The organism is bacterium (assembly GCA_024742285.1).
Classification (GTDB): Bacteria; Myxococcota_A; UBA9160; order UBA9160; family UBA4427; genus UBA4427.
The window spans coordinates 57,672-115,342 of record JANSYR010000009.1 but is presented as its reverse complement, the minus strand read 5'-3'; the positions used below and the strand labels follow the sequence as shown (position 1 = coordinate 115,342).

Below are 57,671 nucleotides of genomic sequence, written 5' to 3'. Positions count from 1 at the left end.
GTCGTCGAAGGCGACGCCGTGCTGATCGACTCCGAGGGTTCCTACGTACGCTCGGGCAACCGTCTCGTGACGACGCTCGGCGTGCGCGACCTGCTCGTCGTCGACACGCCGGACGCGGTCCTGATCGCCGACAAGAATCGCTCTCAGGACGTGAAGAAGATCGTGACCGAGCTCGAACGTCGTGAACGCCCCGAAGCCAAGATCCACTCCCGGGTCTACCGGCCCTGGGGCAGCTACGAGACGATCGAACTCTCCGAGCGCTACCAGGTCAAGCGGATCGTGGTGAACCCGGGTGAGCGCCTCTCGCTCCAGATGCACCACCACCGCGCGGAGCACTGGATCATCGTCGGCGGAACCGCCCTCGTCACGCGCGACGACGAGACCTTCCAGCTGACCGAGAACGAATCGACGTACATCCCGCTCGGCGCGAAGCACCGGCTCGAGAATCCCGGCAAGCTCCCCCTCGAGATGATCGAGGTCCAGTCGGGCAGCTATCTGGGCGAGGACGACATCGTCCGCTTCGAAGACGGCTACGGGCGGGCTTGAAGCCCGGCACTCGGAGGCTCGACCCGAGATGACCCTCGCCGCATCCCGGTCTCCCCGCGCATGGCCGGCCCTGATCGCCCTGCTGCTCGTTCTGATCGGCGGTCCCCATCCCGTGAAGGGTCAGCTCGGCGACGCCCCCGCCCCCCCGCCGGGGGCGCGATTCGTGGAGGCCTCGGATCTCGACGAGGACGGCGACCTCGACGGCGAGGATCTGCGCCTCGCCTTCGGGCGTTGCGGCGAGAAACCGACTCCCGGCGGCTGCATCGTGTCTCTGCTTCCCGCCATCTATCGAGACGTTCAGCTGGTCGTGCCCCCGACGGTCTCCGAGCTTCGCGGAACCGGGGATGCGTCGACGTTGGTCGGGCGCATCGAAGGGAAGGTCGGCCCGATCCTCCATCGACGTCCGTCCGAGCGTGGACATGCGACGCGTTTCGTCTCGTTCCGGATCGACGGCGTGAAACAGCAGCTCGCGATCTCGCCCGGCACGCGACACAACTGCATCCGGATCGGCGACAAGACGCTGCACACGCTGGTCGGCGGTCTGATCGAGAACGTCACCTGCGAGAGCGTGGCCAAGATCGGATTCTTCCTCGAGGATGCGCCCGGCTGGACGATCCGTGGCAACCGGATCCGGTACATCGGATGCTGGGATGCGACGGGCACGTCCCAGGTCCCGTGGCGGCCGAACGGAATTCCGGCCGAGCGCATGGGCTGCGGTTCCTGGGGGCGAAACCAGCCCGACGAGTTCAATCAACCGGGTCGCATCACGCCGGGAATCGGGATCGAGATCACGCGCAACTCGCACGACGTCGACATCGATTCGAACCTCGTTCAGTACTTCACCAAGATCGGCATCCAGGGAATCTCGAGCGACGGCGCCGGGACCGGCGCGCACCCGCGCAACGGTCGGGTCGCGAACAACACCGTCGAATGGGGCTTGACCGGGATCGCGCTGGTCCGAACCCGGGAATGGACCGTGAGCGACAACGTCGCGCGCGATCTCTCCCCGGCCTGGATGTACGGCAACGTGGGGAAGGGATTCGGTTGCGCCCACGACGGCGTCGGGTCGCGGTGGTTGCGGAATCGCGCGCTCCGCACCGGCGGCGTCGGATTCGACATCGGCTGCTCCTGCCGCCCGTTCCTCGAGGACCCCCGAGAGAAGACCTGCCAGATCGAGGCCACGGCGAATCGGACCACCGACTCCTGCCTCCGAGTCGGGAAGGCCCTCGGCGCGATCGACGTCCAGACGAGACCTTCGGCGCCGGACGAACGACCCGCTACGGGCGTCGAGCTCTCGGGGAACGAAGTGGTTCGGACGCAATGCGACTCGGCGGTGAACCTCAGAGGATACGACGACGTTCGAATCGGGTCGGAGATCTCGCACCTCGAGGCCGGCCAGCGCTTCGGGCTGCGCGCCCGAGACGCGGGCGGCGTCGTCGTACACGCTCCCGCCTTTCGCGGGAGCGGAAAGGGCGTCGCTCTCCAGATCGATGCGTCGGAGGTACCCGCCCGGATCGAGGGCAGGCCCACCGGGGCGTGGGGTCCGGGGCGCAAGGGCCGCTGACCCGACCCGGTTAGAGCGAGTAGCCCAGACGCTCCATGGTCGGTCCCGCGATCTCCCGGAACCGGTCCGTCTGCTTCGTGCTCCACTCGCGCCAATGCGGCAGTCGCGGGGCTTCGACTTCGCCCCGCGTCCTGCGTACGATCGCGCGAACGAGTCGACGGCGGCGGCTCTGGGCACGCGTGTTCATGGGACGATCGACCATCGACTGCCAGGTCGATGCGTCCACGTGGAGATCGACCGCCCGCAGGACGTGCTCGTCGAAGTAGTCGTAGTCCGAGAGCGTCCGCTCCATCTGGACCGGGCTGCCGATCGACTCGAGGAGCGTTTCGTTCGTGTGCGCCCAGTACCAGCAGAGCTTGTCGAAGCGGTCGAATCGATCCCAGTTCGCACTGGCCGGATCCGCATCCGCGGGAACGATGGGCGTCTGGTGGTCGGCGGCGGTATAGACCACCCGCTCGTAGGCCGACCGGACGAAATCACGTCCGTCGCGGCAGACGAAGACGAGCGAGGCATCCAGCTGGTCCCGCAACCACGCGGCTTCGTAGCGCAGGTAGCTGTTGACCTCGCCGTAGACGCGGGTGCCCGGCGGGATCTCGAGCGCGTCGAATCGTCTCCGAAGCTGACCGTCGAGGACGCGGTCGAAGACCCCCGCTCGGCGCATCCCGACCAGCTTGACGTCGTCCGGACACGGTTCGTGGCGGACGGAGGCACCCTCGGCGCGATCCAGTAGGGCCGAGAGCATCTGGGTCCCGGCGCGCCCCATCGAGAGCACGAAGAAGTACCGCACCCTCGCGCTACTCCGGATAGCTCACGGCGAGCGGGCCGTCGGCCGGCGAAGCGGTGGAGGAACCGGTCGATCCGCGCACGAGCGATCGCTCCTCCGACATCCCCAGGATCCGGATGGCGGCGTGCACGAGGATCAACGGCACGACTGCGAAGAGCACGTTCGAGTACTGCTTCGCGATCGCGGATTCGAACTTCGTACAGAAGTAGTAGATGACCACGATCGAGACGAGCATCGACGCTGCCGTCGCGTGTTCTCCCGTCAGCGCCTCACTCATCACGCGCATGAGTGAGCCCAGGACCAACATGCCGACGAGGACACCCACCCATCCGAAATTGAAGTAGAGCTCGCCGATCTGGGTCGGCGCGGTCCGCGTATCGAGGCCATGGGAGTAGGTGTCGGTCACCCACTGCCCGACCGTGAACTCAGGCTTGTCTGGCCAGATCGCCCTCGGGATCGGTGCGACGAAGATCAGCGCGATGGTCCGCCCGTTCTGGTAGGGAACCAGGCCGGGGGTCTCACGGACGATCACGGAGGTGACGCCCAACCCGTCGATGCGGAGCGCGGTCGCGTCGAGCCCCTCCTCCAGGAGATCGAACACGTTCGATTCGGCGACGAACCGACTGAGCGAGTTCACGATCCGGCCGGGATCGGCCAGCGCTTCGACCGCGGACGTCCGCGCCCCCCCGATCAGATAGTCCTGGTAGTAGCGATTGAAGGGGTAGAGGATCGCGATACCGAGGACCCCGAGCACGACCCAGCGCCAGCCGATCGTCTCCTTGATCACCATGCGCGTGATGACCACGATCGCGACGGCGTTCAGCGCCTCGCGCTTGCTCCCGGTCAGGGCGCCGAAGATCGTGGCGATCGGCACCAGGACGAGGAGCGCGATCAGCATGCCCCTGTTCCTTCGCAGCTCCCACTCGCGCACGAGAAGGATGAGCGCGAAGAGCTGCGCGCTGCTCAGCGTCGAGGAGAAGCCGGAGCCGAGACCCGAGGACGAAGCCGCGGCAGCCAACACGACCGTGAAGGCCCAGCCGACGACCAGCATCCCGGTGGCGACGGCCGTCGTCGTCCCTGTCGGCCAGTCGTGGCGCAGGGGCGGCAGCCTTCGGATCGCCGCGCCGAGTGCGGGATTCGCGTAGGCGAGCAGGAGCGCGACGAGACCCATCAGCGCGATCCACTGCGCGCTCACCACGTCCTGCGCCACCACGAACTGGTCGCCCATCGAGCCCGGAACCGCATTGCCGCCCTCGGGCGCGTACCGAACGAGGGCGGGCATCCCGAAGTAGCCCCCGTAGATCAGGGCGAGGAAGGCGATCAACACGTGCCCTCGGCCTCGTGGGAGCGAGTTGTTGACCGCGATCGGGATCAGGCCGAGGGACAGCGTCACGGTGCCGAGGACCCAGATGGTCATCACGTCCCCGGAGTATCCCCGCGCGGCGCCGATGATGAGCAGCACGAAGAGCACGATGGGGGGGAGACCCAGCCCCCAGAGCGCGGGACGGCGTTCTCGAGCGAGCATCGGGGCGTCGTTCGCGTCCATGTGGGCTCCTGAAACTCCGAATCGTACCGTGCCCCGAGAGGGACCCGCATCTCTACCGGCATCGGACGGACGCGGCCGGATCTATAGCGCCCTCGGCGCCGACACGGCACGATACGCCCCGCGAGTCGACGCCCGGGCCGCACGACTCCGATTTCTCGTCGAACAGGTCGGATTCGGCTGTGAACGGCCCGATTTCGAGCCGATTGAGTAGTCACTGCGACCGTGTCCACGCCGACGAGGGGAGGGTCGCGGCACCCTCGATGGGACCCTGGATCCGGAGCATCGCATGACCACCTCCCCGAGCCCGCGAATCGTGATCGACGGGAGCATGGCTCGCGGCGGCGGCGGCTTCACGTATCTCGTGAACGTCATCCCCGTCCTGGTCGCGCTCGCGCCGGACCACGAGTTCCTGCTTCTCGTCCACCGCAAGGACATCGCCGACGACCTTCCCGAGCTCCCCAACCTGGAGATTCGGCAGGTCCCCGACACGGGATTCGTCGCGCGGATCTGGTGGATCTTCGTCGATGCACCGAGGCTCGCGCGAGAGTGGAACGCAGACCTGTTTTTCTCGGTCACGGAGTACGCGCCGCTCCGAGGTCCCTTCGCGGTGATCGCCGCCTTCCGAAACCGAGCGATCTTCACCCCGGTCGAGCAGGGCTGGCCGATCAAGCAACGCGTGCGACTCGGCGTCCTGCGACTGCTCGCCCGCGCGACGGCAGGAACGGCCTCTCGGATCGTCTTCGTGAGCGAGGACTCGGCCCGCGAGATCGCTGCCTCGATCGATCTCGCCCACGAGAAGATGCGGGTCGTCCATCATGGCATCGACGTCGCGCTCTGGGGGCGCGACCGCGCGCGACCGGATTCACCCGCGGACTACATCCTCTCGGTCAGCTCCATCTACCGCTACAAGAACTTCGTCCCCCTGATCCAGGGTTGGGCCGAGCTCTGCGAACGCCGTCCCGAGACACCCGACCTCGTGATCATCGGAGACGACCAGGACGCCGAATACTCCTCGGAGATGGACCGCGTCCGCGGTGAGCTCGGAGCGCTGGGCGAGCGCCTGCACATCCTGGGTGAGGTGCCCTATTCCGACGTCCCCGCGTGGTACCAGCACGCGAGCGTGTTCGTCTTTCCGTCCTACCTGGAGACCTTCGGGCATCCCCTCCTGGAGGCCATGGCCAGCAGGACCGCGCTCATCGCCTCGGACATCCCCGTCTTCAGGGAGATCGCCGGCGACGCGGCGCTCTACGCCGACCCGAACGAACCGTCGGAGTTCGCTTCGCGACTCGAGCGCGTGCTCTTCGAGCAGGGCGTGCGCGACGACCTGATCGAAGCAGGTCGACGTCGCCTGACCGGTTTCTCCTGGCAGCGCACCGCCGAGCGCCTGCTGGAGGTCTTCGAAGAGACCCTTCGATCCCGCTGACGAACCGCATTCGCTTCTCGATCCGCCGCTTGCGCCCTAGGGCGTGTCGGACGGGCTCGGGAACTTGTCCTCGACGCCGGCGCAAGGCGCGACGACCACCTGCGCGAGGAACGGCCCGCAGCCGCCGAGGACTTCGTGCCGGTCGCCGGGGCACACGACGAGGGAGTCGGCTGCCTCCAATCGATACGCTCGGCCTTCGACCTCGATCTCGCACGCGCCCTCGAGGACGGTATAGATCTCGTAGGCTCGTCGGTGGAAGTGCCGATCCTGCTTCGCGCGTTCGTTGAAGTAGGCGAACTCGACGTCCACCGACTCGAGGACGGGCGTCGCTTCTCCGCTCGAGGCCGGCCGCCAGTCCTCGGAGTCGGCAGTGCGCTCGGCGGAGGGCCAGATCTCCGTCACGACGACCTTCCGGTCACCCCGCGCCTGCTCGTTGCCACGATCGAGGGCAGAGTCGGAACCGATCGCGTCGCGGGTGACTCGCAGCGGCGGCACGACGTCAGTCCGCCGGGCCGGAAGGCTTCGCGAGACCCAACGCCTGGCAGAGATTGGCTTCGAACGCGTCGAACGAGAACGAGGTCTCGACGCGGGCGCGCGCCAGGCGACCTCTTCGTTCCAGGCCCTCGGGATCGGAGAGCAGGGTCGCGATCGCCTCGGCCGTCGCTTCCGGGTCCGCGTACGGAACCAGGACCCCGGACTCCTCGTCCACGACGAACCGGCCGGCGTCCATCGTCGAAGCGACGCACGGCAGCCCGTGCCACATCGCTTCGAGGTAGACCAGCCCGAAGCCTTCCTGCGCGCTCGGCATGGCGAAGACCGACGCCTCGGCATAGAGCTCCGAAAGCCGTTCGTCCGACACGCGCCCCTGGAAGACCACGGACTCGGCCACACCGCACGCGGTCGCCCGCGCCTCGAGCTCTTCGACCTGATCGCCCTGGCCGACGATCCAGAGCTCCGCGTCGGGGACGCGCTCGACGACCCGCGACCAGCCATCGATCAACGCCTCGTGGCCCTTGCCGGGCTGGTCCTTCCACATCCGACCGACGATCAGGGCGGCGGGCCGACGGCGGGCGGTCGCGACGGAGTCGGGACGCCGGTCGTTCCACTCGCGAATCCGCTGCGGTTCGACGCAGAGGGGAACGGTCGTGATCTTCGAGGCGATCTCCGGGATCATCTCCGAGAGCATCTCGTTCGTGAAGTCCGAGTTCGAGAGAATCGAGCGGGCGCCCCGGAGCGCATCGGCCCTCCGGTCGGAATCGGCACCGCGAAGCTCGAGCCCGTGGACGAAGATCCTGAACTCCGGGCGAGGGAGAGGGAGAGGGAGAGGCCAACCGGGGAAGAGGCCGCGGACGGGCCCCACGTGATCGAAGAGCACGAAGTCCGGCCGGCCGCGCAGGATCTCCCGCCAGAGCTGCAACACGAAGCGCGCCTGGCTCCCGGCCGCCCGTGATTCGCGCCCCTCCCCGGTCCCGTATCTCGGCGTGCCGTGCTCTTCGAGCAGCAGGACGCGATGAATCGGGCCAGAGCGTCCTTCGTCGCGCGCTCTCTCGAGGACGTCGACGATGGATCGGCTCACGCTCGCGATGCCACCATCGATCGAGAGTCCCGTCAGCGCGAGCAGGATCGAAGGCGCGTTCGCGCGGGAGACGGCCACGGGGCTCAGAGCTCGAAGCAGGCGCGCGACGTCGCCAGGATCGAATCGAGGGTGAGGGGAGACGCCTCGCCGGCCCGGATCGCTTCGAAGGTCTCCCGGATCGCGGTCGCCTGCCCCTTGTCCTGATTGATGCCCTTGACCCGTTCGCCCCCAGGCAGCGTCGTCTGGCGATAGTTGTCGCAGACGGCGCTCTTCCCGTCCGCATGGACTTCCCAGCGCTCCTTGGGCAGCTCGGTACTCGCATTCGCCAGGTAGGAGAGGGAAGCCGTCGATCCGTCCCCGTACCGGAGGAGCGCGATCGTCGAGTCGTCGCTCTCGGGATCGCGTCCCAATCGGACCGACTCCACACCGACCGGGTCCGATCCGACCAGGTAGCTGCACAGATCCACGAAATGACAGGCCTCGCCGACGAGCCTTCCGCCCCCGACCGCCGGATCGGTGATCCAGGTGCCCGAAGGCGTCGGTCCCGCCGAAACCACGTACTGGATCGCCATCGGACCCGCGCGCTGGGCGAAGGTCGCCTGGACTCGACGCGCGTGGGAGGAGAAGCGGCGGTTGTAGCCCACCATCAGGAAGCCGCCGGTCTCGTCGGCGGTTCGCGTGACGGCCTCGACCTCTTCCATCGTGAGGCCCACGGGCTTCTCGAGCCAGACCGACTTGCCCGCCCGAAGCGCCGCACACGCGAGCTCCGCGTGCGAGTCGTGAGGCGTCGTCACGAAGACGAGATCGACCGAATCGTCCTCGAAGACCTCGCTCGGATCCGTTCCTGCGCGCTCGAATCCGTACCGCTCCGCCGTTCGCATCGCCGAAGGACCCGTGGAGGTCACGACGGTCTCGAGGCGAAGATCCTTCGCCGACCCGAGCATCGGCAGGAGCACCGCCTTCGCGTAGTTGCCTGCCCCGACGAACCCGACCCCGACCTCGTCCTTCTTCGTGCGAGTCGTCCCCTTCGAGGCCACCGCCGCCGACCGCGAGCGGTCCGGATCCTCCGCGTAGCGGAAGACCGCCGCGAGCGACTTGCGCTCACCCTTCGCGAGGGCTTCGTAGACCTCGGTCGCCTTCTCGAAGGGGACGCTCTCGACGTCCATCGCGAGCGGGTCGATGGCGCCGCGCGCCGCAAGGTCCACGAAGGCCTGGAGGTTCCGCTGCTCGGTCCAGCGGACGTAGGCGATCGGATAGTCGAGACCGACCTCTTCGTAGCGGCGATCGTACCGGCCGGGCCCGTACGACATGCTCATCCGGAGATCGAGCTCCTTCTCGTAGAAGCTGCGGCGGTCGAGATCCATCGCCGTCGCGCCGACGGCGACGACCCGCCCCTTGTGACGGCAGAGCTCCGCCGCCAGCTGGATCGGCGCCGAGCTGTCCGAGGCGGCGGTCACGATCGCCATGTCGGCGCCGTGGCCTCCGGTGACGCTCGCCAGGAAGGGCGCGTGGTCGTCGCCCGGCGCGGCGCCGAACTCCATGCCCTGCGCCCGGGCCTGCTCGATTCGCGTCGGATCGAGATCGATCCCGTAGACGCGACAACCGTTGGCGAGGAGGAGCTGGACCGTCAGCTGCCCGATCAGCCCGAGGCCGATCACCACGACGACTTCGCCGAGGGAGGGATCGCCGACGCGCAGGCCCTGCATCGCGATCGCGCCGAGGGTCGCGAAGGCCGCCTTCTCGAGGGAGAGGCCGTCCGGGACGTGGGCGGTCAGGTTCTCGGGAACGACCACGAGCTCGGCGTGGTTCGCGTAGCCCGCGCCCGCGCAGGCGACGAGATCGCCCGGCACGAACGAGGAGACGCCGGAGCCCACGGCTTCGACCACCCCCGCACTCGCATAACCGAGCGGCTGCGGCGCGTCGAGCTTGTTCACGACGGTGCGATAGGTCGGGAGCGGTCCCTCGTGCTTGAGCTTGCGAAGGACCTGGTCGACGAGGTCGGGACGGCTCCGCGCCTTCCCGAGCATCGACTTCCGCGCGAAGTCCATCGCCATCTTCTCGGTCCCGGGCGACATGACCGAATGGACGTTCCGGACGAGGACCTGTCCCGGACCGACGGCCGGGGCGGGCACCTCGACGATCTCGAGGGAACCGGACCGCGGACTCTGGAGGACCTGCTTCACCTCGTGCTCCCCCGACAGTCCGGCGGCGCCTCGCCTGTCGCGCCCTGCTCGATGTGACCGACCCAGCCGGCGTGCGCCTCGAAGGGTGACGCCGCCGTGATGTCGTCGAGGGTCTTCTCGGCGACGCCGTCGGCGTCTTCGGCGCACTCGCCGACCGTCACGTCCGCGGCACTCCGGACGCCCGTGATTCGCGCATCCTCGTCCTCCATCGGCCCGCGCACCACGGCGAGACGCTGCTCATCGAAGCCCATGAGTCGGATCGCCGCGAGATCGACCGCGACGGGATCCGCCGAGGCGATCACCGCGCCGAGCGGGACGTCGGCCGGCGCGAGCGGACCCTCCCCCTGACCGGCGAGAACACCGTCGATCAGCGTGAGCACGGTGCGAACCGGACCGTCGTGGTCGAGATGGAGCCCCTCCTTGTCGCTGTAGTAGAGGCAGCGATTGAGGTCGCAGCACATGCGCCACGTCGTGCGGTTGCCGTACCAGTTCCCGGAGCGGATGAACTGGTCGCCCCGGGCGGCCGTCTCCACACGCCGCGCCATCTGGAAGATCTTGAGTCCCTTGCCCTTCGCGAGGAGCGGGCGAGCGATCTCGGTCGCTCGACTGCGCAGCCGATCGATCAACGAGTCCTGCGGAAATTCGTCGCCGCCCTCGCTGACGGATCCCAGGCTGTGATGGGGCAGCCAGTTCTTGTCGCCGTTGATGCCCACGAGGTTCTTGAGCGCGAGGGTCACGCCCGTCTTCTTGTGGGTCTTGAGCTTCGGCAGGTTGATCACGAGATCGGCGGAGAGCACGGTCTCGGACAGGAGATAGGCGTTTCGGCCGCCACTGTGATGCTCGGCGGTCGGGCCCGGATCGTAGTCGGCGCCGCGAAATCGATTCGGGTCGAGGCCGGAGCCGGTGAAGAAGCTGCGATCTCCGAGATCGACCGCGCGGTAGCCCGCCGGATCACCCGGGAGCGGGTGCCGCTCGTCGATGATGCCGTCCTTGTAGATCACCGCCTCTCGTCGCAGGTCGATGACCTCGAGCTCGCGACGGATGGAGTCTTCGTAGACGCCGACGATCTGGTCGAGACCGACGATCCGCCGGATGGACGGGAAATCGCAGTCCATCTGGGGCGCCTCGGCGATCGCGACGCTGCCGTCTGGGCCGGCGGCGATCATCGCGTAGTCCGCGACCGCGCGAACGATCGCGCCATGCGTGATCACGCTGTCGACCGTTCCCCCGCGACCATCCGAGGCGGGATTCCAGTGTCGAATGAAATTCGGCTTGAGCACGATCCGCGATCCGGGTCGCGCGAGATCTCCGATCGGATTCCAGTCGGGCGTGCCGTAGTTCGAAGCGTCCAGACCGAGGCCGATCAGTGCGCCGCGAACGGCGGCGTAGACCCCGTTCGGCGGTCCTTCGTCCGCTCCTTCTCCGAGCAGGCGATCGATCTCCGGGTAGCTCTTTCCCGGTCCCCACGGTGCGGCGATCCCGTCGTAGTCCGGCCGGCATCGCGCGAGCCCGACTCGCGTTCCGGGGTGGTTGGCGGTCATGCCTGATTTCTCCCAACGGATGACTTCACGGCGCGAAACTTACCATTCGCTTCGCGCGGGATTTCTGCGACGAAACGCAGATCGATTCGGATCTCTTCGCCCAGCCGCGAACGGAACTCCTTGATCAGGGAGGCCTCCGAGCGTTCGTCCCAGCTCCCCCGCGGCACGATCAGCACGTCGATCGCGTCCTTCGACGCCTGCAGCACCTGCGCTTCGGCCACGTCGAGCTGCTCCTTGAACACGTGATCCAGACGGCCGATGAAGCGACCGTCGGGGGTGACCACGTAGTCCTCCACGCGACCATCGATCTCGAGGAAGGCGTCTCCGGGCCGGCCACAGGGGCAGGCGTGCTTCGATCGGGTCGCCACGTCGCCGATGCGATAGCGGACGAAGGGCGTCGCCGCGCGAGAGAGACCGGTCACGAGGAGCGGTCCGCGCACGTAGTCCTCGGTCTCCTCCTCGACCTCGACCTCGACGAGGCCGAACTCCATGTCGACGTGGAGACGGCCCTCGGGACAGCTCGCCATCGAGACGACGAACTCGCTCGAGCCGTAGCGATCGACGATGGGCGCACCGAAGGCGTCCTCGATCGAGGCGCGCTGGAACGCGAGCAGCGACTCGGACGAGGTCAGCACCGCTTTGAGGCGGCCCCTGGACAGCGGTCGATCCGCCTCGAGCATCGCCCGCGCGATGAGATGGAGCGAGGAGGGATACCCCTGGACGTAGGCCGCCTCGAAGCGGTGGATCGCATCGATGTAGTGAGGAAGGTGCTCCGCGGTCATGTGATAGAGGGAGAAGAGCGTCTGACGATTCCAGGCGTTGTAGCGCCAGAAAGGCGGGCGCTTCGCTTCGTGGGGGACGAGGATCTGACCACCGAAGGTGAGGTGCCGATCGTAGAGCTCGATCCCTGCCCACATGCGGCCGCGCCAGAGGGCGACGAACTCCTCGGCGAGCGCCTCGGGCGTCCACCACAGCGGCAGAGCGGTGCCGGTCGTGCCGCTGGTCTTCCCCTCGACGAGCTGATCCCGGGGAACGTCCTCGGCGAGGAAGCGTTCCGGCGACGCTCGGTAGTCGGACTTCTCGAGAATCGGGAGGCGGTCGAGGATGTCGCGAATCGCCGCCTCGGGGTCGCCGTCCGGAGACGGCCAGGTGAGGGCGAGATCGCGGTAGTAGGGCACGTGGTCCCGGGCGCGCTGGAGCAGATCGAGGAGCCGCGCGAGCTGGATTCGATGGAGTTCTTCGCGCGGCCCCGTGCCCGACTTCATCCACGCCGCCAGCGTCCGATGAAAGTAGGGAGTGAATCGGGCGCGCGAACGCTGCCAGCCGGCCCAGGTGCAGGCGACGTGCTGGAGCGAAACCGGGAGTCGCGTATAAATGGAATCGAGGTTCATGGAAGTCCGGCTGGGAGGCCCGAGAGGCGCGCGTGCCTGGGGGCCTTCGCGACAGAACCCGGTATCGGCCGAATCGACGATCTCGCAAAGACGTTTCCGCCCGTTTCAATGGTGTGTTTACACCCCATTTCTGCGCTCCCTCCACCGACCGGCCGACGCCCATCGCGGTTCGAACCGTCGCGCGAGGACCGCGAGACTAGCGGACCTGCCGCGTTTCCTCCCTCAGGGGCATCCGACCCCATGACCGAACGACTCCTTCGTCTGTCCGGGACGTCGCTCGGAGAGTCCGACCGGCGCGATGCTACGGTCGGCGGCGTGCGCCTCCGGGTCCTGGAAACACGTCGCGACGTTCGCTTCGTCCACGCCACCGGGCCTCGAGGGGACTGGGCGACGTCTCGGCGCACGATTCTCCGCCGGGAACGGAACGGCGAATGGACCCCGGTCGCACGGTTCCCGTTCTCGGGCGCCGTCGACGCGCTGGGCGCCCTGCGGCTGACCGAGCGCCTCCTCCGCCTCGACAAGTGCAACGTCTGGCCGATGCGGAACGGACTCCTGCTCGGGATCCGTGGCGGGAAGGTCTACCGAATCGACCCCGAGACGGACCGGGTCGACGCGCTCTTCGAGATCCAGGGCGACTGCGTGATGAGTCGCGCCCTCGCAGAGGATGCCGCCGGGAACGTCTACTTCGGCGAGTACTTCATGAACGCGGATCGAGTGCCCGTGAAGATCTGGAAGGTCGACGCCGACCTCTCGGAGGGGCGACCCGTGTACGCCTTCGACGAGCCCCGCGTCCGCCACGTCCACGCGATCCACGCGGATCCCTACGCGCCGGGGCGGTTGTGGTCGACGACCGGCGACTTCGCCGGCGAGTGCTTCCTCTTCTACTCGGACGACGGATTCGAAACCGTCCACGCCATCGGCGAAGGCGATCAGCTCTGGCGGGCGGTCGGCCTCCACTTCTCCGCCGACTCGCTCCACTGGCTGACCGACACGCACATCGACCAGAACCGGATCGTCTCGCTGCGCCGGGACGCGACGGAGCCCGAGATCCACGGAGAGCGCGACGCTTCCAGCTGGTACATCGCCGAAACGCGCGAGGGCGATCTGCTCGCGACCACGACGGTCGAGCCCGGCCCGGGGATCCAGACGGATCGCGTGCGGCTGCTCGCGTCCCGGGACGCCGAGCGATGGGTCACGGTGGCCGAGTTCCCGAAGGACCGGTATCCGATGCGAGGCTTCGGCTTCGGCTCCTTGTGGCTTCCGGCGGGCGAGCTCACGAGTGAGGGCTTCTGGGTCTCGGGGGAGGGGGTCGAAGGACTCGACGGGATCTCGATGCTGTGCAGACTGGAGAACGAAGCGTGAGGGCCACGATCGGCAAGCTGATCAAACCGGCCTTCGACGCGGTGGTGGACCGCTTCGATTCGTCGACGCATCTCGCGACCCACCTCGAGACCGTGCGACGCCTGACGAGCGAACCGGCCGACGGCCTGCGCGAGCGGCCGGCGTTCGCGGCCGTCTCGGAGCGCATCGGCGGCGCGGGCGATCCGGACGCATCGCCCTTCGCGCTGTGGCTCGTGCACGATCCCGATCGGCCGGAGCTTCCTCCGACCGAACCCCATCCGGCCCCCGAGACGTTCACGGAAGAGGCCTGGACCACGAAGGGCGAAGCGACGGGACGTGCGGCGTGGGCGAGACTCGATCACGAACGAACGAACGAGCGCGACGTCGCCGCCCTGCTCGACTCCTTTCCGCCGGAGCGCTGGTTCATCTTCAAGCGGGGTGTCTTCCCCGGCACGTCGGTCCTGCTCGCGGATCTCGTCCGCTGGGCCGACACCCAGGGAGACGCGCCGCGAGATCCGGCGATCCGATCCACGGGCTCGGCCGCGCTGCGGGCGCTCGTCGACGTGCTCGATCGTTTGATCAAGCACATCGAAGTCCGCCGAAACGACGCCCTTCCCTTTCACGTCGATGCAGCCCGCCAGACGCGGAGCGAAGCGGCGGCGCAGGTCGAGCGGCTTCGGTTCGCGATGGCCCTGATCGAAGCGAGCCGCGTCTTCGGCGACCTCCGCTACCTCAATACCGCCATGAAGCTCGTGGACCGGGGTCTCGTGGATCAGCGTGGCCAGATCGCCGATGCGCGAAACGCCGACGTGGCGCTCGCCTACCTCTTCGCCTTCTGCCTGCAGGAGGAACGTCTGTCCGAGGTACTGACCGGATGAGCAGCTCGACCCGCGTCGTCGTTCTCGCCCCGATCGCGAACAGCCCCTTCTCCCGCTCGGTCTGCGCGCTCGTCGCAGAGGAACCGGGACTCGAGCTCGTCGGGATCGTATGCCGACGCATCCTGAACCCGGCTCGACTCCGCAGCGAGCTGAAGCGCGACGGCGTCCGGCTCGCCCGCAAAGCCTTCCGAAAGATCGTGCTCGCCGAGGCGGACGACAGCGCAGGAGACGAGCCGGGGTTCCACGATCGCACGAGGGAGGCGGGCGTGGCCGACCTCTCCCTCGATGCCTTCGCCAGACAGCGCGGCATCCCGATCGTCCACGTCGCCGACCACAACGACGACGAATCGATCGCTGCGATTCGGGACATGCGACCCGACGTCGTCGGATTCACGGGGGGCGGCATCATCCGCCAGAAACTGATCGACGTCGCGGGCCGCGGGATCTTCAATACCCACATGGGGCCGCTCCCCGCATACCGTGGAATGGACGTGGTCGAATGGCCGATCCTCGAAGCGGACGCGGAATCCGAGGCGCGCTCGAAGGGCCCGGAGCTCGGGGTCACCCTGCACTTCATGGACAAGGGCATCGACACGGGCCCCATCGTCCGGATCGATCCCGTCCCGATCCGTCACGGCGACACCATGGAACGGCTGCGACGCCGCTTCGAGCCCGTGATGGTCGACATCCTCCTCGAAGGCCTGCGCTGGGTTCGCGATGGCGGCGCGGACGAGCGAGCGCAGGCGGAGGTCGACGGCCGTCAGTACTTCGTCATGCATCCGCGCCTCTACGAAGAAGCGAGGCGTCGACTCGCTCGTTTCGCCGAACGAGCCGGAGATCCCGTCGATTGAAGGGACACCGGTCGCGCGCCGGGCGAGCTACGACCCGGCCCCGTCCTTCAGATGGACCGTCGCGACCACCGGCAGATGATCCGACGCCTTGCGCGCGGCAGGAGAGTCGTGCTCGCGAACGTCGACGACGTCGGCATTGCTCGAGTAGATGCGATCCAGGGAGAGCAGCGGGCGACCCGACGGGAAGCTCGCGGGCCAGTCGCGGTTGTGATGGAGACCGAGGCTCTCCTCGAGGACCTGCGAGCCCTTGCAGTTGCGCCAGGCGTTCATGTCGCCCATCAGGACGGCGGGCCCCGCGTTGAGGGCGGGGTGTTCCATCAGCGACTGGACCTGGCGATGGCGGGTGCGGTCGACGAGGGAGAGGTGGGTCGCCACGACGCCGAGGTTCGCGCCGGCGGTCCCGACATGGGCGGCCAGGGCGCCGCGACGTTCGATCCGCGAGTAGGAGATGTCGAGGACGGACACGCCGGTGATCGGGTAGCGGGAGAGGATCGCGTTGCCGAGCTGACCGCGGCGATGGCGGCGGGTCGCCGCGAAGGCCATGTAGAGGTCGAGCTCCTCGCAGAGCTGGCCGAGCTCGTCGTCCGCCGTCGGCCCCTCCTCGTCGAAGGGCCGGAGCACCTCCTGGAGGGCGATCACGTCCGCATCGATCTCCGAGATGACGTACCCCGCCCGTGCGACGTCGGGCTTCGCTCGCCCGTTCGCTCCCTGCCAACGATGGACGTTGTACGTGGCCACGCGCACTGAGTCGGACATGATCAGAGGCGGTATCGGCCGTCTGGGTCCCATGACCAAGCACAAATGCGGCTCGAGGGGCAGCTTCCGAGCCGTCTCGACGGCGTCCCGGGCCTGATTGACCGAGTCCCGAGCCTGGGTCCCGAACGCCTTCACCCGCTCGACGGACTGGTCCCGCGCGTTGCGTACCCGCTCGACGGACTGGTCCCGCGCGTTGCGCACGAGGACCCGCGCCCGGGCCGTCGCCTCGGAGGCGCGGTCGCCGGCGCGGTTCGCGCGATCGCGGAACTCCTGGGTCGCCGCCTCGGTCTCGCGGCGCCGGGTGGCCTTCTTGGGCTTCGCAGCCACGGTTTCCTCACTGTCCGGGCAGGGCCGAGGGGACTCGGCCAGGGGCGGGGGGCGCGCAGCGGGAGTGTATGGCGTCCCCCCGGCTGCACGCGGACCCGCATTGTATGGCGTCCCCCCGGCTGCACGCGGACCCGCATTGTATGGCGTCCCCCCGGCTGCACGCGGACCCGCATTGTAAGCCGTCTGCCGTGGGGGTCGCGCAGCGGGAGGCTGCGGGTCGGGGCGTGCCCGACCGCCCGATCGGGGGTAGGATGCGGCGCCCGATTCGGTCAGGCCCCGGGTGATCCGGCGCCACACCCCCGAATTCGGCCGCTCCGGAGCCCGCATGTCGTCCTTCCTCCCGTTCCGCGCCTTCGTGGACCGCCCCTCGGCGGCCCGTGGACCCGTGCGTGGCCGACGAGAGGCGACCTGCGGCCGCCGCCGCCGACCCGCGACCGCGCGCTCGCTCCGTCCGAGCCGTCCCTAGGCTCGCCGCCGGCTCCGCCCGCGATCCAGGCCCCTGATTTTCGGGCCAGCGCGGATCCCCCCTCGGGGTATCCGTTGATCGCCGCGACCGACGCGAGCCCACCTCCGCTTCGAACCCGATCGCGGCGCGCCGTTCCACCGGAACGTGGCCCCGCTTCGTTTCTCTCGAGCGCCCCGGCTCCGATCGGGCGCGAGGTCTCGCCATGTCCGCTTCTGAATCGACTTCCCTCCAGTCTCCCCCGCCCCCTGCCGTAGCCGCGTCGGCCCGGGATCTCGTGGCCGCGCTCCGGGATCGCGGGCGGGCGACCGGGCCCCTCGATGGGCCCGTCTACCACGAGACCCTCGAGCGGCTCGGCACCCTCCGCGCCGCCGCCCCAGCCCTCCCGGTCCTGTCCTCCGGACACGGTGAAGGCGCGCGGGTCGTCCTCGCCGACGGTCGGCGGGTCGTCGACCTCGTCGCAGGACTCGGCCCCTACGTCTTCGGCCATCACGACGAGGACCTCCTCGAGACCGCGGCGATCGCAGCCGCGAGCGACGTCGCCTTCCAGAGTCACGTGCTGCCCGGCCCGCAGTACCTCACGCTGACCGAGCGCCTCGTCGAGCTGGCGGGACCGCGGCTCCAGCACGCCTGGCTCGCGCTTTCCGGATCGATGGCGAACGAGAACGCGCTCAAGATGCTCTTCCAGCGCAGCGCCCCGGCGGACCGGGTGATCGCCTTCGCGCGGGCCTTTCACGGGCGGACCCTCGCGATGGCCGAGCTGACCGACCGCCCCGCCTATCGGGACGGCCTCCCGACCCGGGACTTCGTCGATCGCGTGCCCTTCTACGACCCGTCCGATCCGGACTCGACACGAAAGAGCGTGGCGGCGCTCGAGGCGCTGATCACCGCGCAGCCCGGCGGCCATGCCGCCATGTGTTTCGAACTGATCCAGGGCGAAGGCGGCTTCCACGATGCGCCGCGCGAATTCTTCGTGGCGTTGATGGAGACGTGTCAACGCGCCGGAATCCGCGTCTGGATCGACGAGATCCAGACCTTCGGTCGGACCCGGGACCTCTTCGCGTTCCGGACCCTCGGACTCGACGCGTTCGTCGATGTCGTGACGGTCGGCAAGATCCTTCAAGGAAGCGCGACCCTCTTCACTTCGGACATTGCACCGCGCCCCAAGCTGATCGCGGGGACCTGGGCCGGTTCGACCGTCGGCATGGCCCTCGGTGCGCGCATCCTGGAGCGCCTCGCGTCCGAGGGCTACTCGGGGGCGGGGGGCCGGATCGACCGCCTGGCGGGCTGGATCGATGGCGCCTTCGCCCGCCTCGACGCGGCGCTTCCCGGTGTGATCACCGCGCGATCCGGGGCGGGCGCGATGCAGGCCTTCGTTCCGTGGGAAGGCGACGCGAAGGTCACGACGGAGCTCGTCGAGATCGCCGCCGAAGAGGGCGCGCTCGTCCAGACCGCGGGCGGGGATCCGATGAAGATCCGACTGCTTCCTCCGCTCAACCTGACCGAGGCCGAGCTCGAGGACGGCTTCGCTGCCCTCGAACGCGCGCTCGTCCGGGTCGCCCGACGACACGGGCTGCCGATCTTCGACGTCGCGCCGTCACGTTAGGCGAACGCGTCGAGGCCGGGTTCTAGCGGTCGCCCCGTCTCCGGATGAGAGCGGGGCGGCCGCTCGGACCGAGCGTGCGTTCGGGTCGAGGGACGTCTCGATCGAGCACCGTCTGGCGTTCCGCGCGCCGGGCGTTCTCGATCGCCTCGTCGCAGAACTTTCGAAGCGCCTCCGAGAGGACGGGCAGGACGCGGTCCGAGGTATTGAAGCCGGACGCGGCCTTCACGTACGCCTTCAGCTTGCTCGCGACGACCAGGATGTCTTCATCGGAGGACGCCCGCGACGTCGACGTCTTCGATCCACTGGAGGCCTTCTTCGCGGGGGCGCCTTCCGGCGGATCCGGCGTCGTGGGCGCGCGGGCCTCGACCGCCCAGGCCTCGCGATGACGTTCGGTCGGAAGGTGGATCTCCCAACAGTCGACGGAGCAGAAGACGAGCCCCGTTCGCTTCCGGTTGCAGGTGGACACGCTGCACACCCAATGAACGGCGCCGAGCGCGATGTCGTTCTTGCACGCGCTGCAACGTCGCCATCGCTCGCCGCCGCCCTGGCTCATTCGGTTCTCCCTCGTCTCCATACCCGCGCCCGCGCCGCAGGCGGACGAAGCGTCGCGATCTTCGGCGAGCTCGTCCAGCACGGACGTCGATTCGTGGAATGAACCGCTCGGAGTACATATGAGAGACCGCCTCGCCTCCTCGCCCTGCGGCCCCTCGGGTCGAGCAGCGGCCGAACGAGCCCTCCTACTCCATTCGGGCGCTCGAATCTCGTGCAGTTGGAGCTAGACTCGGCCGGCCCCGGCCCCGGCTGCCTTCCCGCGAAGCCGCAGCGTTCGGCCCGAACGTCCGTCCGTCCCCTCCCACCGCAGCCTGCTCTGCCGCGACGACCTGGAGACCCCCGCGCCCGTGCCCGACCTGGTCGTGTCGCTCCTGTTGATCCTCGCCGGATGCGCGCTCCTCTACGTCGGTGGAGACATGCTCGTCTCGGCCTCGACGTTCATCGCGAACCGGATCGGGATGAGTCCGATCGCGATCGGAGCGACCGTCGTCGCGATCGGGACGAGTGCGCCGGAGTTCTCGGTCAGCCTCGACGCCGCCCTCTCCGGCCATTCGGGCATCTCCGTCGGAAACGTCGTCGGTTCGAACGTCTGCAACATCATCCTCGTGCTCGGACTCTGTGCCCTCATCCGTCCACTCCGCGCTTCACGCGAGGTGTACCGGGTCGACTTTCCGATCCTGATCGCCGTCTCCGCGATCTTCACCTTCATGGTCAACGACGCGCTGATCTCGCGGTTCGAGGGCGTCCTCCTCGCCCTCGGCCTCTTCACCTACGTCGGTTGGAACCTGCGACGCGCCGCCGAAGACGTCGAGATGGGCGAGTTCCTCGGTGAGGAGGTCGCCGAGGCGCTGGGCGATCAGGACGAGAATTGGCTGCTTCCGGTCGGCCGCGCCGTCCTCGGGATCGCCTTCCTCGGCCTCGGCGCGAAATGGCTCGTCGACGGATCGCTCCAGACTCTCGCTCCCTACGCGCTCTCCGAAGCCGCGATCGGGATCAGCGTCGTCGCGCTCGGCACGAGTGTCCCCGAGATCGGGACCTCCATCATCGCCGCCCAGAAAGGCCATGGTGATCTCGCCGTCGGCAACGCGATCGGCTCGAGCGTGTTCAACCTGCTCGGCGTACTCGGCGCGACCGCCTCGATCCGGCCCCTGCCGGCGAACGACGTCGATCTCGTGGACGGTGCGATCCTGATGGCGACGAGCCTCGCCGGACTCGTGCTCGTCGCGCGTCCGGGCGGGATCGGCCGAATCCAGGGCGCGGTCCTCGTCGGGACGTATCTGCTCTATCTCGCCAACGCGATCTACTGAGCAGCGCGCTCGTTCTCCTACTCGTACGAGAAGCGGGTCTCGAGCGGGGCGTCGAGTCGCTTGCCGTCGCCCTCCAGGTAGGGATAGACGAAGTAGTTGAGCGTACGGCCGCGATGGTCCTCGCCGAGCCGCAGATCGCGACCGCGCGAGAGCTGGAGGCGATCCGCCGGGTGGGTCCCGTAGAAGAGCTCACGCTTGTCCGGGTGCTTCGAGGCCTCGCTCGCGTCGATCGGAACCCACCCTTCGCCGGGCAGCCAGAACTCGACCCAGCAGTGATAGCCCGCGATCGTGCCGGATTCGCGATCCGCGGGAACCGGGAAGCCCATCTCGAAGCGCGCCGGAATCCCTTCGGTTCGCGCCAGCGAGATGAAGAGCGAATGGAAGTCGGTGCAGTTGCCGTAGCGTTCGTTGCAGGCCCAGAACGTGTCGCCGTTGCCCCAGCCGGTTCCCGTCTTCTTGTACTCGACGTTGTCGACGACCCAGTCGTAGATCGCGCGGGCGCGTTCCGACTTCGATCCGCCCGGGCTCGCCGCGCGGATCTCTTCGAGGATCGGCTCGAGGACCGGATGGCCGACGGGGACCCGCTGGTCCGGACCGAGGAAGGCCTTCGCCGAGTCGGCGTCGCCACGCTCGTCCCCGGCGCGGACGACCGCGCGCTCGACGTCGTAGCGAACGGCGACCCGGAAGGGCTTCGCCCGCTTCGCCGGAAGCTCGGCGACCCAGTACTTGTTGCCGTGACGCGCCTCGCGGCCGAAGCGGCCCTCGACGCCCTCACTGGCGTCGAGGTCGACGGAGAGGATGCGTTGGCCAGTCGTGTCGTCGGCGATCGGAACGAAGAGCGTGAGCACTTCGGCACCTTCGACCTCGGCCGGAACGACCACTTCGTACTCGAAGGCGAAGCGACGACCCGCGCCCTCTCCGTCCTCGAGCGCCGTCGCGACGAGGGCAGCGAATGCGAAGATGAGAACGAACGCGGCGGAGGCCGTCTTCCGCATCTCAGCCATGGGCCTTCGGGAGCACGTCGTTCACGAGGGTCTCGAGGGACTCCCACGCGTACTCGATCGGCATCCCGCCACAGAGCGGCTGCGTCATGATCACACCGCGGGTCTTGACCGCTTCGATCGCTTCTTCGACGGAGAGGATCTGGTAGTTGCCGTTCTCGGCACGCAGATCCTCGACGGTCGAGGCGATGCTCTTGGTCGCGGAGTCGATGTCGTCGCCCATCCATTCGGCGTAGGCCTGGGCATCGTGGAGCAGGTGCGGCCCCCACTTCGCCCACGCGGCGTCGGGATCCTTCGCCACGAACGCGGAGAGCGGCGCACCGTCGGTCGGATTCATGCAGAGTCCGGGCTCGATCCCTTCCTCTTCGCAGGCTTCGAGGTAGTAGCGCTCGAGGTCCGGGTCGGTGCCCATGCCGAGGATGCCGAGGCCGAGGCGCGCGGCGCGACGGGCGGAGGCGGCGACGCCGCCGCCGAGCAGGAGCGGCGGTCCACCCGGCGTGTGCGGAAGCGGCGTGACCTTCGCGAGGCGACCCTCGTACTCGACCTCTTCGCCCTTCCAGAGGCGCTGCATCACGCGGATCGATTCCTCGAGCCGCTTGCCGCGTCCCTTCATCTGTTGGCCGAACATCGCGTACTCCGCCGGCACGTATCCGATCGCGCAGACGTAGGTGACGCGACCGCCGGAGACGATGTCGAGGACGGACATCTGCTCGGCGAGCTCGATCGGATCGTGGAGGGGCACGATCAGCGCGGCGATCTGGAGCGGGACCGTCTTCGTCCGCGCCGCGATCGCGCTCGCCAGGATCATCGGCGCCGGCAGATAGCCGTCCTTCGAGCGGTGGTGCTCGCAGACCTGGATCGACACGCATCCGCGGGATTCCGCCCACTCCGACATTTCGATCGCCGCCGCGTAGAGATCTGCCCTGGGCGCCCCGAACTCGGGCGCGCGCATGTCGAAGCGCATCGTGAACATCGTCATCTCCTCTCGGCTCCGCGAATCGCGGAGGGCCATTCATCCTAGGCCGGCTGCGCGCGAGTTGCCGGCCCGATCGTGACCGCATCCGACACACCCCCTGCCGATGGTTCGGGGACCCCCATCCAGAGAGAGGTCCCGCCCGTGCCGCACCTGCTCGCCCTCCCCGAATCCCTGTCCCAATCCCTCTCGGCCTTCGTCCCGGCCCTCGAAGGCGACGCCGCCCTGATCGCCGGCTGGGCCCTCGCGATCGGCCTCGTGGTCGGCCTGGGCCTCGGCGCGCTCCTGGGGGCGGGCTTCGTCTCGCTCGTCCTGGGCCGATCCCAGGCCCGGCTCCGAGACCGCTTCGAGTCCCTCTCGAACGAGGCGCTCGACCGGAGCAGCGACCGTTTCCTGGCCCTCGCCGGCGAGCGCCTCGGCGCCGCCACGCAATCGAACGAGCAGGCGCTCGAGCGGCGCGAAGCCGCCGTCGAAGCCCTCGTCCGGCCGCTGCGGGAATCCCTCGACAAGGTCGACGAGAAGCTTCAGCGGGTCGAGACGGAACGCGAAGGCCACTACCGATCGCTCACGAGCCACCTGGAGCTCGTCGCGACCAACCACCGCGCCCTCGCCTCGGAGACCCAGGGCCTCCGTCAGGCGCTCGGCACGCCGAACGTGCGCGGTCGCTGGGGTGAGCTCCAGCTACGCCGCGTCTGCGAGCTCGCCGGCATGCTCCCGCACTGCGACTTCCAGGAGCAGGTGACCCTCGACGATCCCGATCGCCGTTCGCGGCCGGACCTCGTCGTGCGGCTCCCCGGTGGACGCTCGATCGTGGTCGACGCGAAGGCCCCGCTCCAGGCCTACCTGGCCGCCGCCGAGTCCCAGGACGACGCCGAGCGCGAGACGCTCCTCGTGGAGCACGCGCGTCACGTGCGACGTCACGTCGACGACCTGAGCGGGCGTGCCTACTGGTCCAGGCTCGAGGGGTCGCCCGAGTTCGTCGTCCTCTTCCTGCCCGGAGAACCCTTCTTCGCGTCGGCCCTCGCGACGGATCCGGAGCTGATCGAGCGAGGCGTGGGGAAGAAGGTGCTGCTGGCGGGGCCCACGACGTTGATCGCGCTCCTCCGGGCCGTCGCGTACGGCTGGCAGCAGGAAGCGATGGCAGAGAACGCGTTGGCGGTCTCGAAGCTCGGCCGGGAGCTCTTCGAGCGGATCGTCGCCTTGAACGATCGCTTCTCGAACCTGGGCAGGAAGCTCGATGGCGCCGTCGAGGCCTACAACACCGCGATCGGCAGCCTCGAGACCCGGGTCCACGCCTCCGCCCGACGCATGGCCGAGCTCGGGATCGCGAACGCCGAAGACCTGGGCCGGACCCCGCCCCTCGAGAAGGCGACGAGGCGGATCGAGCCGACCCCCGAACGCTCCGCCCCCACGAACGAGGCTTCGCCTCCGATCGCGAACGGCGTCGCCTAGCGAAAGGGAAAGCGTCCTCTGGTAGGATCCCCCTCGCATCGTGTCCGATGCGGGAGGGTTTCGATGAGTGCGATTTCCGACCGGTCTCCCGGGGAGCCGGCCAAGGCCTCTGATCTGATGGTCGAAGCCCTCGAACGCGAAGGCGTCGAGTACGTCTTCGGGATCCCGGGTGAAGAGAATCTCGACATCCTCGAAAGTCTACGTCATTCGAAGATCCAGCTCGTCCTGACGCGTCACGAGCAGGGTGCCGGCTTCATGGCCGCGACGATCGGTCGTCTGACGGGCAAGATCGGGGTCTGTCTCTCGACCCTCGGACCGGGGGCGACCAACTTCGTGACCGCAGCGGCGTACGCCCAGCTCGGCGCGATGCCGATGATGATGATCACCGGCCAGAAGCCGATCAAGAAGAGCAAGCAGGCGCGGTTCCAGATCGTCGACGTCGTCGAGATGATGCAGCCCGTGACCAAGTACTCGCGTCAGATCGTGCACGGCGCGAACGTGCCGTCCGCCGTACGCGAGGCGATCCGCCTGGCTGAGGAGGAGCGCCCCGGCGCCGTCTGCCTCGAGCTCCCGGAGGACATCGCGGAGGAGATGGTCGACGACCCCTTCTTCTTCAATCCCGAAGCGGCACGTCGACCGGCAGCAGAAGACAAGGCGATCGCGCGCGCGGTCGCGATGATCGAGAAGGCGAAGCGTCCGCTCCTGCTCGTCGGCGCCGGCGCGAATCGCAAGCGCACGAGCAAGCAGCTCACCCGCTTCGTCGAACAGACCGGCATCCCCTACATCTGCACCCAGATGGGCAAGGGTGTGATCGACGAGCGAAATGACCAGTATCTCGGAACCGCCGCCCTCTCGGACAACGACTCGGTCCACGACGCCGTCGCCGCCGCCGATCTGATCATCAACGTCGGCCACGACGTGATCGAGAAACCGCCCTTCTTCATGTCCGAGGACGGCTTCGAGGTCCTTCACATCAGCTTCGCCTCCGCCGAGGTCGACTCGATCTACTTCCCCCAGCTCGAGGTCGTGGGCGACATCGCGAACGCCGTCTGGCAGATCAACGAATCGATCGCGAACCAGGACCACTGGGACTTCTCGACCTTCCGGGACGTGAAGGCCCAGGTCGACGAGCACACCAGCGAGAAGTCCGACGACCCGCGCTTCCCGCTCTGCCCCCAGCGCCTCGTCGCCGACGTGCGCAAGGCCATGCCCGACGACGGCATCATCTGCCTCGACAACGGCATGTACAAGATCTGGTTCGCGCGCAACTACCGCGCCTATCAGCCCAACACGATCCTGCTCGACAACGCGCTCGCCACCATGGGCGCGGGTCTGCCCTCCGCGATCGGTGCGAGCTTCGTCTACCCGGAGCGAAAGGTCCTCGCGATCTGCGGCGATGGCGGGTTCATGATGAACTCCCAGGAGCTCGAGACCGCCGTCCGGATGAAGCGGGACGTGACGACCCTGGTCCTGCGCGACGACTCCTACGGCATGATCCGCTGGAAGCAGGACGACGCGGACTTCCAGGACTGGGGCCTCGAGTTCGGCAATCCCGATTTCGTGAAGTACGCCGAGAGCTACGGCGCCCGCGGCTTCCGCGTCGAGAAGACCGACGATCTGCTGTCGATCCTGCAGAAGTGCCTGAAGGAAGGCGGCGTGAACGTGATCGAGTGTCCGATCGACTACGCGGAGAATGCGAGCCTCGGGAAGAAGTAGGATGCGCGTCCTCCTGCTCCTCGCCGCCGTCGTCGCCCTCGCCTCCATCGGCGCGACCTCCGAAGACGGCTATCGCCGCACCTGCACCCTGGACAAGGGGTGCTACGAGCCGCCCAGGGATCCATGAGGTTCCCGGTCGCTCACGAAGACTTCGAGGGGCGAAACCTCGAGGTGCGGATCGAGGGGTTCTTCGGGTCCGCGAAGCTCTACGACGGAACCGCCCAGGTCTCCGGGCGCGGCAAGTTCGTCCTTCGCGACAACCACGGCGAAGAGCGGGAGATCAAGTTCAAGGTGAACTGGATCGACCCGATCCCCACCGTCGTGATCGACGGGACCGAGATCCGCGTCGCGCGCGCGCTCGAGTGGTACGAGTACGTCTGGATGGGCCTCCCGGTCATGCTGGTCGTCAGCGGCGGCGCCCTCGGAGCGCTCATCGGTCTCTCGGCCGCCTACTCCAGTGCTCGCATCTTCCGCAGCGATCGCCCCGTGGTCTCCAGGTATGCGCTGAGCGCAGTTGCCTCGGCAATCGCGCTCGTCGTCTTCGCAGTATGCGCGGTCGCCTTCCAGCTCGCCCTGGAGGCCTTCCGGGACCCGACCTCGAAGGCGGCCCTCGACGACGTCGCGACCGCGACGAACCGTGACCTGCCAATCATGATCGACGAACAGACCGAGTTCTACGAAGCCGAGGGTCTCGAGGGAGTCCTCGTGTTCAAGTATCGGGCGCCGGCCGCCGTTTTCGAGGGCGTCGACCCCGCCGTTTTCGCGGCCCGGATGAAGCCCATCGTCGGCGAGAACGTCTGCGCGGACGAAGAACTCCGGCGGGACTTCATCGACCAGGGCGTCGTCATCCGATTGGCCTACTCGACGACCGCGGGAGATCCGATCGCCTCGATCGACGTGGCCGCCTCGGACTGCGAGTAGGCCGCCGATCGCTCCGGCGGCATCCGGAGCGTCAGCGCCTAGTATCCAGCCATGATTCCGCCGACGATGCGCCTCGCCGTCCAGCTCCAGATCGCCTACGGCGTACTCGTCGCGCTGTGGCAGATCGTCGGCCTCTGGCGTCTCGGCCAGGGGGAGCAGGCCCTCGGCCCGACCGCGTCGGGGAACGTCGCGATCTTCGCGGTCGCGTCGACCGGCGCGCTCTATGCGCTCGTCCGGGCGTTCCCGGGCGTCTACGTCGCGATCGCGTCGCTCCTCGCCGTCCCGGCGCTGCTCACGATCCAGAACGCGCTCGTGGCGGACCCGTCGCTCTGGCCGTCGCCCTGGGCGAGATGGGGTGGCGTGGCGCTGAACGGGCTGGGTGTGCTGGCGCCGACGCTCGCGTTCATCGGGTGGCGACAGATCCGGGAAGGCCGCTCCGACCCGGCAGGGCCCTTCTGAGCATGATGTCGGGGACGCGGACCGAACGGATCCTTGCTTCGGGCCTCGCCCTCGCGATCAGCGCGTGCGCCCTGGCTCCGCGATCCGCCGAACCCGTCTTCCACCTCTGCGCATCGAACGTGGCGGCGGTCCGCGCCGACCCCGACGAGACTTCGGAAATCGAGGTCCAGCTACGCTCCGACGGACGACGCGCGTTCGAGCTCTTCGCGAAGCGCCACTACGGGCAGCCGATCCACCTCGTCGCGGGCGACACGGTGGTCGGTGAGATCAAGGTCCTCTTCGGCTTCCGCACGGGGCGGCTGACGTTCGATGCCGAGGACGGACGGGTGCGCGAAGTCTTCGAGGCGCTGGATCCGCCGCCTGTAGCGCCGTGTGGAGAGGATCGGCTCGAGGCTGGGCTCGGCATCGACGATCTCTACGGTCCTCGATGGCAGCGAGGGCAGCCACTCGCAGGCCGGGTCGATTGAAACGTCTCGCTGGATCACGCATGATCGACTCGTTCGAGAATACTCGCGAGATCGAACCCGATCGAACCAGGTCAGGCATGCCATGACCCGCCGCTTCGCCAGCCTGACCGCCCTTTCCATGGTCCTCCTCGCGTGTGAATCCGCCCGGATGTACGCCGGCCCCGAACGCGAGTCGAGTGAGATCGCTGTCATCGAGACGCGAGATCGCGCAAGGCTCGTCAGTGTCGACGGCAAAGACGTCGGGACGAGCACCGCCCAGGTCCTGCCCGGCAGGCACGTTCTCGGGTTCTCGCGAAACGCGGGGCGGGGGATGTTCGGGACTCCCATCGTGTCGATGACCTGCAGCATCGCCTTCGAGGCGGAGGCGGGTTCTCGCTATGCCTTCCGTGCGCCACTCCGGCGGAGGCAGGTGTCAAGAGCAGGTCGTGAGATGGGATTCCGGTGGACCGTCTACGCCCTGGAGCCGTCGTTCATCCGCGATGACGGCATGGAGCTCGAAGGCCTCGAATGCGATTCGACCTGTCGACTCGTCGGAAAGGCGCAGAACGAGGAGCGGAACGAACCCTGCCCTGACGAAGACAAGTCACCCTACGAATCGAGTCTCCGGGACCCTGGATTCGGGCCCGAGAATGACCGACGGACGCAGGGCGTCTTCGATCAGTGGAAGCGCGAATGCGATCGACGCGGAGGCCGCGCGGGCGCTGAGTTGGCGGAATGCCTGACGATGATGTCCGCGAACACAATAATCTTCCGACTCGCGGACGGACGAATCTTGGCGTTCGTGCCTCGCGAAGAGACCAAGGCGCTGCCGGGCCTGCGACGTGACGCTCGCGGAACGTGTGCAGCACTCGGAACCGTCGACACGCTCGAACAGTGTCTCTCAGGATTCGGTTGGGTCCGTCTCGAGGAGTAGCCCTGCGCCCGGAGTCAGCGTCGCTCGTTGACCTGGACACGCTTCCGCAGGGGCCGGGCACTTGCGTTGGTGAAGAGCGACACGCTCGCGAGCTTCTCAACCCCCGCTGGCCGGTTCGATCACTGTATTCGTCCCCCCAGATGCGGCTCGACTGCGTCTGCCTTCCGCCCCAACCGACCGTGCTAACCGGTAGCACTGCAGGCAGCCAGTGGGCGGCTATCTGGCGGCCAGCTAGTTATGCGGCATGCTAAGCAGATGAGATACGTCGTTGCCGGATCGATCGTGGTCGTCGCCGTGCTTGTGTCGCTGTATGCGTACTCACCATTCGTGATCACCTGGGCGGAGACGATCCCAAGCGGCGTTGAATACCAGGTCGATGATCCGAAGTCGGTCGAGTTCGCGTTGATTCACGCATACCGAATCGGTCGGAACGTCGTTCAAGGATCTTTCGAGACGCCGCTCTCGATTCAATCCTCGTTTCTACTCGTGGTGGCGACTGCGCTTGCGGTCATGATTCTTCGAGGCAAAAACGCCGAATAACAAGCCGCTGCACCTGGCGGGCGGTTGGCCTTGCGTGCGCGGCCTCCGCCGCCCAGACTTCCAGCTGTACGCCGAAAGAGGTCGGCTCATGCCACCTGGCGGCAGACTCTGAACATTGATCGGACCGACGCCGGCGAAGCCCGCAGGTGATCGGCTGATCCGTTATGCGGAAGACACCGACCGCATGAGCCGAATCTCGACCGCGGCAATCGTGATTCTCTTCGTAGCCGTCGGCTGCGACCCGATGTCGCCGTCGAGCTCCAGACGCGAGCTGAATGCGCACATGATCGAGGTTGCTCGAGATGCCGGGTGGGAGCTCGAGAAGCCCCATTTGATCGACTTCGAGCTCGTCTTCGACACATACGAAGCCGCGTCCGAAGCCTGCGAATCACTCGGAAATATCGGCTTCGCCTCGGAAGTGATCGTCGATCAGACGAGCGGGGCGTACGACTGCCATGCGAGAAAGCGCTTCGTTCTCTCCGTGGAAGAGCTGAACGCCGAGAGTGCATTGGTCGAAGAGACCGCCGAAGTCCACGGCGGAGTCCTTGTGCTCTGGTCCCCGGTCTCTGAGCCCTAGGTCCGCCGAATAGCAAGCCCATGAACCTGACAGACAGTTGGCCGAAATTGGAACGGGGCTCCGCGGCCTCCTGACGCTCCGCGTCCAAGGCCGCTCGTGCCGCTTCGCTACGATCGCGATACCTCGATCAGCCCGCGCCGGCGAAGTCTGCAAGTGATGGGCTGATCCGTAGTACGGCATGCCCTGCGAGTGACGATGACCGTATCGACACGCTTCCTGCCGATACTCATTCTCACATTGCAGCTAGTCAATGGCTGCGCGTCATATCCGCCATGCTCCGCGCGCGAATGTGAGAATGCATCATCTGTGAACCTCGCCGGCACGTTCTCCGAGGCAGTTGTTCAGTTCAGTTGGGGCGAAGCGCAGATCGAACTAGACCGCGGGCTGGTGCAAGATCGGATCGAGGAAATGATCGACGAGGGCCGATTGAAGCCGCACGCCCTCTCGTCATTCGACGAGCTCGCCGATCGCTCTCGCCAGATAGCGCTTCTCGACGAATCCAGCCGGCGCTATTTGCTCCGGTTGGTGGTCGATTCGCTCGAAGCGGGCCAGGGGCGACTTGAAGTCCGCGGCGTTCCGACTGCTACGCTTCGATTTCGAGACTCTCTGGACGAGTGCGGAAATCGATCCCGCCAGTACTGGTCGGAAGACGGAACACGATTCGCGACTCGCCTGATGATGACCGTCTACTCGTGCCCGGACGCGCACGCCGAATAGCAAGGCGCTGCACCCGACAGACAGTTTCTCGAGTTTGCAACGGGGCTACGCCGCCCCTGACGCTTCGCGCCCAAGGCCGCTCGTGTCCATGGGCTACGATCGCTGTACCTCGAACCGTCCTCCCCGGCGAACTCCGCCGGTGATTGGCTGATCCGTCACGCGGCATGCGCAGACTATGCTGATCCGAAACGTTCGCTCGAATCCTGCATCCGTCGGCGGGAGGCCGCTCCTGACGTTGGCCTTCGCTGTGTTGGCTGCCGCGGGCTGCGTTCAAGCGCAGTTCGAACAAACGAAGCAAGCCAGAGCCGACTACCGAGAGTGTCTCGAGGCTCACTCGCATGAACCCGAGCGCTGTGAGTCTCTCCGCCAAGCGGCGAGTCGCGAGTGGGAGCAATACGAAGAGAACGCTCGTCAGGAGTGTCGCGAACACGACATCTGCGGCGAGACCTGGCATCCCTAGCACCATCGACGACCGCCGAACAACAAGCTCTCGAAGCCGACAGGGCGTTGGCTGGCGATGTGCGACCTCTTCATCCCCATCTCGGCTCCACCGAAAAGGCCGCTCGTGCTGTGCTCGCGACGACCTGGATCTACTCCAGATGGCGACGATGGCAAGCGCCGCAGGAATTTGACTGATTCGTTGTACGGCTTCAGCTCAGCCTTCGCTCGGTCGATCCGTAGCATGTGAGCGCTGGCCGGAACGCGAATCATCGAGATCTGAGTCTTCGAGATCTTCCCTCAATCCTTGGTGGCGCCGCAGCGCTCGTGGGGTGGGGTCTACTCTTCGCGGCCGGCTACCTGTGGACGGGAATCGCGATCGGAACCGTGGGAATCTTCGTGTTCGTCGTGTTGATCTCAGAAGAGGACATGGCGCGACACAGCGGAGAGCCTGAGCAGCTCGGAACCTCTTCGCTCGGCCGAACCCTGGCTCTCGCGCGATTCGTTGTACTCGTGCTTCCCGGGCTGGTCGTCGCGTGCGATCGGATCTTCCGCTGATCCCCGCCGCAGCCGCATAGCGAGCCTCTGAACCCGTAAGACATCTTCCTGAGTCGGGTATGGAGCTCCGCGGTCTCCCGGCGCTTCGCGCCCAAGGTCGCTCGGGCCGACAGGCTACGATCCCCTTACCTCGATCAGCCCACTGCGAGGAAGGAGGTGGTCCCTACGAAGGTCCCTGACTTCGCGACGCACTACTACGACGGTCGACGACACCCCTTCCAGAACCTGAGTGACCTGGAAGGGAATACACTCGACGACGTTCTTCGCGATCTGAGCCGAGACTCGCGATCCGACGACGCGTACAAGCGCACCTACGGCCCGAAGTACATGGACATGCGTCGGCGGACCGAGTCGCGCCTCCGGCAGATGTTCGAGACCCGAGGCGGCATGACGGAGCGGGCATCTCCACACTACTTCTGTCTCGGGGAGTGCCGTTGGTTCGCCGGACTCTATCCCGACACGCGCGCGATTCGAATCGACCTGAAGGACCTACCGCCGCGATCGACCTCGGTGACGTACCCCGACAGCTTCGTGGCGATGGCGCTCAGTCTCGAGTTCGGATTCCCACAAGAGCCGAAGCCCTATCATGAACAGGTGTTTCTGCTGGATGAGATCCCCGCGATCGCCGAGCGGTGGGGACTCCCCGATCCGCAACTCGATCTCGCGTACGACGGGTACCACCGACGTCCCTTCGAGATCTTCGTCGAGATTCAGGTGTGGTCGGACGATCCCGTGAGTCGATATCTGACGGGCGAGCCTCCAGCCGCATGAAAGGCCTTCGTCCTGGCGGTCGATTCGCCCAGAGGATCTCGGATCTCCGCGGCTTCCTGGCGCTTCTCCTTCGAAGCCGATCCCCTCACAGGGCCATGATGGTCGGACCTCGATCAGTCTGCCCCGGCGAACTCGCGGCGGATCGGCTGATCCGGCATGCGGTATGCGGTATGCGGCGACGCGGCAGACCGAGGTCGGTCCACGTGAAATTCTTCGCCGTGTATCTCGGTGGCTGCACGATGATCGTCTTCCTGTTGACGATCGCTGGCTACTGGGGTCTTCGTGATCAGAGTGGCCTGGTGGGAGGACTCCTCGGATCCTTCACGGCCGTGCTCCTCATCGCGTTCGTAGACGCCTTTCAGCGAGTCGCACATTTCCCTCGACTGGACCTGGCTTCGAGATTTCTGCTTTCGGTTGCCGCCCTCGGACTCTCTCTGGCATTGCTTCCAGAGTGGTTCTCGTTCGGATCGATGGGTGGCTTCTTTGGGATCTCTGCCGGTGTCGTCTGTGTCGGATCGCTGACTCGCGGATAGGCCTCTCCGCATGCTGCGCGACAGGCCGCTGCACTCGCGACGCCCTTCGTGCCGCTCGACGCCCGAACGCCTACCTTCCAGGAGAAGGCTGGAACGAACCTCGAGAGCACGCGCTGCGCGACTCGACGGACGAGACCAACGGTGGATCTTCACACTCGGTGGCAGCAAACCTGGCAACGCGTAGGGATCGAGGCTCCGACGGGGCTCTTCGAGGAGCTCGTCGCGGCCTACGACGAACCCCACCGCGCGTATCACACGACCGACCATCTCGCCGAGTGCTTCGGCCAGCTGGACGGTTCACCGGCGACGCTCGCTGATCGCGGTGCGCTGGAACTCGCGATCTGGTTCCACGACGCGATCTACGACACCAAGGCCTCGGACAACGAAGCCCGAAGCGCCGACTGGGCCTCGACCGCGATCGGGGGGATCGGTGCCGCCCGGACCGAGGCCGTCGCACGCCACATTCTCGTCACGGCGCACACGGGAGTCCCCTCCGACGACGACCAGCGGCTGCTGCTCGACATCGACCTCTCCATCCTGGGCGCGGCCAAGGATCGCTTCGGAGCCTACGAAGAGCAGATCCGACGGGAATACGAGTGGGTCCCAGAAGACGCGTACCGAAAAGCGCGAACCAGGATTCTCTCCCACTTCGCAGCGCGCCCGAGGCTCTACCACACCGAGTACTTTTTCGAGCGTCTCGAAGAGCGCGCTCGGCGGAACCTGAGACGTTCCCTGGATGCGCTCGCAGGCTGAGAGGCGTCGAAGGGTTCGCTCTCGTCCCTTGGATGGGCGACTCTCCCTGGATCAGAGTTATTCCGCCAATCATGCGCCCTGCCGGGCTCAGCTCCGGCGACCGAGTCGAGGTAAGGCGGGATGGAGCGGCGCGAGCACGGGCTCGCCACGACCTGAATCCTCACGGGAGTCGAACGATGGCGACGGACCGACCTGCGACCGACACGGTACTCGCGTACTTCGATCGGATCCGGAGCCGCGACCCGGGCGTCGCGGATCTCTTTCACGCGTCGGGGGCGCTGATCGGACTGGGGCGCGTGACGTCCGGAAGAGAGGCCATCCGCGCGTTCTACGCGGAGTCGATCGCCAACGCGAGCCCGACGCCCGAGCTCGTCGGCGAGCTCCTCGCTTCCGGACCACGGGTCGCTGCGGAGATCCGGATCGCGCTCGCCGACGGTACGTCGATGCACGTCGTCGATCTCTTCGAGGTGGAGGCGGGGCTGATCCGTTCGCTCACCTACTTCGTGGCGGACCACTGAGCGCGGGAAGCGAAGCCGACCCGTCCGGCGGCCAACGGGTCCGAGCGCCCGAAGCCGCGAAAGACGACCTGAATGACGCAGTCGACCGAAAGGCTGGATCGACGATGACCCTCTTCGAGTACCTCGCGATCGCCTTCTCCCTCGTGTTCTCGTTCTCGGCGATGCGTCTCGTCGGCGGCCTTCCCCACGCGCTGGATCCCGAGCGTCGATTCTGGATCCATCTCGCTTTCGTCTTCTGCAAACTCTTCGCGACCGCCGTCGTCTTCTGGGCCTTCTGGCTCTACCGGGACGTGGAATGGACCTTTCCGGCCTTTCTTCTGGTCCTCGCCAACCCCGCGCTCCTCTACTTCAACGTCTGCGCGCTGATTCCCGACGACCCGAGTGAAGTCACTTCCTGGCGGAGCCACTACTTCGCCGTGCGCCGACGATTCTTCTCGGGCGTGTGTCTCTGGGTCATCGCCATCGGATCCGCCGGAACCTTCGTCCTCGGGATCCCGCTGCTCCATCCCTTGCGAGGCATCCAGGCGGCCGTGCTGGCCGCGGGAGTCGCCGGCGCGCTCTCGGACGAGCCGAAGGTGCACGCCGGCCTGGCGGCGGGGCTGCTCGTCCTGCTGACGGTGATCTCGCTCGCCGTCTTTTCCCAACCGACGGGCGTCGGCTGACCGCGGCCCGCCGACTCAGTCGCGGAGCGGGTCGGACATCTCGTTCAGCCGCAGGCTCTCCGCCCACAGCCGATCGCTCGTCTCCGCATCGAAGTCGAGCGGATCGACCCGGTGCTTGAGCGACCGGTAGTAGCCACCGCTCCGCTCGGTGAGGCCGGGATCCGTCGCGACCCAGAGCGCCGTCCGCGCCGCGCGCTCGGCGCTCGGGAAGAGGCCACGGATCAGCGGCCCGACCAGGCGATAGGCGAGCCCTTCGTTGTTCGCACCGATGTTCGAAGCGACCGGCCCGGGATCGACCGCATTGACGGACACGCCGCGCCCCTCGATGCGCCGCGCGAGCTCGAGCGTGAAGTAGAGGATCGCGAGCTTCGACTGGCCGTAGGCCTTCATGATCCCGTAGTCGCGTTCGAGCATGAGGTCGTCGAGCTCGAGCTTCGCCACCCGGTAGGTGTCCGACGAGATGTTCACGATCCGGGCGGGTCCGCAGGTCTCGAGGAGAGGCAGCAGCCCGAGGGTCAGGCGGAACATCGCGAGATAGTTGACCGCGAAGGTCATCTCGTAGCCGGCCTCGTTCGTCTCGCGACCGAGACCGACGAGCCCCGCGTTGTTGACGAGCACGTGGAGCGGACGGCCGCTCGCGCGATACCGCTCGACGGCGGCATCGACGTCACTCGCCCGCGACAGGTCCGCGAGCAGGATCTCCGGCTCCTTCGCCCCGGTCTCGCGCGCGATCTCGGCACAGACCCGGCGGGCCTTGTCTTCGCTTCGCGCGTGGACGACGACTTCGGCTCCTCGCGCCGCGAGCAGCTTCGCGAGAGCGCGTCCGTGCCCATCCGTCGCGCCGGTCACGAGGCAGACGCGTCCCGTCATGTCCGTATCGAGCGGCGGCTTCGCCATCACGCCCTCCCCTGCTCTTCCCGCTCGACGCCGAAGCGTTCGCGGTAGGCCTTGAATCGTTCGTCGAGCTCGTCGCCGTCCAGGCCGAAGTCGGCGAGGGTGTAGCGATGTCGACCGTATTTGTGCTGCGGGTTGGCGCCGACCCACTGCTGCATGCGCGAGACGGCCCCCTCGGACCAGTCGAGCTCCAGGAAGTCGTAGATCTTCCGCATCGTGCCCATCGTGTCCCCGATCAGATCGAGGTAGTGGACGTCGAGGACCCGCCCCTCGCCGACCGCCTGTCGCGCGACGATCGCGCGCTCCACGCTGTTGGCCATCTGATCGGCGACCCGTCGGCCGACCTCGGCGCCGTCGACGTCGTTCGTCAGGAGGGCACCCGCGTGGGCCATCATGCTCGCGAAGGACGGGACGACCTTGCGCGGATCGCGATGGGTATGGATGACCTTGCCGTCGGGGAACACGTCGAAGAGGACGTCGAGGTTCTCCTGGTAGTGGGGCGTCTTGCCCAGGTACCGGCCGGGGCGCTGCCAGAGGAGCAGCTGGATCAGGCGGCGCACGTAGGCGTAGGGCGGACGCTGATCGATCTCGCGGATCCAACGCGTATAGGACGGAACCGAGAGCGAGGCGTCGACCGCCGGGCTGATGAAGGTCACGTCGAAGAGGAAGACGTCCTCCTCGGGCGAGTCCGCCTCGATGGGGTGGATCGCGAAGAGATCCGGGGACAGATACTTCATCCCCCACTCGGCGATCTTCGCCTGTCGCGCGCGACGTTCGAAGTCGCCGGGCTCGTTCGCGATCGGCCGGCCCATGGGCGCGGGCCGGAGGGCCTCGACCGCCGGAAGATGGCGGAGCTCGTCGGCGCAGGAGAGGAGACGGTGGAGCTTGGTCGTGCCCGTGCGCTGCATCCCGGTGATGAAGACGGGGCGATCGACGGGGAGCGTCACGAGCTCCGGATGGAGATCGCGGAGCTGGTTCAACCGAAGCCGGCACTCGAGCGCACGGACCGCGGCGCCGCGCATCACGGCGCGTCCCAGCAGGTGGAGCCCCGCCTCCTCCTCGAACGAGTAGAAGAGCCGCCGCATCGGCTCGACGAAGTCGTCGTCGCCGAAGTCGTGGAGGCCCGTGTTCCGCCTCGCCTCGGCGATCATCCGGGCCTCGTCGAAGCGCGGCACGCCGACGCCGAGCCGCGCGACCGCCTTCCACGCTCCCAGCGCCGCGCGCATCGGCAGCGGGAAGGGCGGGACCTGGCAGCCCTCGCTCACGCGCGCCCCGGGATCTCGGAGAACTTGACCACGCGGGTCGCCGGCTGCGGGTGCTCCTTCGCCCGGATCCAGCGGAAGCACATCGTGCCCCGCGCGTGCCCGACCGTGTTGATCCAGTTCGGGACGCCGGGATCCTCGTGCGCCACGACGATCCGAACGGAGCCATCCTCCTGGTACTGCGCCGTGTGCTTGTTCACGTGGATCTTGAAGTACCGGTAGTCGAGGCTCTCCATCCAGTGGTTGTCGAGCTGGAAGTTCCAGGACTCGCACTCGGGAACCTGGGCCTCGATCACGAGGGCCTCGTCGGGCGCGAGCTCCCAGTACGAGTGGTAGTAACAGATGTTCGGATCGCCCCCGGCGCCCATCGAGACCGAGTCGTCGAACTTGGGCAGCTGGTTGTTGTGGTTCGCGCGGAACCCCTGCGCCCAGTTCGAGAAGAGGGACGAGCACGCGAGCACGAGACCCGACGCCTGCTTGAGTCCGCCGTCGAGGGCCTCCGGCGTGAGCGGCGTGGGCTTGCCGTCGCCCCCGATCCGTTCGATCACGAGCTTCGCCGGGACCTCCACGTCGCGGTCGAGGAAGGTCTGGCGGACGATGAGCATCGACGTGTCCGGCTGCATCGGCAGCCAGTTGCCGGGCTTCTCTTCGCAGGAGAGCAGGATCTCGAAGTTCCCGTCCGCGTCCATCTCGATGTCGGCGACATCGAGGTGTCCCGCCTGGGTCGACTCGCCGCTTCCCGCGACGCCATCGGACTGGGTCCCGAAGTCGATGTAATGGATCGTTCCGCGCTGGCCCCGGATCCGGTAGTCGTACTGCCCCGAGATCGCGGCGGATTGGTAGTAGTTGTCGGGATTGTCGGCGCCGATCTTCGCGGTCTCGTGGACCGGGCGGTGGAGGACCGGAGCCTTCGGATCGGCGTGCTCGATGAACTGTTCGAGGGACGCACGGGTGATCCGCGAGAGGTACCGGAAGCCTTCGGAGCGATCGAGCGGATCCGTCGGAGAGCCCTCGGCGAGGATCACGTTCCCGGCCGCCTTCAAGGTGTCGCAGAACTCCTCCCAGGTCTTCCCGGACATCACGCGATCGAGACTCGTCTCTTCTTCACTCATCTTACACTCCACGCACCCGCGCAGCGTCGCGCGGCGCGCCCCACGGTACGCAGAAGCGCGCGTGAAGGCATCGTCCTTCGGCAGACCCGACCCGTCCGACGGTCCAAGCCGGCCCGATCCGGGAGCAGGAAGGCCGAAATCGTTGCGCTCGGCCCCTTTTGCTACGGTCCGCCGCCATGTCTACCCCCAGGATCTTCATCGATGGCCACGTCGGCACGACCGGCCTCCGGATCCGCGACTGGCTCGCGGGACGGGACGACTGCGAGATCTGGACGCTGCCCGAGTCGGAACGGAAATCCGAGGAGGCCCGGAAGAAGGCGATCGCCGAGGCGGACGTCTCGGTCCTCTGTCTGCCGGACGACGCGGCGATCGAAGCCGCCGGCTGGGCCAAGGAGAGCGGCGGACGGATCGTCGACGCGAGCTCGGCCCACCGGGTCGCCGAGGACTGGGTCTTCGGCCTGCCCGAGCTGACCCCGGACCACCGGGACGCGATCGCGAACGCCCAGCTCGTCAGCAATCCCGGCTGCTACCCCTCGATCTTCATCCCGCTGGTCCGGCCGCTGGTCGACGAGGGCCTGCTCGCGAAGAGCGCCGGCCTCTCGGTCCACGGCCTGTCCGGCTACTCGGGCGGCGGAAAGACGCTGATCGAGCGCTGGGAGTCCCCGGACGAAGGCCGCGTCGGCCTGCCCTACGAGGCCCCCTACGCCCTCGACAAGATCCACAAGCACGTGCCCGAGATGCAGACCTACACGCTGCTCGAGCACCCGCCGCAATTCGTTCCGGCGGTCGGCCCCTTCAAGTGCGGCATGCGCGTCGAGGTCCCGATCCATCGGAGCCTGCTCCCCGCCGGCACGACCGGAGCGCAGGTCTGGCAGGTCCTGGCGGAGCGCTACGCGGGCGAGCCCTTCGTCCAGGTCGCCGAGTTCCGGGGTCTCGAGCCCGTCGACGACTTCGCCCTCGACCCCCAGGTCCTGAACGACACCAACGGGCTGCGCCTCCACGTCCTCCCGAACGCCGCCGGCCACGTGCTGCTCGTCGGGATCCTCGACAACCTCGGCAAGGGCGCGTCGGGCGTGGCGATCCAGTCACTGAACCTGATGCTCGGGCTCGGTGAGACCACGGGCCTCCCGACCCCGCCCTGATCGACCGCTGAAACCGCCCTCAGTTCCGTTTCAGCTCGCCGTCGACGGCCGCGAAACCGCCCTCAGGCGCGTTTCAGCCGCCACGAGAAGCCCGCCGGAGGCCCGTCCCCCATCCGGCCGGGCGGGCACACTCCTGTCGAGAATCCGGGGGAATTCTCGTCTAGAGCGCCTCACGCGCAGCAGACCCGGGAAAAACTGATCCTTGTGTGAAGTGCTTCACAGTGGGAATCCGTGATCCAGAACACTCTAGGGCCGCATTCACAGAACGAGGACCGAGTCGGCCGGGCGAATTCGCCGACTCAATCAGGAGTGAACGACATGCAGCCCCAGCGACCCTCCAAGACCCGGAACCAGACCTCCGAGAGCGACCGCGCCCGTGACCGCGAGCTCGTCGACCGCGTGCTCGCCGGCGATCAGATGGCCTTCTCGGAGATCTACGACAACTATTTCCCGCGGGTATACGCCTTCACGCTCAAGCGCGTCGGCGATCCGGCGGAAGCCGAGGACCTGACCCAGGAGACCTTCGTCCAGCTCTACCGCTCGCTCCCCTCCTTCGAGGGCCGCTCGAGCCTCCTGACCTGGACCTTCGGCATCGCCCACAACGTCTGCTCGCGCTTCTTCCGCCACTGCTCCCGCTGGATGGTCGGCCCGAAGGATGCCCGGGAGCTCGACGACAAGCCGGTCGAGTCGACCATCGAACGCAAGGTCGACGCGGCGCGCGTCCTCGACCGCTGCGACGAGATCCTCTCGGAGAACCGACGCCCCGCGCACCAGGAGATCTTCCACCTGCGCTACGGCGAGAGCCACTCGATCAAGGCCATCGCCGAGAAGGTCGGCAAGAGCAACGAGGCCGTGAAGGTGAGCCTGCGCCGCAGCCGCGCGGTCCTCGCCGACAACGTCCCCGAGCTCGACGTCGTCCTCGGCAACGTCGCGCAGTCGGCCTGAGCCCTTCTCTCCGGGCCGCGGCGCACTCCTCGTTCGACCCGCCGCGTTCCATGGAATCCGACGCCGTGGCTCCCCGCCGAGGCGCGTTCCAGCCGCAGCCACCCGCCCGATTCGACCGCTGGGGTCGCGTCGTGGCGGGTGTCTTCGTTTCGGGCCAGCGCCTTCGGGTCCGAGACGGCGGACGCGTCGCCTAGCGACCGATCCCGCCTTCGTCCTCGAACCAGCGCGCGAAGAAGCGCTCGACCGTCGCCCGACAGCGGTCCTCGGCGAGGCCGTACTGGCTCGCGAGGATGACGACGAGGTCTTCGATGGTCGTGCGGCCGTCGATGCACTTCAGGATCTCGACGTCGAAAATCCGTTCGGCGCGCAGCGATTCGAAGCGCGGATCCGCCGGGATCGGCTTGCGCGGATCCGTCATCCACTCGGGATAGAACGCGAAGGGCGCGACGTCGCCGAGGGCTTCGGGCCGACGCGCTTCGAAGGCGAAGATCTCCTCGTTCCGACGCGGCATCGCGTGCGGAGAATGGAGGTACCGCACGGTCTCCGTTCCGGCCTGCAGGACCTCCCAGCCCGAAGCATCGAGCACATCGGCGATCTCTTCCGGAGTGAGCCGATCCGCCGGGCCCTGCCTCTCGAAGGAGAGCGGACCGAAGCCGACCAGGCGGCCGCCGGGCGCGAGACGACGAGCGAGACGGGCGGCGAGGGACGGGAAGGCCTCGGGCACGATGTCGAGGAACCAGGGCGTGACGAGGAGATCGAAGGTCTCGTCCGCGAAGGGCGGGGCGAAGGCGTCGCCGAGCAGGAAGATCGGGGGATTGGCGCTCTCGCTCGGTGCTTCGAGGGTCTGATCGACGACGGCGTCCTCGACGGAGAGCGGGAAGCGGGCGAGCTCGGTCAGCGGGATCGACTCGCCCGCGGACGCGAGTGACCCGATCCGCGTGAGCAGCGGATTCAGGTCGAGCTGGACCACCGTCGCTTCCGGCGCTCGCCTCGCCAACTCCCAGGCGAATCGCCCCGGACCGCCGCCGAGCACGAGGGCGCGTGTGAACGCCTCGCCGACGAGCGGCGCGGCGAGGGCCGTCGTCTCGTCGATCTCCGCCTGGCCCCACGCCCAGTCGCGATAGGCCGTGTCGAGATAGCTCGTCACGTGCTGGGCGCTCGGGATCCGATCCGTCGGCAGGACCGCGCCCGCTTCGCCGTGTTCGAAGGAGAACGGGGCGAGCAGCGTCATCACCTGCTCCCCGAACCGCTCGAGTCCCGCGCGCTGTCGCGCGAGCCGTTCCCGGGTCGAGTCGACGAGGTCGTCGCGCGCGATCGCCGCGTCGAGCTCGTCGAGTTCTGCGAGCAGCTCCGTGCGGAAGCGCTGGAGCTTGGCGGCCCACTGCGCCCGCGAACCGGGGACATCGCGGTAGAGCCAGGGGATCCCGTCGTGGATCGGATAGAAGGCACCACAGGACGCACAGTCGAGGCTCGATTCGCCCGCGGACGGACTCGCCCCACAAGCGGGGCAGCGAACGAGCTCGACGAGGTCCGGCGTCGCGGGCATGGCTGGAAGATAGCGGTCTCCGCCGAGAACCCGGCGCCGAGCGTCGACGGGCCGCCCGTCGGACCGATCCGAGATCGGCGGACGAGCGGCCCGTGATCATCGGCACATCGCTTCAGCGCCTCAGTGGAAGAGACCCCGCAAGCTGCGCCGCACGACGAGACTCCGGAAGAAGTCGGCCTGGTAGGTGCCCTGGATCGGGCTCACCGTCACCGTCGTGCCGCCGAGCACGTTGCCCTCGCTTCGCGTGGACGTGTCCTCGGCATAGCCGGCCACCGTGTACGGGATCTCGACCGAGACACCCGGGAAGGGCGTGCCCGCCGGGATTCCGAACGCGACGGCGATCGGGCTGTCGCCGATCTGCTCGTAGAACTGCAGGCCGATGTTCGTGGCCGTCCCGACGTGGGTCAGCGCGAAGTCGTAGTCGTCCGCCGAGTTCGCCGGGTCGACGTCCGGGATGTTCACGTTCAGGCCGGTGCCGTGGGGCAAGCGGATTCCGTGGCGGCCGGCGACCGCTTCCACGACGCGAAGCGTGATCGCCGCGATCAGCTCCGCCTCCTCGGCCGTCTCGTCCTCGCTGTCCGCGCTGATCGCGATCGCCGGGATCCCGAGGTTGAGTGCGGTCACCGTCGCACCCAGCGTACCCGAGTGAGGCGTGACGAGGCCGAGGTTGTTGCCCTCGTTCGGGCCGGACAACACCAGGTCGGGCGGCCCTCCGAAGATCTGCTCTGCTGCGACGTCGATCCCGTAGAGTACCGACGCCGCCGGCGACCCGTCGACGTAGAATTGCTGGGGCGCGATCGTGGTCGGCCCGACGCCGGGCGAGCCCGCCGGAAGCAGTCCCCCCTCCGACGGCTCCGACGTCGGCAGGATCGGCCGCAGGAAAGCGATCTGCCCGCCGGTTCCGCTCTGGCCCAGATAGGGCGCGGCCATGATCACGTCATGGCCCGCGTCGACGAGCGCATCGAAGAGCGCCTGAATGTTCTCGGTCTCGAAGCCGTCGTCGTTGGTCAGCACGATTCGCAGCGACGAACCGCCTTCCGCCCAGCTCGCAGCCGGAGCGAGCAGCAACGCGACGAGTGTCACCCACAGCGACTTGCGAATACGGATCTCGATCTTCTTCATCACCCGTTCCTCCTGTCGAGACGACCCCGACCCGGGAGATCCAGGTGGCGATCGTCGCCCGCCCCTCACGGGGCAACCCGATCAGCCTAACATGGCGGGGAACAGGTAAACGAAGAGAAACGCCTGGGCTCGATTCCGAGAGCCTCGAGCCCCCGGGCGAGCGCCTCGCGCGGCCCGTGGAGGAATCGGCGGCGGCCGCTCGATCAGGCCAGCCCGGCCCGGAGCAGCGGCAGTGCCCGCGCGCTGCCCATCGCCGTGATCAGGGTGGACAACTTCGGCCCCTTCTCGCGCGCGATCAGGAGTTCGTACGCGTAGGGATAGAACTCCTTCGGACCGAGCGACGTTCCGTCGCAGAGCGTCTTCAGGTGTCCGATCAGCGCGTCTTCGGCGATCTCCGGATCCGCCTCGAGGACGCCGACCAGGCGCTCGAGGATCTGGCGGGGCTCGCCCTCGAGGGTCGCGTCGCCCGGCGTCTCGCGGATCCGGTAGCGGAACTCGTCCGGCGCGAAGTCGACGATCCAGTTCCAGACGCGCTCCGCGCGCATACGAAAACGCGCGCGCTCGGCGTCGGTCGCGACCTCGCCCGTCTCCTCGTACCACGCGAGCGCCCGCTCCACGTCGCCGTCGTAGATCTGCAGGATCATCGAGAGCGGCCGGAACGAAGGCACCCGAATCGGCACGTCGTCCGCTGAGATGCGAAGGCCGGCCGTGGAGGAGAGCTCGATCGTCCGCCGCACGATCTGGCGCTTCTTGTCCTTCTTGCTCCCGTCGTCCGGGGTGTAGGCCGTGGCGATCGCGCGGTCGTAGTCCTCGTAGAGCTTGATCACGTCGAGGTCGAAGCTGATCTGGAACTCGGAGTTGGGGCGCTGGCTCGCGAAGATCCAGCGGAGCATCTCCGGCTCGTAGACCTGGAGCGCGTCGGCGACCGTGACGGCCTCACCGGCGGAGCTCGAGATCTTGCCGCCCCGCCCCTTGATCCGGACGAAGTCGTAGGGCACGTACTCCGGCGCCCAGCCGTCGTAGACCGGTCCCACGATCTTCTTCGCCGTGTCGTAGGAGCCGCCGGCGGAGCTGTGGTCCTTGCCGCCGGGCTCGAAGCAGACGCCTTCGTACGCCCAGCGCATGGGCCAGTCGATCCGCCAGGGCAGCTTCACGTTTCCGCCCTCGCGCAGATCCACGCGCGACTCGGTCTCGCAGTCCCGACAGCGGAGATCGACGGTCCAGTCGCCATCCCAGGTGAAGTCGAGATCGTCTCGGCCGCAGGCCGGACAGAAGCCCGCGAGCGGAAGCCAATCGGAGGCCAGGGGCTCCTTGCGGAACTCGTCGAGGACGCCGCGGATCACGTCCTTGTCCTGGAGCGCCTTGCGGATCCCTTCGGCATAGGTCCCGGCGCGGTAGGCCTTCGACTGGCGGATGAACTCCGGTGCGATCCCGAGCGGCGCGAGGCTCGATTCGAACGCCGCGATGTGGTGGCTCGCGTAGGAGTCCGCGGGTTCGGCCTTCTCGTCGGCGAACGGATCCGGCACGTCCGCCACGCTCCGCCGCAGGTTCTCGGCGAGCATCTCCTGCTGCGGCGCGTCCTTCGGCACCTTGCGAAAGACGTCGAAATCGTCCCACGAATAGATGAAACGCACCGGGATCCCCTGGTCGCGCAGCGCGCGGGCGACGAGGTCGACGGTCATGACCTCGCGGAAGTTCCCGATGTGGACGACGCCCGAGGGCGTGATCCCGGCCGCGCAGACGATGGGGCGTTCGTCGCCCTCTTCACGGGGATGGGCGGCGACGACTTTGCGCGCAGCAACGTCGGCCCAATGCGAGAAATAGGGATCGAAATCAGGCTTGCCCACGCGTCCTGCGCCTCCGAGGGCCGGAGTTAAGCAGGCGCGGGGGGAAAGGCAAGAAGCGCGCCCCGCGGCGGCCGGAGGTCGCGAGGGATCAGAAGGCCGCGCGCGCCGTTCGCTCGCGGACGTCGGCGCCTTCGCTTCACGCCTCGCGGAGGACACCGCCTCGCGGCGGTGCGATCCGATCAGGCGGAAGCGGGCGCACCCAACGGCTTCGCCGAGCGATCGGCCGAAGCCTGCTCACGGCGCGCGTCGGCCTTCTGATACAGCACCTCCACGTCGCGGAGCGACTCGAGGAGACGCGCGTAGATCCGGATCTTCAGGCCTTCGAGCGCCGCGTAGGCGACGAGAGCGAAGACGCTCGACGTGAGCGCGATCGCGAGCGCGCCGAGCTCGAGGGAGTCGTCGGCGAGATGCATCGAGAGGAAGAGGATCAACATGCCGCCGGTCGTCCCGATGAAGCCGATCGGCGGGAGCAGACTCGCGTACATGGTGATCAGCCGTGCGTAGTTGTGCTCGTACTCGTTCACGACGTACTGACGCGTCGCATCGAAGACGAAATCCGCCGGCTGCCCTTCGCGCTCGCCGTCGCGGAGCGACTTCTGGAGCACTCGCAGCATCAGGCAGGCCAGCGGCTCAGTCTTGCCGTCGTCCGCCGGGCGGTTCTTGCGCAGCTCTTCGGTGGGCACGCGGCGCGTCGCCGCCCAACCCGCGAGACAGATACGGATCCCCTGGAAGAAGGGAACACAGACGGCGGCGAGCGCTACGCCCGTCACCAGGAAGGTCATCGTTTCATCACCGAGCATTCGGATTCCCCTTGCGTGCTACGCAGGTCGTCTGGATTCGGAGGGAGCCTTCAGCGCTCCTTGGATGGAGCCATCAGCGCCTCTCGTGAGTTGGGATCGGCGCTCAGCTCGACCACTTGCGATCGCGGAGCATCTGAAGCGCTTCACCGAGGGGTCGCTGCTCTCCGCGCGGATACTCGACGAGCATGCCCTCGCGACCGAGGAAGCGATTCTCGATGTCCTCGATCGACTCCTGCACCCGACGCGTGTACCGCATCTGCGCGAAGAGTTCGGCCTGCAGGAAGCGCAGGTTCGCATCGAGGGCCATCACCTCGGGATGACTGCTCTGCCACTGCGGGCGGAGAAGCGCGGCGAGATGGGTGCCCATGTACTCGTCGAGGAAGCCGTCGAGGAGCGCGACCGATCGACTGTCCTTGCGGTCGACCATGCTCTCCATGGTCGCCTCGAAGTGCATGAGGTCGCGCCAGGCGCGGTCGAGATCCATCCGGCGCTGGGCGAGGGCTTCGCCCCCGAGCGGCGCCTCCTCGACGCCGGACGCCGCTTCCATCGCCTCGAAGTCGGGCTCGCCTCCACCCGCACAAGCGAGGAAGGGAACGATCGCCAGGCAGGCGAGTGCGCGGAGCGCGTGGGTTCGAATCATCGTCATCTCTCGTTCCTCGCTTCCTAGCCTTCGTGGTAGAGGCGGCGGAGAAGGGTGTGGACCGGGTGCTGGCGCTGGCTGCGCAGATCCGGGGCGAGCTCCTTGCTCTCGACGACCGCGCGGAAGAGCGGAAGCGCCCGAGCGCGCGCCGCGATCTGCTTCTCGAGCTTCGAGAGCTGACGGCCCCCGTCCTCGAGCTCGCGCGCGATTCGCCGCGACTCGGCGGTCCCGAAGGCGACGGTCGATTCGCCTTCGCCGGCGCCCATCGCGGCCGGGCCGGGGTTGCCGCGCTGGTTCGCATCGCGGCGGGAAGCCAGCTGGTCGAGCTTGCTCCGAAGCTGCCCGCGGCGCGTCTTGAGATCGTCGAGGCTCTTCTCGAGCTCGGCGAGACCCGTCGCGTCCGCGAAGCCCATGTACATGAGCACGAGCTCGTCCCCGAGCCCCTTGCGGAAGGTCGCGATCGTGCGCGAACCCGCGCCGTTCTGCGCGATCCAGGACGCGGCGTGACGCGAGCCGGCGACCGTCTCGGCGATCGGTCGGGCGAGCGCCAGGAAGTCGTTGGCGCGGCCCCGCCGCTCGAGGGCCGTCGTGAGCGCCGGCCAGAGCGTACGGTCGAAGGGATAGGCGCGCAGGGCGAGCTGATAGCGCTCGACCGCGAGCTGGATCTCCGCCGGTCCCGGGTTCGCGAAGCCGTAGGCCACGAACGCGTCACCGTATCCGCGCGCCGCCTCGTAGGCGGCGAAGTAGGCGGAGTCCGGGACGTAGTCCGTCGCGTCCGCCGTCGCGTAGCGGTCGAAGTGAGCCAGGTAGCGGGCGTAGAGCCGCGCGGCGTTCCGGGTCAGGTCCGAGCTCCGGGCCGGATCCTCGAGGGCGCGGGACAGGTAGTAGTCGGCGCTGTTGAGCGTCGCCTCCTGGATCTCCTCCCAGAGACCGCGCATCGACTCGAGATAGCTCTCGTAGCCGCTCGTGCGGAAGCCGAGCTTCGCCCAGCCGCCGTCGCGGGCCTCATGGAGCATGCCGTAGACCTGGAGCGCGCCCTCGATCGTGAACGGAACCTCGACGTCGGGGTCGACCCCGAGGCGCTGCTTCGCGGCGAACACCTCGCCCATCTGGCGGAGCACCCGGGTGTAGACCGCCGACTGACCCGACGGCGTCTCCGCCAGGTCGATCGCCCGACCGTAGGCGGACGAGGCCGCGCGAATCGAAGCGATCGTCTTGTCGGAGAGTCCCTCGCTCGCGAGCAGACCTCGGCTCTCGTCGTGGAGCTTGGTCGCCTCGAAGAGGACGAGGGTGAAGGTCAAACTGCCGCCATCGGACTCGGGACCTTCGAGACGGTTGATGATGCGCTCGAGGTAGTCGCGAACGGAGGCCTCGACGGGAATCACTTCGGGGTGCGCGCCGACGCGCTGGTCCGCGAGGAGCCGGACGACCGAGGCGAGCGGGTCGAGGCCGATGCTCATGCCCATCTCCTGGCTGCGCAGGAGGGTGAGCCGGGCAACGTTCTCGAAGACGTAGGGCAGGGCCGAAACGAAGCCCGAGTTCGCCGATTGCGAGAGCGAGAGGGCCTGGAGGGTCTCGAAGGGCGACTCGAGCGGAACGACCACGTCCATCCAGAGCGCGAGAACGTGCTGGACGAAGTCGGAGTCGCTGCCCCGCTCGAGGGCGCGGTGGGCGTGGATGTAGTGGTACCAGTAGCGATCTTCGTGCCGGCTGTTCTCGTCCGCGAAGATCTCGATCGTGTCGACGCTCTTGTCGAGCTCGGCGGGCTCGCGCGTCGAGAGGTACTGGAGGAGCTGCGCGATCGCGCGGCGACGCGTGACCGACGAGTCCTCGCCGCCCTTCGCCTCGCGGTCCTCGATCGTCCGCTTGATGTACGCGTCGAGGGGCAGCCCGATCTCGGCCGCATAGCCGTCGAGCCGATCCATCAGCTGTTCCGCGTCGGAAGAGCTGAAGACGTAGGCGAAGTCGAGGTAGTCATCCCAGGTCGGCTGGTTGGCGTGCGCCGTGCCGACGGCCAGGAAGAGCGCGACCAGGACGGTCGCGGTCAGGCCGAGGATGCGGATCGGGTTGGATGTCATCGCGTTTTCCCTCTAACGCGCCGCACGAAGGCCGGCGCTCTCGAGACACTCGAGTGCATTACGAAGCTCGTCGCAGCGATCGCCCGCTGCGCCCCCGGCCCCCCGATCGATCCACATCAAGAACGCATTCAGGTTCTTGGTCTCGACGAATCGATAGGTGCCCTTTCGACTTACACACTCCTCCTGCGTCTTTACGGCCGCGACGACCGCCTGCTTGAGGCGATCCTCTTCGCGGTCGCTGACACAGGCAGCGAGCGAGCCGAGGGGGACTCCGGCCACACCGGGGCGAACACCTTCAGACGGCGCCTGAGTCGGCGCAGACCGCCCCTGACGCGCCGCGAGCTGCGGCGGCGGGGCGACGGGCATCCTGGGCGCCCGAGCGGGGGCCGCGGCCGGGCGCGGGGCCCGGCGGGGAGCCTGCGCCTTCGGGGCGGTCCGCTCGGTTCGACCGGGGGCGGGCAGCGACGGGCGCGGCTTGTTCGGGACGGCGGCCGCGGCCATCGCCGGAGCCGGCGCGCGCGGTCGTCGAGCCTGACTCGGCGCAGGCGCGCGGGTCCGATCCGGGCGCGGTCCGGGCGGCGGCGGCGCCACCTTCGGCTGGGCCGGCGCGGGCGCGAGACCGGGCATCGGGCGCGGCCGCGCTCCCGCCGTGGGGCGGGCGGTCGCGACGCGGAACTGCTTCTCCGGCGGGGGCGGCGCCTCGTACGCCGGCGCCGCGGGCGCCGTCAAAGCGGGCGCGACGCGGGCCATCTCGGGCTTCGGCGCACGGCTGGCCCGCGCGATCCGCTCGGGAGCCGGGGCCTTCTTCGGCGGCGCCTTCATCCGATCGATCGCCACCCGCGGCTTCGGCGCGAGCTTCGGCATCTCCCGCTTCGGTCGCTCCATGCGCGGCTTCGGGGGCGGGGGCGGCGGCTCGACCTTCGCGATCTGCGGGATCACGGGCTTCGGACGCGGCTTCGGCTTGACGTTCTCCGGTTTCGGAGGCGGCGGCGGCTTCTCGGCCAGCTTCGGCTTCGGAGGCGGCGGGGGTTCGGGCTTCGCGGGCTCGGGCGGCGGGGGCGGCGGCTCGACCTCGGCGACCTCGATCGGCGGCGGCAGCTCTTCCTCGAGCGGCGCGACGGGCGTCTGGAACATGACCACTTCGATGTCCGACGTGTCGGAGTGGTCCCGGGTCAGCGTCGTGACGAAGGTCGCGAGGATCAGGAAGCCCAGGGCGAGCGCCGGCGTGTGCGCGACGATCCGACGCGCCACGACGAGCGGACTGCCCTGGAAGAACTCCCAGAACATCGTCGACACGCCTTCGCGAAAGCCGCCGGCCTTCGCGCGAAGCGGTCGCGCGTGCAGGGGGATCCGCGCGGCACCGAAGCCGTAGTGGCGATGAACGCGCCAGCTGCTCATCCGCGATCGAAGACCCGATTGACGGCAACGCGACGCCGACCCGGCCAGAGCTCTTCGAGCATGGCGGCGGCCTCGAGCATGTCCTGGCTCCGGGAGTCCTCGTGCGGCGCGAGCATCGGCTTCGCCAGGCTGCCCGCCTTCAGGTCCGCGAGCTGCACACGAAGCGCGTCGGCTTCGATCCGCACACCTTCCTCCGCGACTTCACCACCCATGACGCGCACGAGCTCGTAGGGGCTCGATGCTTCCTCTTGCGGCGGATGGACGCGGAGCTGCCAGACCTCCGCCGCGCTGTCGCCCATCTCGGTCGACGCGGCAGCGCCGACCTTCGGGACGATCATCTCGCCGAGGTTCGGGATCTTCGCACCCGGATCGGGCGCGAGCTGGGTCATCGCGATCAGCATCAGGAATGCCAGATCGACGAAAGAAAAGAGCCAGGCCGGCGCGGCGCCGTCCGTCTGCTGCATGGTCCCCTCCTGATCCGCGCTCCTCGCGCGGATGCAAGGCCGTGGCGCTATCTGATCTGCGTGAACGCGATCAGGTTCGCGGCCTCCGTTCCCAGGGCGTTGCCCGGGAAGAGCGTGTTGAAGTCACCGGCGGTCGATCCGTGGAGCGCCATGTAGTTGAGGATCGCCAGCTGGGCGAGCGCCTCGGGATTGTTGGCGACCGGGTTCGCGCCCGTCTCGACGGTGCCGCTCGTTCGGAAGTGCCCGATCTGCCGGGTGGTCGCGAAGGCCGGCACGAGGTCCGGCTTCGCCGACTGGCGGTAGACCAGGAACACGCCGCAGGCCGTGTTCGAGTTGTCCGACTGCCAGGCGCCCTTGCCGCGTCCGTCCGCGGAGTTGTCGATCTGGCCGTCCGAAGAGAGCGAGCCGTCGGTGAAGAGATAGATCATCACGTCACCGACGAGCGGGTTGCGGCGCGCGTACTCGAGGATCGCGCCGATGCACTGGCCGGCAGTGAAGTCCTTGAGCTCACCGCGCGAACGCGTGCCGCCGTGGTAGTCGTAGCCGCCCATCTCGATGGTGCCGGCACCAGCGTGGCCTTCACAGACGAGCTTCATGACCGAGGCGGTCTTTCGGAACTCGCTCTCGTCGAAGTCGTCCCCGAAGAAGATCGCGCCGCTCGGGTTCGCCGGATCGGGGTCGTAGATGACCGGATCGAGCCGCGGATCCAGGGCGTCGGGACTGCCGAAGAGCGTGATCAGATCGTTGCTCTGCTGGTAGGCACAGTTGACGAGATCCTTGACCGCCGCGTCCTCGTTGATCTGTTCGACCTTGAGGGCGGAGAGCGCCTGGATCGCGTCGGCCACCTGCCCGGCACCGTCCGTACCGAGCAGGAGCGGGAGCTTGCCCGTGTCGACGAGACCGGTGACGTCGTCCGGACGATCGATCTTCGTCGGCCGCCACTCGGGCACGACCAGCGAGGCCGGCGCCATGCTGCGACCGCCGGATTCGGAGTTCGCCGAACCGATCAGGCGGAGCAGCCCGCCATCGGCACCGTACCGGGCGATCCCGTACATCGGGTTGAGCGGATTGTTCTGCGTGTCGTTCGAAGAGCGCGACGGAACGATCACGCCCTCCACGTTCGGCAGCGTGAGGACCGGATCGGCGCGATCCAGGATCCCGCGCATCAACGCCGAGTCGAAGTGGAAGCGCAGGTTCATCGTCCGGTCGTAGGAATCGATCGCGCCGTTCAAGGGCGTCATGTCGAGAGGCAGTCCGAGCCGCTCGTAGCCCTCTTCGGTCATCGGGTCTTCCTGCCCACCCGGGCCGCCGACGCTCACGTTCGAGCCCGCGATGTTCGCACCACCGCCGAGATCGATCGCGATGAAGGGGACCAGGCCGGCGCCGGCGCCGGTCAGCGAGCAGCTCGCCTGAGCCGCCGCTTCGCGAGCACCGAGCATCGAGAGCATCGAAGGAGCGGCGATCGTGGCCGCACCGGTGATGAATCCCTGCCCGAGGAACTGCCGTCGCGAGACCGGGCGCGGATGATCCGGATGGAACATCGGCGCGTCGCTCTCCTTGCCACGGCCCTCGAACTTGGGCGTCTTCTTCAGTCGCTTCAGGGGTTTCATGTCGTTCCTCCGCGAGGGAGTCGGTCCGAAGGACGCGCCTGCGCGTCCTTGCGCGGACGACCGCCCGGGATCGATCAGTGGATGTGGACGGCGCCGCTCGAGATGGCCGCAGTACAGAGGCCCTTCACGATGGAGCGCGTGTACTCGTCATCGCAGGCAGGCTGGACCGGCGGACCGGCGCCACCGCAGCTTCCGAGAAGGTCCATGACCAAGAGGTCGAGAGTGGCCTCGGCCTCGTCGCGGGCGGGGTTCCCGCCGACCATGCCACGCAGACCCGCACCGACGATCTTGTCGAGAATCGGGTCCGTGATCAGATCGACGTCCGCGGGATCCGCGAAGGCCGTCGCCGGCGGCGAGGTCCAGCCGAAGCCGGCCGAACCCTCGAAGAAGGTCTCGCGCATGCCCCCGACCCCGGAGTCCTCGACGATCGTGTCGCAGTACTCGATGCCGAGCTTCGCGATGCCGACCTGGTTCGCGGAGACGAAGCTCCGCAGGTCGTTCGTCGCGGGCAGCTGGGTGACGAGCGCGTCGTAGGTCGTGTCGACCGCGGCGGTCTGGGGATCGACGCCCGAGACCGCGGCCATCGAAGCGTTCACGCGAGCGAAGCTCCGGACACCGAGGACCGGCACCGGGTCGCCGAAGTCCTCGGCACCCGGCGTCGGCGGCGTCGAAGCGACGACCGGCTCCTGGAAGATGCCGAGCTGCTCGAAGGAGAGCTGGAAGGTGTCGGTGTTCGGATCGACCAGCCCGCCGACCACGGAGCACTGTCGGGAGAGCAGCTGTCGCGAGGACGTGACGAGCGCGTCCATCGTCGTGAAGCCCTGACCCGAGACCGGCACGACGCCGTTCAGCGAGATGCGCATGTTCTGGACGCGGATCGGAGCCCCGACGTCGGTCACGAACGTCGGCGAACAGAAGAGATAGGAGTAGCTGTCGAGCTCGGTCAGCGAGAACTCGATCGTCGAGTTGCCGCCGGTCCACTCGGACACGTCGAACGCGAGGGTGATGCGCTTTCCGATGCCGGCCTCGTAGTTCTGGCGAACGGCAGCCGCCGGCATGACCCGATCGTAGACCGCCGCGAAGCGGACCTTGCCGATCCACGGCCGATCGTTGGAGCGTTCGTTGCCGATGATGACCTGCTGGTTCGTGAGCCAGTTCCAGAGGCGACTCGACGGCGTCTCATCGATGTCGTCGGTCCAGCGCCCGTCGACGTAGATGCGACGGCCAGCGACCTGGTCGTAGGTGAGCACGACGTGCTGAAGGGTCGCCTGCGCGTCCTGGTCGACGTCGTAGGTCTCGAGCTCCGGGCTGCCGTTGCCGTTCGTCTCCGTGCTGAAGCTTCGGTTCCGGGCGATGTACTGATAGGCGACCTGGCCGAGCATCATGTTGCGCTGACCGGTCGACCGGGAGTAGGTGAAGATCCGCGCAGGACCGTCCTGGGTGATGTTCGCCGGCGCGAGCCACATCTCGAGCGTGTACTGCTGGGAGCCGGTGTCCACGTCCGCGACGCGGTCGTAGAACTTGCGGCTCGAGGTCTCGTCCGCGATCGCGCGGCCGCCGGTGAGGTCGATGCCGTAGCTCGTCATGAACTCGACGTCGCCCTCGAGGGTCAGGTCCATCGGCGGCGCGACACCGCTGGTATCGGCGGCGACGGTGCCCGTGAGCTCCTTGAAGTCCCAACGCGCGATGACACCGGTCTCGTAGCGCTCGTCGCCGACTTCTTCGAAGCCGTCGAGGCTCGTCCGGGTGTTGCTCGTCAGGTTCGCCACGTCGACGCTCGCAGTCGAACCGCCGGACGCTTCGATCGCGTCCTGCCAGTTCTGGATCTCCGTGAGCATCGTATTCGCGTCGGTCGCACAGTCCGACCAGCAGAAGTGGAGGTCGGAGCCGAGTCGGCGCACGAGGCGCGACTGAGCCAGGTCCGAGAAGTTCACCTTCTGGTTGTCGACCACCGCCGACCATGCCGTCGACGAGTCCACGTGAGCGATTCGCGGCGCGCCGGGGCCCGCTGCATCGTGACAACCCGCGCAATTCGCGCGGAGGACGGGGTAGACCGTCGTCTCGAAGCTCGTCACCTGCTCGGCGACGGAGAGGCCGTCGGGCAGCCCGGTGCCGAAGGTGGTGGAAGCCGTGGTCGCGTCCGTGGACGGCGCGCCGTAGTCGCCGCAGGCCAGGGCGACGAGCGGCAGCAGCGCCACGAGTGCCGTCCAGAGCGACGTCCTGGTTCGTTGTTCTTCGAGCTGGTGCATCTCGTGCACTCCCGCCCCCTCGCGGTGATCAAAGTTGCCCGGGCGGACCGAGCGATTCGAAGTCCTCATGTCGGCTTCCTCACTCGTCCATGCAGTGTTCGGCGACTTCCGCGAAGACACCGCGCATGCTGTAGATCCCGTCCTGCTCGAAGTTGTCCGCCGCGAGCTCGATCGCGTCGCGGTCGTCCTGATCCTTCGGCGGGCGGAAACAGACCTGCTCGAAGACCTTTTCGACCTGACAGACGGAGAAGGCGCGCGTCGACGCCACCTCGGCGCCGAGGCTCTTCGCTCCGAAGCCGCGGTCCGAGGCGCCCCGCCAGTCGAGGAGCGAATTCGGTCCTTCGCGCCAGTAGTTGATCCAGCTGTTGTCGGTCGAGATGTACCCGGCCGGGAAGGTGTTGCCGTTGAGCAGGTACTTCTCCTGGACCTGGCCAGGCGTGTGGACCAGGCGTTCCTGGTCCTCGTCCCAGTCGAAGTAGGCCCAGGCGCCGGCGAGACCGTCCATGCCGGCATGACAGCCGAAGCAGGTGTTGAGGAAGATCTCCGAGTCACCGCCGGGGCTTCGGGTCACGTCCTGTCGGATCCGATCGCCGGGACGGGTGATGTCGTTCATCACCTCGAGATCACGGCAGAGGTAGTTGAGCGAGGTGAAGCGCCACATCGCGCGATTCGTGCCGGCCGGGAAGAAGGCCTCGGCGGCGGCGCGCGTCGTCATGATCCCGGCGGTATCGCCCGCACCCATCTGGGAGCCCGGCAGACCGGACTGGGTCCGGCGGATCAGGTTGGCCGGGTTGGAGAGGTCGATCCCCTGGTCTTCGAGCGCCACGTAGTGGTCGTTACTGGTCTGCTCGTAGTTCGGATTGACCAGGCCGTTGGGCGCCGTGTAGATGATGTCCTCGGAGAGGACCGTGTTGAAGGGGACGTCGTCACGGATCATGCCGATGACCGTGGCCACGTAGTCGTTGAGCGGCACGAAGACGCTCATGTCCTCGTTGGTCCAGGGCTTGACCCAGTTCTTGAGGACGACGTTGTAGAAGTTGGGGTTCTGCATCGCGATCTCGGCGGCGAGATCCGCGTTGCCATCGCCGATGTGGCGGGTCATGCGCTCGAGCACGGTCTCCGGCGGAGAGCTCCCCGGGATGGGCGTGGTGTCGTCCGGCGGGACGCCCGCGAGGCGGTCGTGCATGCGTCGCGCGCGATCGGTGTCATCCATCTGCGCCGCCGCCGGAACGGCGAGAGCGACGAGCGCGGTGAGCGTCAGCAGGAACGCGACGAAGGAAGTCGCGCCCGGACGGGCGCTCGGCTTCGTAGAGCGATCGTGGAACATCGGAGGTGGACCTCGTCTTGGCCGCCCCTCCCCAGGAGCAGACCCGCTATCTGGCCGCCCCCTACACGCGACTGCCCGGTCTCCCACCGAGGAACAGTCGCAGCGAGGGCCGGGGCTCATCCCCCATTCGGCCGGCCACAGGTCTTCTCGGTGATCCAGCTCACTAAATTGTGGTCTTTTCGCGACATCCCTCACAAAACGAGTCGAATCTGCCTCGGTACTTCACCCCCAAGACATGGGCGTGTTCGCGCTGCCCCTCAGTTGCGTGCGGGGGATCACGTCGGTGTCTGCCCCGGTCATCCGTCACACGTCGTTCGGGTCGCGGGGGCGAAATGGACAAAGGTTCGGCACCCGCGTCGGCCGATATCGGGAGTCGACCGGGATCCCGCCCGGCCTCGCGAAGGAGTCCACGTCCGATGCGCGCTGTGTCCTGCCGAGTCCACGTCGGACTCATCGCCGCTCTCTTCCTTCTATTGTCCGGCGTCCAGGCGAGCGCCCTCGAGCTGAGCGCCGTCCCGGACCCGGTCGAGCTTCCCACGCTGCCGGCCTCCGCCACGGCCTCGGGCGTCGTCGAGAACGACGTCCCCCAGGTTCGCGCGCGCCTCCTCGTCGGGAACACCGAGGGCGAACGCCGCGTCGGCGTCCTCTTCGATCTCGCCGAGGGCTGGCACCTCTACTGGCGGAATCCCGGCGGCACCGGCATCGCCCCCGAGCTCGGCCTCGCCGCCGACGGTCACGCGTTCGGAGACGTCGCCTGGCCCGCCCCCCTCACGTTCGTCGAGGCCGACGGTCTCTTCACCACCTGGGGCTACGAAGGATCCGTCCTGCTCTCCGCGCCGATCACGCGCGACGCCGACCCGTCCTCCGGTCAGGTCGAAGCCGACGTGAGCGTGCTGGTCTGCCGGACGCAGTGCGTTCCGGCGGACTTCGCGCTCCGCTCGCCGCTCGAACCCGAGCTCGCCCCCGAAGACCGGACCTGGATCGACCGTCGCTTCGCCGAGGCCCTCTCCCGAGTTCCCGTCAGCGCGAGCGAGCTCGGCCTGGGCGTCCAGGCCCGCTGGCACGACACCCGACCGGAAGTCGACGAGCTCGGCACGGTCCGCCTCGAGCTCGCGCCGTGCGACGAAGCGCCCTGCCCCTCCCTCGCCGCGCGCGGTGCAGGCTCGCTCTTCCTTCTGCAAGACGGAGATCTCTTCGAGTGGGAGGAAGCGACCCTCGCGGACCGACACGTGGTCGACATCGCCCTGACGCGACTCGAGGACGTCCCGAAGACGGACGAGCGCCTCCGCGGCTTGATCCCGATCCGCGCTTCCGGCGGCGCGCTTCGCCACGTCGCGATCGACACGAAGATCGAGTCGCCGCCTGCGACGACGGCCACGGCGAAGGGGCTCGCCGTGACTCCGCCGGCGCCCCCGATGGCGAATCCGCCCGCAGACGCCGCCACGCGCCCGATTCCGGGACCCTCGACCGCAGCGGCCGAACCCGCTTCCCCGACGCTCGTCCGCTGGCTCCAGGTGATCGGCCTCGCCCTGCTCGGCGGCCTCATTCTGAACGGCATGCCGTGCGTGCTGCCGGTCCTGGCGATCAAGGTCGTCGCGGTCGCCGACATGGCGGAGAAGGATCCGCGCGAGGTTCGCATGCACGGCGTCGCGTACGGCGCGGGCGTGCTCGGCTCGATGACGGCCCTCGCCGGAGTCGTCGTCGCGCTGCGCGCCGCCGGTCACTCGGTCGGCTGGGGCTTCCAGTTCCAGGAGCCCCTCTTCGTTGCGATCATCGCGGCCGTCCTCGTCACCTTCGCCATGAACCTCTTCGGCGCCTTCGAGATCGATCTCGGGCAGGGGCGACTCGCCGCGATCGGTCACGACGCCGTCGGCGCGCGACGCTCCTTCTTCGAAGGCCTGCTCGCCGTGGTCCTCGCGACGCCGTGCACGGCGCCGTTCCTGGGCACCGCCGTCGGCTTCGCCTTCGCGAGTCACGGGCTCGGCATCTTCGCCATCTTCCTCGCGATCGGTCTCGGCCTCGCCTCGCCCTTCCTGATCGTGAGCTTCCAGCCGAAGGCCGCGCGCTTCATCCCGCGCTCCGGGCCGTGGATGAACACGCTTCGGTCGGGGCTGGGCTTCTCGCTCCTCGCCACCTGCGTCTGGCTGCTCTGGGTGCTCGGGCAGAGCGGCGGGGTGGACGCCGTGATCGGAACGACGGCCACGCTCCTCGTCCTTGCCTTCCTGCTCTTCTGTCTCGGTCGGCTGCAGCCGATGCGGAGCGCCTGGCTCGGTCGCGTCGCGGCGGTCGGGATCGCCGGCGTCGCCCTCGGCGGGTTCAACCTGATCGGCATCGACCGCGTCCCGGTCGCGACCGCCGACCAGACGACCTCTGCCGAAGCGAAGGCCGAGGCCTGGGCGACCTACTCCGAAGGCGCCGTCGCGGCCGCCCTCGAAGACGGGCGCCCCGCCTTCGTCGTCTTCACGGCGGACTGGTGTCTCACCTGCAAGATGAACGAGGCGACGGTCCTGGACCGCGAGGCCGTCCATGCGGCATTCCGCGACGGCGGATACGCACTCTTCGAGGCGGACTGGACCCGGCGGGACGAGGGGATCCGACGCAAGCTCGCCGAGTTCGACCGGGCCGGGGTCC

The 57,671-nt window shown here is 67.9% G+C and carries 51 protein-coding genes (2 of these 51 cut by a window edge); 26 read left to right on the top strand and 25 right to left on the bottom strand.

What is annotated here, in order from left to right:
- Together NXI30_17070 and NXI30_17065 are read left to right on the top strand one after the other, a co-directional pair.
- Positions 1-546, top strand: the final stretch of a protein-coding gene (locus NXI30_17070) for a mannose-1-phosphate guanylyltransferase/mannose-6-phosphate isomerase (protein MCR9095936.1). 873 nt of this gene lie to the left of the window's left edge; only the last 546 of its 1,419 coding nucleotides appear in the window; its start codon lies beyond the left edge, outside the window; the stop codon is at positions 544-546.
- Between the two features lie 28 nt (positions 547-574).
- Positions 575-2,110 (top strand): hypothetical protein, encoded by a 1,536-nt coding sequence (locus NXI30_17065; protein MCR9095935.1) that lies wholly within the window; start codon positions 575-577, stop codon positions 2,108-2,110.
- A 10-nt stretch (positions 2,111-2,120) separates the two neighbouring features.
- Here NXI30_17065 and NXI30_17060 read toward each other — a convergent pair whose 3' ends face one another.
- Both NXI30_17060 and NXI30_17055 read right to left on the bottom strand, forming a co-directional pair.
- Positions 2,121-2,897: a hypothetical protein gene (locus NXI30_17060; protein MCR9095934.1), complete on the bottom strand. Its 777-nt coding sequence runs from the start codon at positions 2,895-2,897 to the stop codon at positions 2,121-2,123.
- Between the two features lie 7 nt (positions 2,898-2,904).
- On the bottom strand, positions 2,905-4,440 hold the full coding sequence (locus NXI30_17055) for an O-antigen polysaccharide polymerase Wzy family protein (protein MCR9095933.1): 1,536 nt from the start codon (positions 4,438-4,440) through the stop codon (positions 2,905-2,907).
- A gap of 286 nt (positions 4,441-4,726) precedes the next feature.
- Between NXI30_17055 and NXI30_17050 the strand changes: the two genes are divergently transcribed.
- On the top strand, positions 4,727-5,863 hold the full coding sequence (locus NXI30_17050) for a glycosyltransferase family 4 protein (protein MCR9095932.1): 1,137 nt from the start codon (positions 4,727-4,729) through the stop codon (positions 5,861-5,863).
- Between the two features lie 36 nt (positions 5,864-5,899).
- Here the strand turns inward: NXI30_17050 and NXI30_17045 are convergent, their stop codons facing one another.
- Genes NXI30_17045 through NXI30_17025 form a run of 5 tightly spaced genes read right to left on the bottom strand, consistent with a single transcriptional unit; the run spans position 5,900 to position 12,554 of the window.
- Positions 5,900-6,358 (bottom strand): cupin domain-containing protein, encoded by a 459-nt coding sequence (locus NXI30_17045; GenBank protein ID MCR9095931.1) that lies wholly within the window; start codon positions 6,356-6,358, stop codon positions 5,900-5,902.
- A gap of 4 nt (positions 6,359-6,362) precedes the next feature.
- Positions 6,363-7,517, bottom strand: a complete 1,155-nt coding sequence (locus NXI30_17040; protein MCR9095930.1) for a glycosyltransferase family 4 protein — start codon at positions 7,515-7,517, stop codon at positions 6,363-6,365.
- A gap of 5 nt (positions 7,518-7,522) precedes the next feature.
- Complete coding sequence (locus NXI30_17035; GenBank protein ID MCR9095929.1) at positions 7,523-9,622, bottom strand: bi-domain-containing oxidoreductase; 2,100 nt, start codon at positions 9,620-9,622, stop codon at positions 7,523-7,525.
- Complete coding sequence (locus NXI30_17030) at positions 9,619-11,163, bottom strand: DUF362 domain-containing protein (protein ID MCR9095928.1); 1,545 nt, start codon at positions 11,161-11,163, stop codon at positions 9,619-9,621. Before NXI30_17030 ends, NXI30_17035 begins: the two co-directional genes overlap by 4 nt.
- Positions 11,160-12,554 carry a hypothetical protein gene (locus NXI30_17025; GenBank protein ID MCR9095927.1) on the bottom strand — a complete coding sequence of 465 codons (1,395 nt, stop codon included), beginning with the start codon at positions 12,552-12,554 and terminating at the stop codon, positions 11,160-11,162. Before NXI30_17025 ends, NXI30_17030 begins: the two co-directional genes overlap by 4 nt.
- A 240-nt stretch (positions 12,555-12,794) precedes the next feature.
- Between NXI30_17025 and NXI30_17020 the strand changes: the two genes are divergently transcribed.
- From NXI30_17020 to NXI30_17010, 3 genes are read left to right on the top strand one after another with little or no spacing between them, the layout of a single operon-like run.
- Complete coding sequence (locus tag NXI30_17020) at positions 12,795-13,916, top strand: hypothetical protein (protein ID MCR9095926.1); 1,122 nt, start codon at positions 12,795-12,797, stop codon at positions 13,914-13,916.
- The gene (locus tag NXI30_17015; GenBank protein ID MCR9095925.1) at positions 13,913-14,773 is read left to right on the top strand and encodes a hypothetical protein; all 861 of its coding nucleotides are present in this window, start codon (positions 13,913-13,915) and stop codon (positions 14,771-14,773) included. Before NXI30_17020 ends, NXI30_17015 begins: the two co-directional genes overlap by 4 nt.
- On the top strand, positions 14,770-15,624 hold the full coding sequence (locus NXI30_17010; GenBank protein ID MCR9095924.1) for a hypothetical protein: 855 nt from the start codon (positions 14,770-14,772) through the stop codon (positions 15,622-15,624). Before NXI30_17015 ends, NXI30_17010 begins: the two co-directional genes overlap by 4 nt.
- Before the next feature lie 27 nt (positions 15,625-15,651).
- On the opposite strand, the gene NXI30_17005 is transcribed toward NXI30_17010, so the two are convergent.
- On the bottom strand, positions 15,652-16,707 hold the full coding sequence (locus NXI30_17005) for an endonuclease/exonuclease/phosphatase family protein (protein MCR9095923.1): 1,056 nt from the start codon (positions 16,705-16,707) through the stop codon (positions 15,652-15,654).
- Positions 16,708-17,375: 668 nt separating this feature from the next.
- Here NXI30_17005 and NXI30_17000 point away from each other — a divergent pair.
- Positions 17,376-18,776, top strand: a complete 1,401-nt coding sequence (locus tag NXI30_17000) for an aminotransferase class III-fold pyridoxal phosphate-dependent enzyme (GenBank protein ID MCR9095922.1) — start codon at positions 17,376-17,378, stop codon at positions 18,774-18,776.
- 22 nt (positions 18,777-18,798) lie between these two features.
- Here the strand turns inward: NXI30_17000 and NXI30_16995 are convergent, their stop codons facing one another.
- A complete protein-coding gene (locus tag NXI30_16995; protein ID MCR9095921.1) occupies positions 18,799-19,329 on the bottom strand; it encodes a hypothetical protein in 531 nt (176 codons plus the stop codon).
- A 346-nt stretch (positions 19,330-19,675) separates the two neighbouring features.
- Between NXI30_16995 and NXI30_16990 the strand changes: the two genes are divergently transcribed.
- Positions 19,676-20,635, top strand: coding sequence for a calcium/sodium antiporter (locus tag NXI30_16990; GenBank protein ID MCR9095920.1), 960 nt, complete (start codon positions 19,676-19,678; stop codon positions 20,633-20,635).
- 17 nt (positions 20,636-20,652) lie between these two features.
- Here NXI30_16990 and NXI30_16985 read toward each other — a convergent pair whose 3' ends face one another.
- The gene (locus tag NXI30_16985) at positions 20,653-21,639 is read right to left on the bottom strand and encodes a transglutaminase-like domain-containing protein (GenBank protein MCR9095919.1); all 987 of its coding nucleotides are present in this window, start codon (positions 21,637-21,639) and stop codon (positions 20,653-20,655) included.
- Positions 21,632-22,609: an LLM class flavin-dependent oxidoreductase gene (locus NXI30_16980; protein ID MCR9095918.1), complete on the bottom strand. Its 978-nt coding sequence runs from the start codon at positions 22,607-22,609 to the stop codon at positions 21,632-21,634. Before NXI30_16980 ends, NXI30_16985 begins: the two co-directional genes overlap by 8 nt.
- 144 nt (positions 22,610-22,753) lie before the next feature.
- Between NXI30_16980 and NXI30_16975 the strand changes: the two genes are divergently transcribed.
- The 15 genes from NXI30_16975 to NXI30_16905 all read left to right on the top strand — a co-directional run bounded on the left by NXI30_16975 (position 22,754) and on the right by NXI30_16905 (position 34,604).
- Entirely contained in the window at positions 22,754-24,061 is a 1,308-nt protein-coding gene (locus tag NXI30_16975; GenBank protein ID MCR9095917.1) for a DNA recombination protein RmuC, read from the top strand.
- Positions 24,062-24,124: 63 nt separating this feature from the next.
- A complete protein-coding gene (locus tag NXI30_16970) occupies positions 24,125-25,777 on the top strand; it encodes an acetolactate synthase large subunit (GenBank protein ID MCR9095916.1) in 1,653 nt (550 codons plus the stop codon).
- 1 nt (position 25,778) lies between these two features.
- Positions 25,779-25,904 carry a hypothetical protein gene (locus NXI30_16965; GenBank protein MCR9095915.1) on the top strand — a complete coding sequence of 42 codons (126 nt, stop codon included), beginning with the start codon at positions 25,779-25,781 and terminating at the stop codon, positions 25,902-25,904.
- A complete protein-coding gene (locus NXI30_16960; GenBank protein ID MCR9095914.1) occupies positions 25,901-26,698 on the top strand; it encodes a hypothetical protein in 798 nt (265 codons plus the stop codon). The genes NXI30_16965 and NXI30_16960 overlap by 4 nt, the downstream gene beginning before the upstream one ends.
- A 51-nt stretch (positions 26,699-26,749) precedes the next feature.
- Complete coding sequence (locus tag NXI30_16955; protein ID MCR9095913.1) at positions 26,750-27,157, top strand: muconolactone Delta-isomerase family protein; 408 nt, start codon at positions 26,750-26,752, stop codon at positions 27,155-27,157.
- Positions 27,158-27,159: 2 nt separating this feature from the next.
- Positions 27,160-27,624, top strand: coding sequence for a hypothetical protein (locus NXI30_16950; protein MCR9095912.1), 465 nt, complete (start codon positions 27,160-27,162; stop codon positions 27,622-27,624).
- A gap of 82 nt (positions 27,625-27,706) precedes the next feature.
- Positions 27,707-28,537, top strand: coding sequence for a hypothetical protein (locus NXI30_16945; GenBank protein ID MCR9095911.1), 831 nt, complete (start codon positions 27,707-27,709; stop codon positions 28,535-28,537).
- 255 nt (positions 28,538-28,792) lie between these two features.
- Entirely contained in the window at positions 28,793-29,077 is a 285-nt protein-coding gene (locus tag NXI30_16940) for a hypothetical protein (protein ID MCR9095910.1), read from the top strand.
- Between the two features lie 184 nt (positions 29,078-29,261).
- A complete protein-coding gene (locus NXI30_16935; protein MCR9095909.1) occupies positions 29,262-29,654 on the top strand; it encodes a ribonuclease E inhibitor RraB in 393 nt (130 codons plus the stop codon).
- Positions 29,655-29,960: 306 nt separating this feature from the next.
- The gene (locus NXI30_16930) at positions 29,961-30,371 is read left to right on the top strand and encodes a hypothetical protein (GenBank protein MCR9095908.1); all 411 of its coding nucleotides are present in this window, start codon (positions 29,961-29,963) and stop codon (positions 30,369-30,371) included.
- Between the two features lie 1,152 nt (positions 30,372-31,523).
- Complete coding sequence (locus NXI30_16925) at positions 31,524-32,138, top strand: hypothetical protein (protein ID MCR9095907.1); 615 nt, start codon at positions 31,524-31,526, stop codon at positions 32,136-32,138.
- 203 nt (positions 32,139-32,341) lie between these two features.
- A complete protein-coding gene (locus NXI30_16920) occupies positions 32,342-32,671 on the top strand; it encodes a hypothetical protein (GenBank protein ID MCR9095906.1) in 330 nt (109 codons plus the stop codon).
- Positions 32,672-32,812: 141 nt separating this feature from the next.
- The gene (locus NXI30_16915) at positions 32,813-33,424 is read left to right on the top strand and encodes an N-methyl-D-aspartate receptor NMDAR2C subunit (GenBank protein ID MCR9095905.1); all 612 of its coding nucleotides are present in this window, start codon (positions 32,813-32,815) and stop codon (positions 33,422-33,424) included.
- Positions 33,425-33,600: 176 nt separating this feature from the next.
- A complete protein-coding gene (locus NXI30_16910; GenBank protein ID MCR9095904.1) occupies positions 33,601-33,942 on the top strand; it encodes a nuclear transport factor 2 family protein in 342 nt (113 codons plus the stop codon).
- Positions 33,943-34,046: 104 nt separating this feature from the next.
- Positions 34,047-34,604 carry a hypothetical protein gene (locus tag NXI30_16905; GenBank protein MCR9095903.1) on the top strand — a complete coding sequence of 186 codons (558 nt, stop codon included), beginning with the start codon at positions 34,047-34,049 and terminating at the stop codon, positions 34,602-34,604.
- 15 nt (positions 34,605-34,619) lie between these two features.
- Here the strand turns inward: NXI30_16905 and NXI30_16900 are convergent, their stop codons facing one another.
- Genes NXI30_16900 through NXI30_16890 form a run of 3 tightly spaced genes read right to left on the bottom strand, consistent with a single transcriptional unit; the run spans position 34,620 to position 37,872 of the window.
- Positions 34,620-35,501 carry an SDR family NAD(P)-dependent oxidoreductase gene (locus tag NXI30_16900; GenBank protein MCR9095902.1) on the bottom strand — a complete coding sequence of 294 codons (882 nt, stop codon included), beginning with the start codon at positions 35,499-35,501 and terminating at the stop codon, positions 34,620-34,622.
- On the bottom strand, positions 35,501-36,763 hold the full coding sequence (locus NXI30_16895) for a sulfotransferase (GenBank protein MCR9095901.1): 1,263 nt from the start codon (positions 36,761-36,763) through the stop codon (positions 35,501-35,503). Before NXI30_16895 ends, NXI30_16900 begins: the two co-directional genes overlap by 1 nt.
- Complete coding sequence (locus NXI30_16890) at positions 36,760-37,872, bottom strand: DUF1214 domain-containing protein (protein MCR9095900.1); 1,113 nt, start codon at positions 37,870-37,872, stop codon at positions 36,760-36,762. Before NXI30_16890 ends, NXI30_16895 begins: the two co-directional genes overlap by 4 nt.
- A gap of 176 nt (positions 37,873-38,048) precedes the next feature.
- Between NXI30_16890 and argC the strand changes: the two genes are divergently transcribed.
- Both argC and NXI30_16880 read left to right on the top strand, forming a co-directional pair.
- Entirely contained in the window at positions 38,049-39,014 is a 966-nt protein-coding gene (argC, locus tag NXI30_16885) for an N-acetyl-gamma-glutamyl-phosphate reductase (GenBank protein ID MCR9095899.1), read from the top strand.
- A 318-nt stretch (positions 39,015-39,332) separates the two neighbouring features.
- On the top strand, positions 39,333-39,959 hold the full coding sequence (locus tag NXI30_16880; GenBank protein ID MCR9095898.1) for an RNA polymerase sigma factor: 627 nt from the start codon (positions 39,333-39,335) through the stop codon (positions 39,957-39,959).
- A 190-nt stretch (positions 39,960-40,149) separates the two neighbouring features.
- Here NXI30_16880 and NXI30_16875 read toward each other — a convergent pair whose 3' ends face one another.
- The 11 genes from NXI30_16875 to NXI30_16825 all read right to left on the bottom strand — a co-directional run bounded on the left by NXI30_16875 (position 40,150) and on the right by NXI30_16825 (position 55,040).
- Positions 40,150-41,505 carry a PqqD family peptide modification chaperone gene (locus NXI30_16875; protein ID MCR9095897.1) on the bottom strand — a complete coding sequence of 452 codons (1,356 nt, stop codon included), beginning with the start codon at positions 41,503-41,505 and terminating at the stop codon, positions 40,150-40,152.
- 120 nt (positions 41,506-41,625) lie between these two features.
- The gene (gene surE / locus NXI30_16870; protein ID MCR9095896.1) at positions 41,626-42,627 is read right to left on the bottom strand and encodes a 5'/3'-nucleotidase SurE; all 1,002 of its coding nucleotides are present in this window, start codon (positions 42,625-42,627) and stop codon (positions 41,626-41,628) included.
- A 203-nt stretch (positions 42,628-42,830) separates the two neighbouring features.
- Complete coding sequence (lysS, locus tag NXI30_16865) at positions 42,831-44,474, bottom strand: lysine--tRNA ligase (GenBank protein MCR9095895.1); 1,644 nt, start codon at positions 44,472-44,474, stop codon at positions 42,831-42,833.
- Positions 44,475-44,653: 179 nt separating this feature from the next.
- Positions 44,654-45,274, bottom strand: coding sequence for a hypothetical protein (locus tag NXI30_16860; GenBank protein ID MCR9095894.1), 621 nt, complete (start codon positions 45,272-45,274; stop codon positions 44,654-44,656).
- 103 nt (positions 45,275-45,377) lie between these two features.
- Positions 45,378-45,920, bottom strand: a complete 543-nt coding sequence (locus tag NXI30_16855) for a hypothetical protein (GenBank protein ID MCR9095893.1) — start codon at positions 45,918-45,920, stop codon at positions 45,378-45,380.
- 17 nt (positions 45,921-45,937) lie between these two features.
- Entirely contained in the window at positions 45,938-47,992 is a 2,055-nt protein-coding gene (locus tag NXI30_16850; protein MCR9095892.1) for a hypothetical protein, read from the bottom strand.
- Between the two features lie 12 nt (positions 47,993-48,004).
- A complete protein-coding gene (locus tag NXI30_16845; protein MCR9095891.1) occupies positions 48,005-49,390 on the bottom strand; it encodes a hypothetical protein in 1,386 nt (461 codons plus the stop codon).
- The gene (locus NXI30_16840; GenBank protein ID MCR9095890.1) at positions 49,387-49,854 is read right to left on the bottom strand and encodes a hypothetical protein; all 468 of its coding nucleotides are present in this window, start codon (positions 49,852-49,854) and stop codon (positions 49,387-49,389) included. Before NXI30_16840 ends, NXI30_16845 begins: the two co-directional genes overlap by 4 nt.
- A 47-nt stretch (positions 49,855-49,901) precedes the next feature.
- A complete protein-coding gene (locus NXI30_16835; protein MCR9095889.1) occupies positions 49,902-51,464 on the bottom strand; it encodes a general secretion pathway protein GspF in 1,563 nt (520 codons plus the stop codon).
- Between the two features lie 74 nt (positions 51,465-51,538).
- Positions 51,539-53,713 (bottom strand): LamG domain-containing protein, encoded by a 2,175-nt coding sequence (locus NXI30_16830; GenBank protein ID MCR9095888.1) that lies wholly within the window; start codon positions 53,711-53,713, stop codon positions 51,539-51,541.
- A gap of 79 nt (positions 53,714-53,792) precedes the next feature.
- Complete coding sequence (locus NXI30_16825) at positions 53,793-55,040, bottom strand: hypothetical protein (GenBank protein MCR9095887.1); 1,248 nt, start codon at positions 55,038-55,040, stop codon at positions 53,793-53,795.
- A gap of 416 nt (positions 55,041-55,456) precedes the next feature.
- Here NXI30_16825 and NXI30_16820 point away from each other — a divergent pair, with 416 nt between their 5' ends.
- Positions 55,457-57,671: the 5' portion of a thioredoxin family protein gene (locus NXI30_16820; protein MCR9095886.1), read on the top strand. 119 nt of this gene lie beyond the right edge of the window; only the first 2,215 of its 2,334 coding nucleotides appear in the window; it begins with the start codon at positions 55,457-55,459; its stop codon lies beyond the right edge, outside the window.

What these genes read in the sequence shown, in the direction of transcription:
- NXI30_16995 (MCR9095921.1), bottom strand. Translation starts at nt 19,329, where the DNA reads ATGAGCCAGGGCGGCGGCGAGCGATGGCGACGTTGCAGCGCGTGCAAG.
- NXI30_16965 (MCR9095915.1), top strand. Translation starts at nt 25,779, where the DNA reads ATGCGCGTCCTCCTGCTCCTCGCCGCCGTCGTCGCCCTCGCCTCCATC.
- NXI30_17030 (MCR9095928.1), bottom strand. Translation starts at nt 11,163, where the DNA reads ATGACCGCCAACCACCCCGGAACGCGAGTCGGGCTCGCGCGATGCCGG.
- NXI30_17000 (MCR9095922.1), top strand. Translation starts at nt 17,376, where the DNA reads ATGTCCGCTTCTGAATCGACTTCCCTCCAGTCTCCCCCGCCCCCTGCC.
- NXI30_16855 (MCR9095893.1), bottom strand. Translation starts at nt 45,920, where the DNA reads ATGACGATGATTCGAACCCACGCGCTCCGCGCACTCGCCTGCCTGGCG.
- NXI30_17055 (MCR9095933.1), bottom strand. Translation starts at nt 4,440, where the DNA reads ATGGACGCGAACGACGCCCCGATGCTCGCTCGAGAACGCCGTCCCGCG.
- NXI30_16940 (MCR9095910.1), top strand. Translation starts at nt 28,793, where the DNA reads ATGAGATACGTCGTTGCCGGATCGATCGTGGTCGTCGCCGTGCTTGTG.
- NXI30_16875 (MCR9095897.1), bottom strand. Translation starts at nt 41,505, where the DNA reads ATGCCCGCGACGCCGGACCTCGTCGAGCTCGTTCGCTGCCCCGCTTGT.
- NXI30_16985 (MCR9095919.1), bottom strand. Translation starts at nt 21,639, where the DNA reads ATGGCTGAGATGCGGAAGACGGCCTCCGCCGCGTTCGTTCTCATCTTC.
- NXI30_16825 (MCR9095887.1), bottom strand. Translation starts at nt 55,040, where the DNA reads ATGTTCCACGATCGCTCTACGAAGCCGAGCGCCCGTCCGGGCGCGACT.
- NXI30_16845 (MCR9095891.1), bottom strand. Translation starts at nt 49,390, where the DNA reads ATGAGCAGCTGGCGCGTTCATCGCCACTACGGCTTCGGTGCCGCGCGG.
- NXI30_16900 (MCR9095902.1), bottom strand. Translation starts at nt 35,501, where the DNA reads ATGGCGAAGCCGCCGCTCGATACGGACATGACGGGACGCGTCTGCCTC.
- NXI30_16935 (MCR9095909.1), top strand. Translation starts at nt 29,262, where the DNA reads ATGAGCCGAATCTCGACCGCGGCAATCGTGATTCTCTTCGTAGCCGTC.
- NXI30_16850 (MCR9095892.1), bottom strand. Translation starts at nt 47,992, where the DNA reads ATGACATCCAACCCGATCCGCATCCTCGGCCTGACCGCGACCGTCCTG.
- NXI30_16905 (MCR9095903.1), top strand. Translation starts at nt 34,047, where the DNA reads ATGACCCTCTTCGAGTACCTCGCGATCGCCTTCTCCCTCGTGTTCTCG.
- NXI30_16880 (MCR9095898.1), top strand. Translation starts at nt 39,333, where the DNA reads ATGCAGCCCCAGCGACCCTCCAAGACCCGGAACCAGACCTCCGAGAGC.
- NXI30_16835 (MCR9095889.1), bottom strand. Translation starts at nt 51,464, where the DNA reads ATGAAACCCCTGAAGCGACTGAAGAAGACGCCCAAGTTCGAGGGCCGT.
- argC (MCR9095899.1), top strand. Translation starts at nt 38,049, where the DNA reads ATGTCTACCCCCAGGATCTTCATCGATGGCCACGTCGGCACGACCGGC.
- NXI30_17010 (MCR9095924.1), top strand. Translation starts at nt 14,770, where the DNA reads ATGAGCAGCTCGACCCGCGTCGTCGTTCTCGCCCCGATCGCGAACAGC.
- NXI30_16890 (MCR9095900.1), bottom strand. Translation starts at nt 37,872, where the DNA reads ATGAGTGAAGAAGAGACGAGTCTCGATCGCGTGATGTCCGGGAAGACC.
- NXI30_16950 (MCR9095912.1), top strand. Translation starts at nt 27,160, where the DNA reads ATGATGTCGGGGACGCGGACCGAACGGATCCTTGCTTCGGGCCTCGCC.
- NXI30_16955 (MCR9095913.1), top strand. Translation starts at nt 26,750, where the DNA reads ATGATTCCGCCGACGATGCGCCTCGCCGTCCAGCTCCAGATCGCCTAC.
- surE (MCR9095896.1), bottom strand. Translation starts at nt 42,627, where the DNA reads ATGAAGAAGATCGAGATCCGTATTCGCAAGTCGCTGTGGGTGACACTC.
- NXI30_16960 (MCR9095914.1), top strand. Translation starts at nt 25,901, where the DNA reads ATGAGGTTCCCGGTCGCTCACGAAGACTTCGAGGGGCGAAACCTCGAG.
- NXI30_16840 (MCR9095890.1), bottom strand. Translation starts at nt 49,854, where the DNA reads ATGCAGCAGACGGACGGCGCCGCGCCGGCCTGGCTCTTTTCTTTCGTC.
- NXI30_17065 (MCR9095935.1), top strand. Translation starts at nt 575, where the DNA reads ATGACCCTCGCCGCATCCCGGTCTCCCCGCGCATGGCCGGCCCTGATC.
- NXI30_16830 (MCR9095888.1), bottom strand. Translation starts at nt 53,713, where the DNA reads ATGCACCAGCTCGAAGAACAACGAACCAGGACGTCGCTCTGGACGGCA.
- NXI30_16980 (MCR9095918.1), bottom strand. Translation starts at nt 22,609, where the DNA reads ATGTTCACGATGCGCTTCGACATGCGCGCGCCCGAGTTCGGGGCGCCC.
- NXI30_16945 (MCR9095911.1), top strand. Translation starts at nt 27,707, where the DNA reads ATGACCCGCCGCTTCGCCAGCCTGACCGCCCTTTCCATGGTCCTCCTC.
- NXI30_17020 (MCR9095926.1), top strand. Translation starts at nt 12,795, where the DNA reads ATGACCGAACGACTCCTTCGTCTGTCCGGGACGTCGCTCGGAGAGTCC.
- NXI30_16910 (MCR9095904.1), top strand. Translation starts at nt 33,601, where the DNA reads ATGGCGACGGACCGACCTGCGACCGACACGGTACTCGCGTACTTCGAT.
- NXI30_17025 (MCR9095927.1), bottom strand. Translation starts at nt 12,554, where the DNA reads ATGAACCTCGATTCCATTTATACGCGACTCCCGGTTTCGCTCCAGCAC.
- NXI30_16970 (MCR9095916.1), top strand. Translation starts at nt 24,125, where the DNA reads ATGAGTGCGATTTCCGACCGGTCTCCCGGGGAGCCGGCCAAGGCCTCT.
- NXI30_17050 (MCR9095932.1), top strand. Translation starts at nt 4,727, where the DNA reads ATGACCACCTCCCCGAGCCCGCGAATCGTGATCGACGGGAGCATGGCT.
- NXI30_16860 (MCR9095894.1), bottom strand. Translation starts at nt 45,274, where the DNA reads ATGCTCGGTGATGAAACGATGACCTTCCTGGTGACGGGCGTAGCGCTC.